This is a genomic window from Saccharopolyspora sp. CA-218241 (genome assembly GCF_050954615.1).
Taxonomy (GTDB): Bacteria; Actinomycetota; Actinomycetes; order Mycobacteriales; family Pseudonocardiaceae; genus Saccharopolyspora; species Saccharopolyspora cebuensis.
Genome location: NZ_CP191860.1, coordinates 4,979,771 through 5,035,038, shown reverse-complemented (window position 1 = coordinate 5,035,038; position 55,268 = coordinate 4,979,771). Strand labels below are relative to the sequence as shown.

At 73.3% G+C, this 55,268-nt stretch carries 55 protein-coding genes and 5 pseudogenes (2 of these 60 running past the window's edge); 34 read left to right on the top strand and 26 right to left on the bottom strand.

Annotation, left to right across the window (positions count from 1 at the left end; genetic code table 11):
* Positions 1-652, bottom strand: partial view of a deoxyribose-phosphate aldolase gene (gene deoC, locus ACQP0T_RS23950; RefSeq protein ID WP_433870071.1) — the 5' portion only. It extends 320 nt beyond the left edge of the window; only the first 652 of its 972 coding nucleotides appear in the window; it begins with the start codon at positions 650-652; its stop codon lies beyond the left edge, outside the window.
* A gap of 162 nt (positions 653-814) precedes the next feature.
* Between deoC and ACQP0T_RS23945 the strand changes: the two genes are divergently transcribed.
* Together ACQP0T_RS23945 and upp are read left to right on the top strand one after the other, a co-directional pair.
* Positions 815-1,948: a glutathione-independent formaldehyde dehydrogenase gene (locus ACQP0T_RS23945; protein ID WP_433870070.1), complete on the top strand. Its 1,134-nt coding sequence runs from the start codon at positions 815-817 to the stop codon at positions 1,946-1,948.
* A 98-nt stretch (positions 1,949-2,046) separates the two neighbouring features.
* Entirely contained in the window at positions 2,047-2,670 is a 624-nt protein-coding gene (gene upp, locus ACQP0T_RS23940) for a uracil phosphoribosyltransferase (RefSeq protein WP_433870069.1), read from the top strand.
* A gap of 44 nt (positions 2,671-2,714) precedes the next feature.
* On the opposite strand, the gene ACQP0T_RS23935 is transcribed toward upp, so the two are convergent.
* Entirely contained in the window at positions 2,715-3,299 is a 585-nt protein-coding gene (locus ACQP0T_RS23935; protein ID WP_433870068.1) for a TetR/AcrR family transcriptional regulator, read from the bottom strand.
* Between the two features lie 54 nt (positions 3,300-3,353).
* Between ACQP0T_RS23935 and ACQP0T_RS23930 the strand changes: the two genes are divergently transcribed.
* Together ACQP0T_RS23930 and ACQP0T_RS23925 are read left to right on the top strand one after the other, a co-directional pair.
* Positions 3,354-3,560 (top strand): type II toxin-antitoxin system VapB family antitoxin, encoded by a 207-nt coding sequence (locus ACQP0T_RS23930; RefSeq protein WP_345358406.1) that lies wholly within the window; start codon positions 3,354-3,356, stop codon positions 3,558-3,560.
* A 14-nt stretch (positions 3,561-3,574) separates the two neighbouring features.
* Positions 3,575-3,955, top strand: a complete 381-nt coding sequence (locus tag ACQP0T_RS23925; protein ID WP_433870067.1) for a type II toxin-antitoxin system death-on-curing family toxin — start codon at positions 3,575-3,577, stop codon at positions 3,953-3,955.
* A 61-nt stretch (positions 3,956-4,016) separates the two neighbouring features.
* On the opposite strand, the gene ACQP0T_RS23920 is transcribed toward ACQP0T_RS23925, so the two are convergent.
* From ACQP0T_RS23920 to ACQP0T_RS23885, 8 genes and pseudogenes are all read right to left on the bottom strand, one after another.
* Positions 4,017-4,352: a hypothetical protein gene (locus ACQP0T_RS23920; protein ID WP_345358412.1), complete on the bottom strand. Its 336-nt coding sequence runs from the start codon at positions 4,350-4,352 to the stop codon at positions 4,017-4,019.
* A gap of 283 nt (positions 4,353-4,635) precedes the next feature.
* Positions 4,636-4,878: pseudogene (locus tag ACQP0T_RS23915) on the bottom strand (flavodoxin family protein); the annotation flags it as partial.
* A gap of 37 nt (positions 4,879-4,915) precedes the next feature.
* The gene (locus tag ACQP0T_RS23910; RefSeq protein ID WP_433870066.1) at positions 4,916-5,830 is read right to left on the bottom strand and encodes a DUF4241 domain-containing protein; all 915 of its coding nucleotides are present in this window, start codon (positions 5,828-5,830) and stop codon (positions 4,916-4,918) included.
* Positions 5,831-6,137: 307 nt separating this feature from the next.
* Positions 6,138-6,308: pseudogene (locus ACQP0T_RS23905) on the bottom strand (IS5/IS1182 family transposase); the annotation flags it as partial.
* Between the two features lie 48 nt (positions 6,309-6,356).
* The gene (locus ACQP0T_RS23900; protein WP_433870065.1) at positions 6,357-6,809 is read right to left on the bottom strand and encodes a flavodoxin family protein; all 453 of its coding nucleotides are present in this window, start codon (positions 6,807-6,809) and stop codon (positions 6,357-6,359) included.
* Positions 6,810-6,811: 2 nt separating this feature from the next.
* Positions 6,812-8,472 (bottom strand): annotated as a pseudogene (locus tag ACQP0T_RS23895) (phospho-sugar mutase).
* 2 nt (positions 8,473-8,474) lie between these two features.
* Positions 8,475-9,284 (bottom strand): purine-nucleoside phosphorylase, encoded by an 810-nt coding sequence (locus ACQP0T_RS23890; protein ID WP_433870064.1) that lies wholly within the window; start codon positions 9,282-9,284, stop codon positions 8,475-8,477.
* A gap of 154 nt (positions 9,285-9,438) precedes the next feature.
* Entirely contained in the window at positions 9,439-10,869 is a 1,431-nt protein-coding gene (locus ACQP0T_RS23885; protein WP_433870063.1) for a protein kinase domain-containing protein, read from the bottom strand.
* A 706-nt stretch (positions 10,870-11,575) separates the two neighbouring features.
* Here ACQP0T_RS23885 and mbhE point away from each other — a divergent pair.
* The 11 genes and pseudogenes from mbhE (at position 11,576) to ACQP0T_RS23830 (ending at position 21,875) form a co-directional block, all read left to right on the top strand.
* Positions 11,576-13,981 (top strand): hydrogen gas-evolving membrane-bound hydrogenase subunit E, encoded by a 2,406-nt coding sequence (gene mbhE, locus ACQP0T_RS23880; protein ID WP_433870062.1) that lies wholly within the window; start codon positions 11,576-11,578, stop codon positions 13,979-13,981.
* On the top strand, positions 13,978-14,523 hold the full coding sequence (locus ACQP0T_RS23875; protein ID WP_345358433.1) for an MnhB domain-containing protein: 546 nt from the start codon (positions 13,978-13,980) through the stop codon (positions 14,521-14,523). The genes mbhE and ACQP0T_RS23875 overlap by 4 nt, the downstream gene beginning before the upstream one ends.
* 17 nt (positions 14,524-14,540) lie before the next feature.
* Positions 14,541-14,938: pseudogene (locus ACQP0T_RS23870) on the top strand (Na(+)/H(+) antiporter subunit C).
* Positions 14,935-16,452, top strand: a pseudogene (locus tag ACQP0T_RS23865) (Na+/H+ antiporter subunit D); the annotation flags it as partial. The pseudogenes ACQP0T_RS23870 and ACQP0T_RS23865, both read left to right, overlap by 4 nt.
* Positions 16,444-17,022, top strand: coding sequence for a Na+/H+ antiporter subunit E (locus tag ACQP0T_RS23860; protein WP_433873830.1), 579 nt, complete (start codon positions 16,444-16,446; stop codon positions 17,020-17,022). The pseudogene ACQP0T_RS23865 and the gene ACQP0T_RS23860, both read left to right, overlap by 9 nt.
* A 1-nt stretch (position 17,023) precedes the next feature.
* Positions 17,024-17,290, top strand: coding sequence for a monovalent cation/H+ antiporter complex subunit F (locus ACQP0T_RS23855; protein WP_433870061.1), 267 nt, complete (start codon positions 17,024-17,026; stop codon positions 17,288-17,290).
* Positions 17,287-17,640: a monovalent cation/H(+) antiporter subunit G gene (gene mnhG / locus ACQP0T_RS23850; protein WP_345358448.1), complete on the top strand. Its 354-nt coding sequence runs from the start codon at positions 17,287-17,289 to the stop codon at positions 17,638-17,640. The genes ACQP0T_RS23855 and mnhG overlap by 4 nt, the downstream gene beginning before the upstream one ends.
* 146 nt (positions 17,641-17,786) lie before the next feature.
* Positions 17,787-18,104, top strand: coding sequence for a hypothetical protein (locus ACQP0T_RS23845; RefSeq protein WP_433870060.1), 318 nt, complete (start codon positions 17,787-17,789; stop codon positions 18,102-18,104).
* Positions 18,105-18,435: 331 nt separating this feature from the next.
* Positions 18,436-19,740 carry a M20 family metallopeptidase gene (locus tag ACQP0T_RS23840; protein ID WP_433870059.1) on the top strand — a complete coding sequence of 435 codons (1,305 nt, stop codon included), beginning with the start codon at positions 18,436-18,438 and terminating at the stop codon, positions 19,738-19,740.
* A gap of 88 nt (positions 19,741-19,828) precedes the next feature.
* Positions 19,829-21,133 carry an amidohydrolase gene (locus tag ACQP0T_RS23835; RefSeq protein ID WP_433870058.1) on the top strand — a complete coding sequence of 435 codons (1,305 nt, stop codon included), beginning with the start codon at positions 19,829-19,831 and terminating at the stop codon, positions 21,131-21,133.
* A gap of 67 nt (positions 21,134-21,200) precedes the next feature.
* Entirely contained in the window at positions 21,201-21,875 is a 675-nt protein-coding gene (locus ACQP0T_RS23830; protein WP_433870057.1) for a hypothetical protein, read from the top strand.
* A 14-nt stretch (positions 21,876-21,889) separates the two neighbouring features.
* On the opposite strand, the gene ACQP0T_RS23825 is transcribed toward ACQP0T_RS23830, so the two are convergent.
* Positions 21,890-23,362 carry an FGGY family carbohydrate kinase gene (locus ACQP0T_RS23825; RefSeq protein ID WP_433870056.1) on the bottom strand — a complete coding sequence of 491 codons (1,473 nt, stop codon included), beginning with the start codon at positions 23,360-23,362 and terminating at the stop codon, positions 21,890-21,892.
* 149 nt (positions 23,363-23,511) lie between these two features.
* Between ACQP0T_RS23825 and ACQP0T_RS23820 the strand changes: the two genes are divergently transcribed.
* Complete coding sequence (locus tag ACQP0T_RS23820; protein ID WP_433870055.1) at positions 23,512-24,219, top strand: HAD family hydrolase; 708 nt, start codon at positions 23,512-23,514, stop codon at positions 24,217-24,219.
* A complete protein-coding gene (locus ACQP0T_RS23815) occupies positions 24,219-25,652 on the top strand; it encodes an FGGY-family carbohydrate kinase (protein WP_433870054.1) in 1,434 nt (477 codons plus the stop codon). Before ACQP0T_RS23820 ends, ACQP0T_RS23815 begins: the two co-directional genes overlap by 1 nt.
* A gap of 35 nt (positions 25,653-25,687) precedes the next feature.
* Here the strand turns inward: ACQP0T_RS23815 and ACQP0T_RS23810 are convergent, their stop codons facing one another.
* Together ACQP0T_RS23810 and ACQP0T_RS23805 are read right to left on the bottom strand one after the other, a co-directional pair.
* Entirely contained in the window at positions 25,688-26,470 is a 783-nt protein-coding gene (locus ACQP0T_RS23810; protein WP_345358467.1) for a DeoR/GlpR family DNA-binding transcription regulator, read from the bottom strand.
* Between the two features lie 62 nt (positions 26,471-26,532).
* Positions 26,533-27,003 carry a gamma-glutamylcyclotransferase gene (locus ACQP0T_RS23805; protein WP_345358470.1) on the bottom strand — a complete coding sequence of 157 codons (471 nt, stop codon included), beginning with the start codon at positions 27,001-27,003 and terminating at the stop codon, positions 26,533-26,535.
* Positions 27,004-27,182: 179 nt separating this feature from the next.
* On the opposite strand from ACQP0T_RS23805, the gene ACQP0T_RS23800 reads away from it, so the two are divergent.
* The 6 genes from ACQP0T_RS23800 to ACQP0T_RS23775 all read left to right on the top strand — a co-directional run bounded on the left by ACQP0T_RS23800 (position 27,183) and on the right by ACQP0T_RS23775 (position 34,121).
* A complete protein-coding gene (locus ACQP0T_RS23800) occupies positions 27,183-28,586 on the top strand; it encodes an NAD(P)H-quinone dehydrogenase (protein WP_433870053.1) in 1,404 nt (467 codons plus the stop codon).
* A gap of 34 nt (positions 28,587-28,620) precedes the next feature.
* A complete protein-coding gene (locus ACQP0T_RS23795; RefSeq protein WP_433870052.1) occupies positions 28,621-29,016 on the top strand; it encodes a thiol-disulfide oxidoreductase DCC family protein in 396 nt (131 codons plus the stop codon).
* 876 nt (positions 29,017-29,892) lie between these two features.
* Entirely contained in the window at positions 29,893-31,062 is a 1,170-nt protein-coding gene (locus ACQP0T_RS23790) for a macrolide family glycosyltransferase (RefSeq protein ID WP_433870051.1), read from the top strand.
* A 208-nt stretch (positions 31,063-31,270) separates the two neighbouring features.
* The gene (locus ACQP0T_RS23785) at positions 31,271-32,596 is read left to right on the top strand and encodes an L-fuconate dehydratase (protein WP_433870050.1); all 1,326 of its coding nucleotides are present in this window, start codon (positions 31,271-31,273) and stop codon (positions 32,594-32,596) included.
* Positions 32,597-32,657: 61 nt separating this feature from the next.
* Positions 32,658-33,641, top strand: coding sequence for an aldo/keto reductase (locus ACQP0T_RS23780; RefSeq protein WP_433873828.1), 984 nt, complete (start codon positions 32,658-32,660; stop codon positions 33,639-33,641).
* 336 nt (positions 33,642-33,977) lie between these two features.
* Entirely contained in the window at positions 33,978-34,121 is a 144-nt protein-coding gene (locus ACQP0T_RS23775; RefSeq protein WP_345358482.1) for a hypothetical protein, read from the top strand.
* A 100-nt stretch (positions 34,122-34,221) separates the two neighbouring features.
* On the opposite strand, the gene glpK is transcribed toward ACQP0T_RS23775, so the two are convergent.
* Positions 34,222-35,724 (bottom strand): glycerol kinase GlpK, encoded by a 1,503-nt coding sequence (glpK, locus tag ACQP0T_RS23770; RefSeq protein ID WP_433870049.1) that lies wholly within the window; start codon positions 35,722-35,724, stop codon positions 34,222-34,224.
* A 31-nt stretch (positions 35,725-35,755) separates the two neighbouring features.
* Entirely contained in the window at positions 35,756-36,502 is a 747-nt protein-coding gene (locus tag ACQP0T_RS23765) for an MIP/aquaporin family protein (RefSeq protein ID WP_433870048.1), read from the bottom strand.
* 441 nt (positions 36,503-36,943) lie between these two features.
* On the opposite strand from ACQP0T_RS23765, the gene ACQP0T_RS23760 reads away from it, so the two are divergent.
* Together ACQP0T_RS23760 and glpD are read left to right on the top strand one after the other, a co-directional pair.
* Positions 36,944-37,777 carry a DeoR/GlpR family DNA-binding transcription regulator gene (locus tag ACQP0T_RS23760; RefSeq protein WP_433870047.1) on the top strand — a complete coding sequence of 278 codons (834 nt, stop codon included), beginning with the start codon at positions 36,944-36,946 and terminating at the stop codon, positions 37,775-37,777.
* A gap of 79 nt (positions 37,778-37,856) precedes the next feature.
* A complete protein-coding gene (glpD, locus tag ACQP0T_RS23755; RefSeq protein ID WP_433870046.1) occupies positions 37,857-39,605 on the top strand; it encodes a glycerol-3-phosphate dehydrogenase in 1,749 nt (582 codons plus the stop codon).
* 482 nt (positions 39,606-40,087) lie between these two features.
* Here the strand turns inward: glpD and ACQP0T_RS23750 are convergent, their stop codons facing one another.
* The 6 genes from ACQP0T_RS23750 to ACQP0T_RS23725 all read right to left on the bottom strand — a co-directional run bounded on the left by ACQP0T_RS23750 (position 40,088) and on the right by ACQP0T_RS23725 (position 44,077).
* Entirely contained in the window at positions 40,088-40,882 is a 795-nt protein-coding gene (locus tag ACQP0T_RS23750) for an ESX secretion-associated protein EspG (protein WP_433870045.1), read from the bottom strand.
* Positions 40,882-41,742 (bottom strand): PPE domain-containing protein, encoded by an 861-nt coding sequence (locus ACQP0T_RS23745; RefSeq protein ID WP_433870044.1) that lies wholly within the window; start codon positions 41,740-41,742, stop codon positions 40,882-40,884. Before ACQP0T_RS23745 ends, ACQP0T_RS23750 begins: the two co-directional genes overlap by 1 nt.
* The gene (locus ACQP0T_RS23740; RefSeq protein ID WP_369774719.1) at positions 41,742-42,113 is read right to left on the bottom strand and encodes a hypothetical protein; all 372 of its coding nucleotides are present in this window, start codon (positions 42,111-42,113) and stop codon (positions 41,742-41,744) included. The genes ACQP0T_RS23745 and ACQP0T_RS23740 overlap by 1 nt, the downstream gene beginning before the upstream one ends.
* 250 nt (positions 42,114-42,363) lie before the next feature.
* Complete coding sequence (locus ACQP0T_RS23735) at positions 42,364-43,017, bottom strand: DUF3558 domain-containing protein (protein ID WP_433870043.1); 654 nt, start codon at positions 43,015-43,017, stop codon at positions 42,364-42,366.
* A 41-nt stretch (positions 43,018-43,058) separates the two neighbouring features.
* On the bottom strand, positions 43,059-43,427 hold the full coding sequence (locus ACQP0T_RS23730; RefSeq protein ID WP_433870042.1) for a DUF1707 SHOCT-like domain-containing protein: 369 nt from the start codon (positions 43,425-43,427) through the stop codon (positions 43,059-43,061).
* Positions 43,428-43,450: 23 nt separating this feature from the next.
* The gene (locus ACQP0T_RS23725) at positions 43,451-44,077 is read right to left on the bottom strand and encodes a Maf family protein (RefSeq protein ID WP_433870041.1); all 627 of its coding nucleotides are present in this window, start codon (positions 44,075-44,077) and stop codon (positions 43,451-43,453) included.
* A gap of 219 nt (positions 44,078-44,296) precedes the next feature.
* On the opposite strand from ACQP0T_RS23725, the gene ACQP0T_RS23720 reads away from it, so the two are divergent.
* The 4 genes from ACQP0T_RS23720 (at position 44,297) to ACQP0T_RS23705 (ending at position 47,282) form a co-directional block, all read left to right on the top strand.
* Entirely contained in the window at positions 44,297-45,124 is an 828-nt protein-coding gene (locus ACQP0T_RS23720; protein ID WP_433870040.1) for a biotin--[acetyl-CoA-carboxylase] ligase, read from the top strand.
* A gap of 72 nt (positions 45,125-45,196) precedes the next feature.
* Positions 45,197-45,709 carry a PH domain-containing protein gene (locus ACQP0T_RS23715; protein WP_345358515.1) on the top strand — a complete coding sequence of 171 codons (513 nt, stop codon included), beginning with the start codon at positions 45,197-45,199 and terminating at the stop codon, positions 45,707-45,709.
* Positions 45,709-46,659, top strand: coding sequence for a hydroxymethylglutaryl-CoA lyase (locus ACQP0T_RS23710; RefSeq protein WP_433870039.1), 951 nt, complete (start codon positions 45,709-45,711; stop codon positions 46,657-46,659). Before ACQP0T_RS23715 ends, ACQP0T_RS23710 begins: the two co-directional genes overlap by 1 nt.
* Positions 46,656-47,282 carry an adenosylcobinamide amidohydrolase gene (locus tag ACQP0T_RS23705; RefSeq protein ID WP_433870038.1) on the top strand — a complete coding sequence of 209 codons (627 nt, stop codon included), beginning with the start codon at positions 46,656-46,658 and terminating at the stop codon, positions 47,280-47,282. The genes ACQP0T_RS23710 and ACQP0T_RS23705 overlap by 4 nt, the downstream gene beginning before the upstream one ends.
* A 237-nt stretch (positions 47,283-47,519) precedes the next feature.
* On the opposite strand, the gene ACQP0T_RS23700 is transcribed toward ACQP0T_RS23705, so the two are convergent.
* Positions 47,520-47,963 (bottom strand): MaoC family dehydratase, encoded by a 444-nt coding sequence (locus tag ACQP0T_RS23700; RefSeq protein WP_433870037.1) that lies wholly within the window; start codon positions 47,961-47,963, stop codon positions 47,520-47,522.
* A gap of 258 nt (positions 47,964-48,221) precedes the next feature.
* On the opposite strand from ACQP0T_RS23700, the gene ACQP0T_RS23695 reads away from it, so the two are divergent.
* From ACQP0T_RS23695 to ACQP0T_RS23685, 3 genes are read left to right on the top strand one after another with little or no spacing between them, the layout of a single operon-like run.
* Entirely contained in the window at positions 48,222-48,476 is a 255-nt protein-coding gene (locus ACQP0T_RS23695; RefSeq protein WP_345358751.1) for a hypothetical protein, read from the top strand.
* 3 nt (positions 48,477-48,479) lie between these two features.
* Complete coding sequence (locus ACQP0T_RS23690) at positions 48,480-50,006, top strand: glycohydrolase toxin TNT-related protein (RefSeq protein WP_433870036.1); 1,527 nt, start codon at positions 48,480-48,482, stop codon at positions 50,004-50,006.
* Positions 50,003-50,302, top strand: coding sequence for a hypothetical protein (locus ACQP0T_RS23685; protein ID WP_433870035.1), 300 nt, complete (start codon positions 50,003-50,005; stop codon positions 50,300-50,302). Before ACQP0T_RS23690 ends, ACQP0T_RS23685 begins: the two co-directional genes overlap by 4 nt.
* Before the next feature lie 299 nt (positions 50,303-50,601).
* On the opposite strand, the gene hisN is transcribed toward ACQP0T_RS23685, so the two are convergent.
* Positions 50,602-51,417, bottom strand: a complete 816-nt coding sequence (hisN, locus tag ACQP0T_RS23680; protein ID WP_433870034.1) for a histidinol-phosphatase — start codon at positions 51,415-51,417, stop codon at positions 50,602-50,604.
* 260 nt (positions 51,418-51,677) lie between these two features.
* Here hisN and ACQP0T_RS23675 point away from each other — a divergent pair, with 260 nt between their 5' ends.
* Both ACQP0T_RS23675 and ACQP0T_RS23670 read left to right on the top strand, forming a co-directional pair.
* Positions 51,678-52,352, top strand: a complete 675-nt coding sequence (locus tag ACQP0T_RS23675; protein ID WP_433870033.1) for a response regulator transcription factor — start codon at positions 51,678-51,680, stop codon at positions 52,350-52,352.
* Between the two features lie 40 nt (positions 52,353-52,392).
* Positions 52,393-53,667 (top strand): ATP-binding protein, encoded by a 1,275-nt coding sequence (locus ACQP0T_RS23670; protein WP_433870032.1) that lies wholly within the window; start codon positions 52,393-52,395, stop codon positions 53,665-53,667.
* A gap of 19 nt (positions 53,668-53,686) precedes the next feature.
* Here ACQP0T_RS23670 and ACQP0T_RS23665 read toward each other — a convergent pair whose 3' ends face one another.
* The 3 genes in view from ACQP0T_RS23665 to ACQP0T_RS23655 are tightly spaced (at most 48 nt apart) and all read right to left on the bottom strand, a layout consistent with a single transcriptional unit that may run on beyond the window.
* Positions 53,687-54,208, bottom strand: coding sequence for a GtrA family protein (locus ACQP0T_RS23665; RefSeq protein WP_433873827.1), 522 nt, complete (start codon positions 54,206-54,208; stop codon positions 53,687-53,689).
* A gap of 48 nt (positions 54,209-54,256) precedes the next feature.
* Positions 54,257-55,117, bottom strand: a complete 861-nt coding sequence (locus ACQP0T_RS23660) for a hypothetical protein (RefSeq protein WP_433870031.1) — start codon at positions 55,115-55,117, stop codon at positions 54,257-54,259.
* Positions 55,084-55,268 carry the 3' portion of a sigma-70 family RNA polymerase sigma factor gene (locus ACQP0T_RS23655; RefSeq protein ID WP_433870030.1) on the bottom strand. Its footprint extends 985 nt past the window's final position, so 185 of the gene's 1,170 nt are visible here — the last part of the coding sequence; its start codon lies off the right edge, out of view — the gene reads right to left on this strand; it ends in the stop codon at positions 55,084-55,086. The genes ACQP0T_RS23660 and ACQP0T_RS23655 overlap by 34 nt, the downstream gene beginning before the upstream one ends.

Below are 55,268 nucleotides of genomic sequence, written 5' to 3'. Positions count from 1 at the left end.
CCGCCAGCAGCGCCAGCCAGCTCGCCCGGCGCACCGCGTCGAGCGAGGCCAGCTCGCCGGTCTCCAGGATGACCTTGAGGTGGGCGTCCCCGCAGGCCCGCTTGACCGCCCGGATCTCCTCGAAGACCTGGCCGTAGCGCCCGGCGAGGAACGCACCCCGGTCGATCACCATGTCGACCTCGTCGGCCCCGGCGGCGACCGCGTGCTCGACGTCGGCGAGCTTCACCGGCAGCGCGGCCCGGCCGGAGGGGAACGCGGTGGCCACGGAGGCGACCCGGACGCCGCTGCCGCGCAGCGCCGCGACGGCGGTGCCGGCCAGGTCGGGGTAGACGCAGACCGCGGCGACCGGCGGCACGTCCGGGTACCCGGGATCGGGGCGGCGCGCCTTGGCGCACAGCGAGCGGACCTTGCCCTCGGTGTCGGCGCCCTCCAGCGTCGTCAGGTCCACCATCGAGATCGCGGTGTCGATCGCCCACCGCTTCGCGTCCTTCTTGATGCTGCGGGTGGCGAGGCCGGCGGCGCGCTGTTCGAGCCCGATCCGGTCGACGCCGGGCAGGCCGTGCAGGAACCTGCGCAGCGAGCGGTCGTCGCGGGTGGCGTCGGCGAGTTCGGCGGGCAGCGCCTCGGCCGGTGTCGAGGGCGGGGTGACCATGACCGGAGTCTAGGGAGTGCGGGGGCCGCGGGGCGCGCCGCGACGCGGCGGGTTCTCGCCACCACCGGCGCACCGCGCACCGCGTTGCCCGCTCCCGGCGGTTCGGCGACCCTGCCACTGAAGCGGAATATTCCTCTGAGATCGGCTAGGAGGTGGTCGGCGATGAAGGCAGTCGTGTACCAGGAGCCCTTCGCAGTCGCGGTCGAGGAGGTCGACCGCCCCGGGTTGCGGCACCCGGCGGACGTCGTCGTCCGGGTCACCTCCACCGCGATCTGCGGGTCCGACCTGCACATGTACGAGGGCCGGACCGCCGCGCAGCCGGGCATCGTGTTCGGCCACGAGAACCTCGGCATCATCGAGGAGGTCGGTTCCGGGGTGCTCGGCCTGGGGCGCGGCGACCGGGTGGTGATGCCGTTCAACGTCTCCTGCGGCGCGTGCGCGAACTGCCAGGCGGGCAACACCGCCTTCTGCCTGGTCGTGAACCCCGGTTCCGCCGGTGGCGCCTACGGCTACGTCGGGATGGGCCCGCACCAGGGCGGTCAGGCGGAGTACCTGCGGGTGCCGTTCGCCGATGTCAACTGCCTCCCGTTGCCCGCCGACGGCAGCCACGAATCCGACTTCGTGCTGCTCGCCGACATCTTCCCGACCGGCTACCACGGGTGCGAACTGGCGGGCGTCGGCCCGGGCGACGTGGTGGCGGTCTACGGCGCCGGACCGGTCGGGCTGATGGCGGTGTACTCGGCGCTGCTGCGCGGCGCGTCCCGGGTGTTCTGCGTCGACCAGGTGCCGGAGCGGCTGGCGCTGGCCGACGACATCGGCGCCGAACCGGTCGACTTCAGCGCGGCGGACCCGGTCGAGGTGATCCGGGAGCGCACCGGCGGGCGGGGCACCGACGCGGGCGTCGACGCGGTCGGCTACCAGGCGCGCTCCGCCGAGGCGGGTGCCGAGGAACCGGCGCTCGTGCTGAACTCGCTGATCGAGACGGTGCGCCCGACCGGCCGGATCGGCGTGCCCGGCCTCTACCTGCCCGACGACCCGGGCGGGGTGGACGAGGACGCGCGGCGCGGGATGCTGCGGGTCGCCGTCGGGCGGTTGTTCGAGAAGGGGCAGGTGATCGGCACCGGCCAGGCCAACGTCAAGCGCTACGACCGCAAGCTCCGGGACCTGATCATCGCCGGGCGCGCCGAGCCCTCGTTCGTGGTCTCCCACGAGCTGCCGCTGACCGAGGCGCCGCAGGCCTACCGGATGTTCGATCAGCGGGCCGAGGGCTGCACCAAGGTCGTCCTCCACCCGTGACCGGCAGGCCCCCGCCGGGTCCGCCCGCGTGCGATGGACGCCACGTCGGGGCCCGGCGGGGGCTTCCCGGCGCTGCGGGGGCGGTTACTGTGCCAGGCATGGATACCCGGGTCGTGGAGCACCCCCTGGCGAAGTCGAGACTGTCCACGATGCGCGACGCGCGCACCGGCAGCTCGGCGTTCCGGGCGGCGCTGCAGGAGCTCACGCTCATGCTCATCTACGAGGCGACGCGGGAAGCCGAGGTGATCGCCGAGCCGATCCACTCCCCGGTCGCGCGGACCAACGGCTACCGGCTGGCCCACCCGCCGCTGCTGGTCCCGGTGCTGCGGGCCGGGCTGGGCATGGCCGACCAGGCGCACAAGCTGATCCCGGAGGCCCAGATGGGCTTCGTGGGGCTGGCCCGGGACGAGGAGACGCTGCAACCCACGCCCTATCTGGAGTCGCTGCCCGCCGACCTCTCCGACCGCCCGGTGTACGTGCTGGACCCGATGCTGGCCACCGGCGGCTCGATGGTGCACACCATCCGGCTGCTGGCCGAGCGCGGCGCCACCGACGTCACCGCGATCAGCACCGTGGCCGCCCCGGAGGGCCTGCGCAGGCTCGACGAGTCGGGGCTGCCGGTGCGGGTGGTCACCGCCAGCGTCGACGACCGGCTCAACGAGTCCGGCTACATCGTGCCGGGGCTCGGGGACGCGGGCGACCGCGCCTACGGGGCGGTCTGAGGGAGCGGTGCTCGCCCGGCGGGCGGTGCCGGTGGCGCCGCCGTTCAGCGGCGCCAGCCCGCGAGGCCGTTGCGCAGCGCCCGCTCGTAGCGGGCGTCGTCGGTGCGGGGCGCCGAGCCGCTGAGCTCCAGCGAGACCAGGCCGTGCACCAGGCCCCACGCGGCGTAGGCGATCTCGGCGGTGGGCGCGTCGATGAGCGCGCCGTCGGCGATGCCGCGGTCGATGACCGTGCGCAGCGCCCGCATGTGGCGCACCGACTGCTCCAGCGCCTGCTCGTCCGGGGTGAAGTCGGGCACCGCGCGGCCGAACATGATCGCGTAGAGGTGCCGGTTGGCCAGCGCGCCGTGCCGGTAGGCGTGGCCGAGCGCGACCAGGTCGGTGATCGGGTCGCCGGTGCGCGCGGCGCCGTCCAGCCGTCGGCCCAGCCGCGTGAAGCCCTCCACGTACAGCTCGCGGACCAACCCGGGCTTGCCGCCGAACAGCGAGTACACCGCGGTGGTGGAGGTGCCCACGTCGGTGGCCAGCCTGCGCAGGCTCAGCGCCTCCGGGCCGTCCGCGGACAGCAGTTCGCCCGCCCGGTCGAGCAGCCGGACGCGCAGGGCCTCGTCGTGCACGCGGGGTCTCGCCACGCGGAGGAAGCTACCGCTTGGGCCGAGTGGTACCAGAGCGATACCATCCCGGGCATGGCCATGACCCTGCGCCTCACCGACGAAGAGAACCGGCGGCTGGCCGAGCTGGCGGCGGCCGAGGGGCGGTCCAAGCAGGAGGTCGTGCGCAGCGCGCTGGCCGAGCGATGGGCCCGGCAGCAGAAGGAGCACCAGCTCGACGAGGTCGTCCAGCGGGTGCTGCCGCGCTACCGGGGATTGCTGGATCGCCTCGGGCCCGCATGACCCACCATTGAGCGGTGATCGTCTACCTCGACACCGCGGACCTGCTGCTGCTCGCCACGGCCGTGACCGATGGCGACCTGGTGGTCCGGGACAGCGGTCTGCTGGACGCGGCGGCCTACCGCCCGCACGCGGAGGTCTTCGGCGTGCCTTCCTACGGGACGCTGTGGCTCAAGGCCGCGTCGCTGCTGGATTCGATCGTGCGCACCCGCCCGCTGCGGCAGGGCAACTGGCGGCTGGGCTGGGTCGCCGCCGTGACGATGTGCGACATGAACGGCTGGTGGGTGGAAGCCGAGGAGGACGCCGCGCTGGCGCTGGTCCGCGGGGTGGGGCGGGAGCGGTGCCCGCTGCCGGAGGTGGCGGCGAGCCTGGCGGACTGGTCGAAGCCGAAGCCGTGATCGGCCCCGGACGAGACCGGGCCCGTTCGCGCCGAACGGGCCCGGTCTGCGGGACGGGAGGTCAGCTCGCTGCGCCGCTGCGCAGTCTGCGGAGGGCGATCGGGGCTCCGGCCAGGTCTTCCTCGTTGCAGAGCAACTTCAGGTCGTAGTACGGGGCGCCGTCGCGGTCGTCGTAATCGAGGTGGACGGCGATGACGTCGACCGGCTCGCCGAGCCAGTCCTGGGCTTCGCGGAGCCATCGGGCCGACCGTTCCAGGGCGGCTGCCAGATCATCGTCGCGGAACTCGACGGGGCGGTAGGGGACGCCCTGAACTTGATCGTTCGGATTGGGGGGCTGTGGGAGATCCACGGAGACGCCGTAGTCGTCGAGTTCGAGTCGGATCGTTTCCTCACTCACCGTCGCAGGGTAACCCCTCCGGCTGCCGGAATGCTGCCTCAGGGGCCGCTCGGGTTCCGAGGGCGCGGAGCGCGCCGCAGGTCAGGCGATGTGCGGGGAGCGGCCGGAGAAGTCGGCGGGGAGAAGCGCGGGGCGCCCTGGACATCGCACGTTGATGAGGGAAGGCGAGCTCAATCCAGGACGCCCCACGGTCGCCAAGGGGCGCGCCCCAGCGACATGATCAGGTTACCGTCCGTGCTTCGACCAAGATCAACTGGGGGCCCGTTCACTCGTTCGGAGGCATTCAGGGCGCGAGACCGGCCGCCACCGTCGCGCCCAGTTCCCAGCACGCCTCCAGCGACTCGGGGTCCGGACCGCCCAGCACGGTCAGCGGCCTGCTTCCAGCCGAGCCCGGTGGTGATCGACGCGATCGCCCGCAGTGCGCCCTCGACGCCCTCGTTGCCGTGCGCGTAGCAGCCGAACGGCCGACCGCGGGTGGCGTCCGGGCACGGTGGTGGGCGGTGCCGAAGAAGTGCTTCAGGCGCCCCGGCCCCGCCTGGTTCCGGAGCGTAGGGCGCTGAGGGCTACTCGTCTTCGTCCTCCCCCTCGTCGTCGGTCAGGATGAAGAAGTCGGTGAGGAAGCAGGCCACCTCGCCGTCGGCGGTGCGCCCGACCCAGGTCGGATAGTGCCCATCCGCGCTGCCGGAGGAGAACGCCACCAGGCATGGCCTGCCTTCGTCGTCGGTCAGCGTCGTGGCTGCGGCGTTGTCGGTCCCGGCGATCTCCGAGAACATCCGGTCGGTGAATTCGTCGTCCCGCAGCAAAGCAGTGTTCGCCGCGTCGATGAAACCACCGGTGGCGCTGTCGACCGCATAGCCGAAGAACTCGTCGTCGTCCAGTTCGGCGAGGTCTTGGCCGTCGACCAAGGCCATTTCCCACGAGACGACGGGTTCGTCCCGGATCACCAGCTTCGCCGCCGCGATTTCAGCCAGCGTGGGCCGATCTTCCGGCATGTCGTACGCGGCGACCACCAGCACCAGCGGGTACCGGCCCGGCTCCACCCGTTGGACGAATGCGTGTTCGGATCCCTCCCCCGCGCCGAGCATGGCCGGCTCGCCCGCGACGACCCGGCCGGTCGGCAGCCACAACCAGGCGTCCTGCTGCAACCGGACGGTGGCGACCATGCCGAAGGACAGGTCATGACGCGCCCCGGGAACGAAAAGTCGCTCGAAATCGGGAGCGTGGAGTGGCATGAATTCTCCTTCCGATCCGGCCGACCGCGGACGGGTCGGCGACGGGAATGATGGCGACGGCAACGGCAGCGCCGATGCAACCCGACCAGCGACGACTGCCCGCACGCGCTCGCGCGGATGCCCGAGGGGGCACAATGTTCCGAGCAGTTGGCTTCGGATTCGCAATCGATGGCCTCGTCGTGCGAAGCGAGTGCGGTGCCGACCAAGTGCGCCGGCGCTGGTGGCGCAGCGAACGAGGGCAGCCATTCCCTTGCGGATCCTGGTGAAACAGTGCCTTGACAACCCGGAATCATGTGTGAACGACATATTCCGCCTTGCGCGGCAGCATACGAAAGCGCCGTGATCATGCGCAACCGAAAATCGAGGATCGAGTCTGGTCGAGGGGAAACCCTCATTGGATCGTTGGGAACGCAGCGGTGGACTGCTTCCGGCAAGGAACGCATGTGGGCATGGAAACCGTCCGCCGCTCTCAGCAGCCCATCGATCCGACGATTCGACATTGCCCCGAACGGTGTCGATCGAAGAGTCCCGCTCCGTTGAGAGCTCGTCCCAACCCGCTGGGCAGCACGCGCACGATCGCGCTGAACACCATCCGAGCATCCGCCGTAGCGTGCCCACCGCCCTGCGGAGGCTCTCCGGTCTGCGGGATCAGCGGTCCCGCCGGCACCCATCGCTCATCAGGTCGCTCATCAGGAACCAGTCGCCGCGACAACGCGACGACCACGAATCATGATCCTGCCAGCAGACCCGACCAAGATCCTGCGACGAGCTCTCAGGGCATCAGTCCTGCCGCGACGGTTGCGCCGAGTTCCCAGCACGCTTCGAGGTCTTCTTTGCGCGGCTCTCCGGTGCTGGAGACGTTCTGGGTTGCCTTTTCCCAGCCGAGTCCGGTGGTGATGGATTCGATGCCTCGGACGGCGCCGGTGGTGTCATTGTTGCCGTGCACGTAGAGGCCGTAGGGGCGTCCGCGCGTCGAGTCCAGGCATGGGTAGTAGGCAAGATCGAAGAAGACTTTGAGCGCGCCGCTCATCATGCCGAGGTTGGCGGGTGTGCCGAGGACGTAGCCGTCCGCGTTGAGCGCGTCGGCGGGGGTGGCTTCCAGGGCGGCGCGTCGCACGACCTCGACGCCCTCGATCTCGTCCGTGGTGGCGCCCGCGACGACAGCTTCGAACATGGCTTGCAGGTTCGGCGACGGGGTGTGGTGCACGATCAGCAACCTGGGCATGGTCAACCTCCTCCCACCAGGTCCGACACCGCCTGCCGCAGCTCGGCCAGGCGGCGGTCGGCCGCCGCCTTCGCCTCGGCGAGGGTGCCGTCGACCTGCTCGACGACTTGGAAGTAGCACTTCAGCTTCGGTTCGGTCCCGGACGGCCGCACCACCAGCCGCAACCCGCCCGCGCCGGTGACCAGCAGCGCATCGGTGTCGGGCAGCAGGTCCTCGGTGCGCACCGGGGCCCGCGCCAGCGCGGTCGGCGGTTCGGCGCGCAGCCGCGCCATGATCCCGGCGATCACGGTCAGGTCGGTGACCCGCACCGAGAGCTGCCCGGTCCGGTGCACGCCGTGCTCGACGAACAGCGCGTCGAGCAGCCCGGGCAGGTCCCGCCCGGCGGCCTTCGCGGTGGCGGCGAGGTCGCAGCCCAGCACGGCGGTGGAGATGCCGTCCTTGTCGCGCACCCGGTCCGGGTCCACGCAGTGCCCGAGCGCCTCCTCGTAGGCGTAGACCAGCCCCGTCCCGTTGCCGTCGCCGGCCCGCACCAGCCACTTGAACCCGGTCAGCGTCTCGTCGAACCGGACGCCGCGGCGCTCGGCGATCGACCGCAGCATGCTCGACGACACCACCGTGGTGGCCACCAGCGGATCGGGGTGGGCGGTGCGGTCCAGGTGGGACAGCAGGTGGTCGCCGAGCAGCACGCCGGTCTCGTCCCCGCGCAGCATCCGCCACCGGCCGTCCTCGCGGACCCCGAGGGCGCACCGGTCGGCGTCCGGGTCCAGCGCGACGGCCAAGTCCGCGTCCACCTCCTCGGCCAGCTCCAGCAGCAGGTCGGTGGCCCCCGGTTCCTCCGGGTTCGGGAACTCGGCGGTGGGGAAGTCCGGGTCCGGCTCGGTCTGCGCGGCGACCAGGTGGACGTCGGCGAAACCGGCCCGCCGCAGCGCCTCCACCAGCGGTCCCGCCCCGACGCCGTGCAGCGCGGTGGCGGCGATCCGCAGCCCCGGGCCGAACCTCGTGCCGAAAGCCGGGGCAGCACCGCGACCCGCGACAGGTAGTTCTCCAGAGCGTCGTGCTGGGTGGTCCAGGACGCCGAGCGCGGCACCTCGGCCGCCGGTGGCGCCGCCGCGATGGCCGCCTCCACCTCGGTGTCGGTGGGCGAGACCAGGTGGATGCCGCCGCGCAGGTACAGCTTGTACCCGTTGTCCCGCGGCGGGTTGTGCGAGGCGGTGATCTGCACGCCCGCCACCGCGTCGAAGTCGCGCACCGCGGCGGCGAGCACCGGCGTGGGCAGCGGACCGGGCAGCACCCGGACGTCGAAACCGGCCGCCGCCAGCACCCCGGCCGCGTCGGCGGCGAACTCCGCCGAGCCGTGCCGGGCGTCCCGGCCGACCACCGCGGTGCCGCCGCCGAAGCCGTGGTCGGCGAGCCACGAGGCGACCCCGGCGGTGGTGCGCACGACGACGGCCCGGTTCATCCCGTTGGCCCCGGCGCGCACCGGGGCGCGCACCCCGGCGGTGCCGAAGCCGGGCTGCCCGGACATCCGCTCGTCGAGCTCCCGCACCGCGTCGGTCGAGCCCGCTTCGGCGTCGGCGAGCAGCGCCCGCAGCTCGTCCCGGGAGCCCGCGTCGATGTCCTGGTCGATCCACTGCCGGGTGGCCGCGGCGAGTTCGGCGCGCATCGTCACGCCCGCGCCAGCAGGTCGGCGAGCAGGCCGCCCATCCGGCTGGCCGAGGCCCGTCCGGCGTCGAGGACCTCCTGGTGGCTCAACGGTTCCCCGCTGAGCCCCGCGGCCAGGTTGGTCACCAGCGACAGCCCGAAGACCTCCATGCCCGCCGCGCGCGCGGCGATCGCCTCCAGCACCGTCGACATGCCGACGAGGTCGACGCCGAGCCCGCGCAGCATCCGGATCTCGGCCGGGGTCTCGAAGTGCGGGCCGGGCAGCCCGGCGTAGACGCCCTCGGCCAGCGTCCCGTCGACCCCCTGGGCCAGCGCGCGCAGGCGCGGCGAGTACAGGTCGGTGAGGTCGACGAAGTTCGCGCCGACCAGCGGGGAACGCGCGGTGAGGTTGACGTGGTCGCTGATCAGCACCGGCTGGCCGACCTCGAGGCCCTCGCGGAGCCCGCCCGCGGCGTTGGTCAGCACCGCGGTCCGGCACCCGGCTGCCGCGGCGGTGCGCATCGCGTGCGCGACCGCGTTCTCGCCGCGCGCCTCGTAGAGGTGGGTGCGGCCGAGGAACACCAGCACGCGCCGGTCGCCGAGCGGGACCGACCAGATCCGGCCGCTGTGCCCGACGGCGCTGGGCGGCACGAATCCGGGCAGCTCGGCCATGCCCACTTCGGCGGCCGGGCTGCCGATCTCCTCGGCGGCGGGCTGCCATCCGGAGCCGAGCACGACGGCGATGTCGTGCCGTTCGGCACCGGTGGTCTCGGCGATCCGGGCGGCGGCGGTGTCCGCGGCGGCGAACGGGTCGGGCGTAGTCGAAGACGTCACGGCCGCGCAGCTTAGTGCGTGATCGAGGTTCGCGTGGCGGTCCGAGTCGGCGGACGGGGGAGCGGCCGGTGCGGTGCTCAGCCCATCGGGCGGAAGTCGGGCAGCACCGCGGCCAGCAGGGACTCGGCCCGCTCCTGCAGTTCCGGCGGGGTCGTCACCCGCAGCGCCCACAGGTCGTCCCCGTGGCGCACCAGCCGCATCGCCGTCGTCCGCTCGAACCCGTCCGCCGGCGAGCCGTACCGGTACACCACCGTGTCGTAGGGGTTCGCGGGCATCCGCGGCACCTCGAACGAATCCCCCGGGACAGCCCGGGAAGCTCCTCGAAGTAGTCCTCGGCGGTGTGCCCGGCGGCGAACAGGCCGCCGAAGCGCTGCACGGACATCTCGGTGCGCCCGTCGGGCGAGACGAGGGAGACCCGCTTGCTGTTGACGAGTTCGAGCCGTTCGGAGTGGAAGGTGGTCCAGCCGGCCGGGGCCATCACGACGAACTCGCCGCGGCCGTCGTCCCCGGTGTGGTCGGTGTCGTCGGTGTAGGGCGCCAGCGCGGGCAGCGAAACCCCGGCCGCCGCCGGGCCGCCGCTGCGCTCGGCGGGCAGCAGCGGTGCGCCCGCGGCGAGCCGGGTGCCCGCGAACCCGGCGACCGCGGCCGCGCCGAACAGCACCAGCGCGGCGAGCACCAGCGCCGCGGTTCGCCACCGGGACCGGTCAGGCCGGGCGTCGCGCAGCTCGAACGGCAGCGCGCCCGGATCGGCGGCGAGCGGCTCGGCGGCCAGGGGTTCGTTGGCGAGCGGTTCGGCGGCCAGGGGCGCGCCGTCGGCCGTGGACTGCCGGTCGGGCTCGGGCGCGGGGCGGCGCACCCGCACCGTGGGGGCGTCCGGGTCGAGCAGCATCGCCAGCGGGCGCGAACCGTGTTCCGGCAACAGGTGCTGGATCCGCTTGCGCACCTCGGTCAGCGACATCCGGGCCACGGGCTCCTTGACCATCAGCCCGGCGATCACCTCGCCGATCGGACCGCTGCGCTCGGCGTCCGGCACGGGCCCGCGGACCACCTCGGTGATGGTGTCCAGCGGGTTGTCGTCGACGTCGTAGGGCGCCCGGCCCGCCGCGGCGGCGAACAGGGTGGCGCCCAACCCCCACAGGTCGGCGGCGGTGGTGACCGGTTCGCCCGCGGCGATCTCGGGGGCGATGAACGCCGGGGTGCCGAGCAGGATGCCGGTGGCGGTGATGGTGTGCTCGGAGATGTCCCGCGAGATGCCGAAGTCGCTGAGCTTGATCCGGCCGTCGTCGCCGATGAGCACGTTTCCGGGCTTGACATCGCGGTGCACGATCCCGGCGCGGTGCGCGGCTTCCAGGGCCGCCGCGACGCCGTCGACGATGACCGCGAGCTCGTGGTCCTCCAGCGCGCCGTGCTCGGTCAGGACGGTGGCCAGGCTCTGCGACGGCACGAGTTCCATGACGACGAACGGCTCGCCGTCCTCGCGGGCCACGTCGTAGAGGGTCACGACGTTGGGGTGGGTGAGCACCGCGATGGCCCGGGCCTCGCGCAGCGCGCGCTCGCGGAGCTCGGCGGCCTGGGCCTCGGGCATCCCGGGGCCAGCCGGATCTCCTTGACCGCGACCGGCCTGCGCAGCAGTTCGTCCACTCCGGACCAGACGGTGCCCATCGCGCCGCCGCCGAGGCGGGTTTCCAGGCGGTACCGGTCCGCGATCAGCCGTTCGGAGCCGTGGTCGTTGTCGGGGGCGTCGGTGGGCACGTCCCCATTGTCCACTGCCGATCGATCCGGTAGGGGTGGAACCGGCGAGTCGTCCCCCGCGATCCCCGGTACGGGCACGTGCGGTCGCGACGTGATCACTCAGCGTTGCACAACGGTGTTACCAATAGTGAAGTTCTTCACGGGATCGATTTTTCCGGCGACCGCGTTCCCGATGGCAAGGTCATTCCGCCGCAACGACATTCGCCGTCGACGTCCGCGTCGCGCACTCCCGGCGCGTTGATGCACTGCTGTGCATAAGTGCCGCCTTTCGGATAAGTTGGGCACCGATCGGGCCTCGCCGGATGACCAGGACCGGGCCTTCCTCGGTCGGCATTCGCGCGGCGATCGCGGTATCGGACGCGTGCGTCACGGTGCGCCTGCGGTGGCGGTGACGAACAATCTTGGTGGTTGGGATCGGTGGGGCCGCCGATCGCTGGTGGTGATCGTCGCGCACCGCAGCGGTCGACCGGGTGCGGGTGTCCCGCCGGACGCAGCAGGACACAGCGGATCCACGTCCAACCGGCGTCGAGGAGGTGCTCTTGCTCGCGTTCGTCATCGCGCACCTTCTGGTGGCCTTGGCGCTCCCGATCATCGCCAGGCGAAGCACGCGTGCCGCGTTCCTGATCGCGGCCGTGCCCCCCGCCGCGGCCCTGGCCTGGGTGCTGAGCAAAGCAGGTCCGGTGCTCGACGGGCAACCCGTGACGCAGGTCGTGGAGTGGGCCCCGCTGCTCGGGCTGGGCTTCGCCTTCCGGCTCGACGCGCTCGCCCTGCTGATCACCATCCTGGTCTCCGGGATCGGCGTGGTCGTCCTGCTGTACTCCGACTACTACTTCAGCCGGGGCAGCGGTGACGCGCGGCGCTCCGCACCGCTGCTGCTCGCCTTCGCCGGCGCGATGCTCGGGCTGGTGCTGGCCGACGACCTGATCACCGTCTACATCTTCTGGGAGCTCACCACCGTCTGCTCCTTCCTGCTGGTCGGGCAGGCCGGGATCAGCCGGGAGTCCCGCCGCTCGGCCCTGCAAGCGCTGATGATCACCATCCTGGGCGGCCTGGTCATGCTGCTCGGTTTCGTGGTGCTCGGCGAGACGGCGGGCACCTACCGGATCTCCGAGCTGCTGGCCGACCCGCCGGGCGGAGCCGCCGTCGGCGTGGCCGCGGTGCTGGTGCTGATCGGCGCGTTCACCAAGTCCGCGCAGATCCCGTTCCACAACTGGCTGCCCGCCGCGATGGTGGCGCCGACGCCGATCAGCGCCTACCTGCACGCGGCGTCGATGGTCAAGGCCGGGGTGTTCCTGATCGCGCGGCTCGGCCCGGTGTTCGTCGGCCTCCAGCAGTGGTGGATCACCGCCGTGGTGGTCGGCCTGGTCACGATGGTCGTCGGCGGCTGGCGGGCGCTGCACGAGCACGACCTCAAGAAGCTGCTGGCCTACGGCACCATCAGCCAGCTCGGTTTCCTGACGGTGCTGTTCGGCGCGGGCACCCACACCGCCGCGATGGCGGGGGCCACGATGCTGCTCGCGCACGGCTTCTTCAAGGCCACGCTGTTCCTGGTCGTCGGCATCGTCGACCACGAGACCGGGACCCGCGACATCCGGGAGCTCTCCGGGCTCGGCCGCCGGCTGCCGGTGCTGGCCGTGATCGCCGGTCTCGCCGCCGCCTCGATGGCGGGCATCCCGCCGCTGCTCGGCTTCATCGGCAAGGAGGCCGCGTTCGAGGCCTTCCTGCACGGCGGCACCGGGGACCTGCTCGTCGACCTGTTCCTGGTGGTCGGCTCGGTGTTCACGATGGCCTACAGCGTCCGGTTCCTGTGGGGCGCGTTCGCCGCCAAGAAGGACCGGCCGGACACCGAGGCCGAGCCCCCCGGACCGCTCGGGCTGCTGCCCGCCGCGCTGCCGTCGCTGGCCGGGCTGGTGTTCGGCCTGGCCTACCCGCTGGTGGACGAGCTGGCCGCGGCCTACGCCGACGGCGCCTTCCCGCCCGGCCCCCACCCCTACCACCTGGCGCTGTGGCACGGCCTGAGCCCGCCGCTGCTGCTGTCGGCGATCGCCGTCGCGGGCGGTGTCGCGCTGGCCTACGGCTCCGCCCGGGTCACCGAGTTCCGCCAGCGGCTGCCGCGACCGCTGGACGCCCAGCGCGGCTACGAGCGGATCATGGCCCTGTTGGAGCGCGTCGCGGTCGGCGTCACCGGCCGCACGCAGGTCGGTTCGCTGCCCACCTACATCGGGATCATCCTGATCACGGTGCTGGTGGTGCCCGGCTCGGCGCTGCTGCTCGGCACCGCGATGCCGGGCGACTTGCGGGCCTACGACAACCTGCTGCAGGTCCCGCTGGCGGTCGTGGTGATCGTCGCGGCCATCGCAGCGGTGATGTCCCGGCGGCGGCTGACCGCGGTGCTGATGGTCGGCGTGGTCGGGTACGGCATCGGCGGCCTGTTCATCGTGGACGGCGGGCCCGACCTGGCGCTGGCGCAGTTCCTCGTCGAGACGCTGACCGTGGTGGCGTTCGTGTTCGTGCTGCGCAGGCTGCCGGTGCGGTTCAACCAGCACGACACCCGGGCCTTCCGCATCCCCAAGATGATCCTGGCCGGCGCCGCCGGGGTGTTCATCTCGGTGGCCGGGCTGGTCTTCAGCGGGGCGCGGCACGCGCCGCCGACCGCGAGCCAGGAGTACATCGCCAACGCCGAGTACGGCGCCGGGGCGACCAACGTGGTCAACGCGATCATCGTCGACTTCCGCGCCTTCGACACCGTCGGCGAGATCTCGGTGCTCGCGGTGACCGCCACCGGCGTGGCCAGCCTGATCCTCGCCTCCCGGCACGAGCGCAGGCGCCGCAGCACCCGGACCGCGAAACCTCCCGAACCGGCCCAGCAGCAGGAGCCCGCCGAACAGCAGGAGCCCAGCGAACAGCAGGAGCCCGGCGAACAGCAGGAGGAGGTGCGCGAATGAGAGGCACGACGCCGACCCCCAAGTCGTGGACGACCTGGGACAACCCGGCCGAGCGGTGGCTGCTCTCGGGCTTCCCGAGGGAAGCCAAGGAACGCACCGTGCTGCTGGAGCTCGCGGCCCGCATCCTGTTCCCGACGGTGCTGGTGCTGTCGATCTACCTGCTGTTCGCCGGGCACGACCGGGCGGGCGGCGGCTTCAGCGGCGGTCTGGTCGCCGGGCAGGCGTTCGTGCTGCGCTACCTCGCCGGTGGCCGGATGGACGACAGCGCCGTGGTGTCGATGCGCCCGCCGGTGCTCATCGGCATGGGCCTCACGCTGGCCGTGGCCACCGCGTTCCTGCCGCTGCTGTTCGGCGGCGAGCTGCTGGAGAGCGCGATCTACAAGTTCGGCGTCCCGCTGCTCGGCGAGATCAAGTTCGTCACCAGCCTGGTGCTCGACGCGGGCGTGTACCTGCTGATCGTCGGCGTGGTGCTGGACCTGCTGCGCACCCTCGGCTCCGGCATCGAAGCCGATGCCGCCGCCGACGAGAGGGGGCAGCGGTGACCACCATCAACCTGACGATGGCGCTGGTGCTCGCCGTGCTGTACTCGGTCGGCTTCTACCTGCTGATGCAGCGCTCGCTGATGCGGATCCTGCTCGGCACGGTGATCCTCGGGCACGCGTCGAACCTGCTGCTCCAGGTGGCGGGCGGTCCCCCGGGCGGGCGCCGATGCTCGGCGAAGCCCGGCCGGAGGACATGACCGATCCGCTGCCGCAGGCGATGGCCCTGACCGCCATCGTCATCACCTTCGCGCTGACCACCTTCCTGCTCGCGCTGGCCTACCGGTCCTGGTCGTTGCTCGGCGACGACGAGGTCCGCGACGACGTGGAGGACCGGCGGATCCAGCGGCTGGAACGCCAGCTCGCCGAGTCCGAGGAAGACGCGGAGGAAGAATTCGGGAAGGAGGCGACGCAGTGACGGTCCTGGTGGCCCTGCCCGTGCTGCTTCCGCTGGCCGCTGCCGGACTCTCGCTGGCGCTCGGGCGCTTCGCCGACGTGCAACGCGTCCTCGGGCTCGTCGTGCTCGGCGCGATCATCGCCGACGCCTTCGCGCTGCTCTACATCGCGGACACGCAAGGCCCGGTCGTCCTGCAGATGGGCGGCTGGCCCGCGCCGTTCGGCATCACGCTGGTGGCCGACCGGCTCTCCGCGCTGCTGCTGGTGGTCTCCTCGGTGGTGACCTTCGCGGTGCTGATCTACTCCGTCGGCCAGCGCATCACCGACTACGGGCGGGAGCGGTCCAGCACCACGTTCCACCCGATGTACCTGATGCTGTGCGCCGGGGTGTCGCTGGCCTACCTGTCGGGCGACCTGTTCAACCTGTTCGTCGCCTTCGAGATCATGCTCAGCTCGTCCTACGTGCTGATCACCCGGCGGACCACCTCCAGCCGGATCCGCGCGGGCATGACCTACGTGATCGTCAGCCTCGCCTCCTCGCTGCTGTTCATCACGATGATCGCGCTGGTCTACGCCTCGACCGGCACGGTCAACCTGGCCGACCTCGGCCAGCGGGTCGCGGAGCTGCCGGATGGCCTGCAGAACGCGCTGGCGCTGCTGGTGGTCATCGTCTTCGGGGTGAAGGCGGCGATGGTGCCGCTGCACTTCTGGCTGCCGGACAGCTACCCCACCGCCCCCGCGCCGGTCACCGCGGTGTTCGCGGGCCTGCTCACCAAGGTCGGCATCTACGCGCTGATCCGCACCCAGACCCTCGTGTTCAGCCACGACGAGAGCTGGAACCTGATGCTGTTCCTCTCGCTGATCACGATGGTCGTCGGGGCGCTCGGCGCGCTGGCCCAGAACGACCTCAACCGGTTGTTGTCGTTCCTGCTGGTCAGCCACATCGGGTACATGCTCTTCGGGCTCGGCGTCTACGACGTCGTCGGACTCACCGGGGTCATCCTCTACGTGGTCCACCACATCACCGTGCAGGCGACGTTGTTCCTGGTCAGCGGTCTGGTCACGCGGCACACCGGTACCGTCGCGCTGACCCGGATGGGTGGTCTGGCGCGGGCCGCGCCGATGATCGCCGTGCTGTTCGCGCTGCCCGCGCTGAGCTTGGCCGGGGTGCCGCCGTTCTCCGGGTTCGTCGCCAAGCTGGCGCTGCTGCAGTCCGGCGTCGGGGCCGGGACCTGGACCGCCTACGTGGTGACCGGGGTGCTGGTGGTGACCAGCCTGCTCACCGTCTACGCGATGGCGCGGGTGTGGACCCGCGCGTTCTGGGGCCAGATCAAGGCGCCGGAGGAGGACCCCGACCCCACCGACGAGCTGGTGGTGGGCACCGGGACGTCCAACCGGACGATGGTGATCGCCACCGGTGTGCTGGCCGCGGCCAGCGTGGTGATCGCGCTGGTCGCCGGTCCGCTGGCCGACGTCAGCGGCCGGGCCGCGGAGGACCTGGTGCACGGCGAGACCTACCGCACCGCGGTGCTGGGGGTGAGACCGGTGGGTGAGCGGGTCGTCGGCCGGGGCAAGCGGCTGGTGCAGCGGTTCCCGCTGGTCATCTGGCTGACCCTGGTCTGGGTGATGCTCTGGGGCACCTACGACCTCGGCACGCTGTTCTTCGGCATCGTGGTGGCGGTGTTCGTCTCCGGCATGTTCCCGGTGCCGCCGATCAACACCAACATCGCGCCGCGTCCGATCCGGCTGCTCAGCGTGGTGCTGTACCTGGCGTGGGACCTGGTGATCTCCACGGTGCGGGTGGCCTGGCAGGCGCTCCGCTACGGGCGCCGCGCCACGGCGGGCATCGTGGCGGTGCGCTTGGTGACCGACTCCGACCACATCATCGCGATGGTGGCGCAGGCGGTGTCGCTGGCGCCCGGCAACGCGGTGGTGCAGATCGACCGGGCGAACCGGGTGTTCTACGTCTACTCGCTGGGCCTGCGCTCGGCGGAGGAGGCCGAATCGGTGCGCCGCGAGGTCCGGTACCTGGAGGACAAGATCGTCCGCGCGGTCGGCTCGGACGCCGATGTGGCGGGCATCGACGCGGCCGGGAAGGAGGGATGACGTGGACTGGGTCTTCATCATCACGCTCGGCCTGCTGAGCGCGGCCGGTCTGCTGGTGATCGTCCGGCTGCTGCGCGGGCGCACCACGCTGGACCGGGTCGTCGCGTTGGACGTGTTCGTCACCCTGGTCATCGCGGCCACCGGTGTCGGCATGGCGTGGCAGCTCGAAGCCTTCAACATCGCGCTGCTGGCCGCGTTCGCGCTGCTGGTCTTCATCGGCACGGTGAGCGTGGCGCGGCTGATCGAGAAGAAGGAGCCCTACCGATGAGCTGGGTGGACGTGTTCTCCGCGGTGTGCCTGATCACCGGCGCGGTGTCCTGCCTGCTCGGTGCGATCGGGCTGCTGCGGTTCCCGGACGTCACCTCGCGGCTGCAGGCCGCGACGAAGCCGCAGACGCTCGGGCTGATCCTCATCCTGATCGGCGTCGCGGTGCGGCTGGACATGATCTACGCCTCGGGCCTGATCCTGGTCGGCCTGTTCCAGATGCTCACCGCACCGATCATGGCGCAGCTCGTCGGCCGGGCGGCGTACCGGGCCGACAGCATCGACCGGGAAACGCTGGTCGTCGACGAGCTGGGCGACCACATCGAGCGGGAGGAACGCACCGAGCGGCCCTGATCGCCGACGTTGCGACGTTCCGGCACAAGTCGACCACGGCTGGTCACAGCGCTCGACGGATATGATCAAATGAACCTGGACGGGTTACCACGGAAGCGTGGCACGACGACCGGTGCGCCGGTCGGCTCGGAAGGGTGGGAGCGATCATGGGGCGGACCGGCCGCGTGCTCGCGGGGCTCGTGATGGCGCTGGCGCTGGTGTGCGCCCCGGCGACGGCGATGGCCGCCGTGTCCGATGTCGCGGTGCCCGATGTCGCGATGCCCGGGGTCGCGGTGCTCGCCCAGGCGCCCCCTCCGGAGCCGCCACCGGCCGAACCCGCCCCCGATCAGCAGGGGCCGGGCCAGCAGGGCCCGGGCCAGAACACCGCGATCGGCATCGCCGGGCTGGTGCTCATCGCGGCGGTGCTGCTCAGCCGGAAGGCGCGCAAGAAGCCGGTGTGGTTCGTGGCCATCAAGAAGAAGTAGCGGATCTGCGCTCCGAGGTCGTTCCGCACGAATTTCGCGCGATGGACTAGACCTGGAGCCGAACCTGTGGGATTTTCACAACTGAACGTGCCTCGGCGCTGCCCGGTAACCGCGGCGGCATCGACGCACGAGGGCGTGCGCGCCCCCACTGACGTGGACCGGCACCGGGAAGCCCCCCGACCGGTGCCGGTCCACACCCTCCTGGTGAGCGGTTCGTCCCATAGTCCCGGCTGAACCGGTCGGCCGTTCGCCGCAGCGGTGCTACCGGCGGGCTCTGCGCCCGCCGGAGGCGGCCGCGGCGCGGCCGGGCGTGGTGCAGGATGGGCGAGACATGAGTACCGCCGAACACCAGCCCCCCGAGCACCAGCATCCCGGGAACGACGTCCGCGCCACCTGCCGCGCGGCGGTGCACCGCCACGGGGCCGAGCTGGTCGGGCTCTCCCGGCGGTTGCACGCCGATCCGGAGCTGTCCTTCGCCGAGCACCGCGCCGCCGACCGGGTCGCCGGGCTGCTCGCCGAACACGGCTTCCGCGTCGAACGACCGGTAGCGGAGCTGGACACCGCCCTGATCGGCGAGTGCGGCAGCGGGGAGCTGGTCGTCGCGATCTGCGCCGAGTACGACGCCCTCCCGGAGGTCGGCCACGCCTGCGGGCACAACGTGATCGCCGCCGCCGGGGTCGGCGCCGCGCTCGCGCTGGCCCCCGTGGCCGACGAGCTCGGCATCACCGTCCGGCTCTGCGGCACTCCCGCCGAGGAGCTCGGCGGCGGCAAGGTCCACATGCTGGAGCGCGGCGTCTTCGACGACGTCGCCTGCGCGCTGATGGTCCACCCCGGACCCGAGGACATCTGCGTGCCGTCCTCGCTGGCCATCTCCGACGTCGAGGTCCGCTACACCGGACGGTCGGCGCACGCCGCGTCGGCACCGGAGCTCGGCCGCAACGCCGCCGACGCGCTCACCGTGGCCCAGGTGGCCATCGGGCTGCTCCGGCAGCACTTCGAACCGCGGCAGATGGCGCACGGTATCGTGACGTCGGGAGGCGCGGCCCCGAACATCGTTCCCGACCGCACCTCAGCGGTGTACAACCTCCGCGCCGCCGAATCGCGCTCGTTGCAGCGCTTGGAGAACCGCATTCGAGCCTGCTTCGAAGCGGGAGCGACGGCGACCGGCTGCGCGCACGAGATCGTGCGGCTGTCCCCGGTGTACGCGGAGCTGAGCCCCGACGCGTGGCTGTCGGCGGCCTACCGGAGCGCGATCACCGAGCTCGGGCGCGAACCGCTCGACGAGGACGCCGAACGCGGCCGGATCATCGGCAGCACCGACATGGGCAACCTGACCCGGGAGCTGCCCGCGATCCACCCGATGATCGCGATCGACTGCGGCGACGCGGTCAACCACCAGGCGGAGTTCGCCGCCGCCTGCGCGAGTCCCTCGGCGGACCGCGCGGTGCTGGACGGGGCGGTGGCCCTGGCCTGGACGGTGGTCGCCGCGGCGGGTGACCCGGAGCAGCGGGCACGGCTGCTCGCGGCCCTGCGCGACCGCACCGGGCGGCGCACCTCGGGTGCCGACCGCCCGGGACCGGGAGCGGCGGTTCCCGGAATTCCTGCAGAGTGTGACGCGACCGGCGACGTGGCGTGAGCGGACCGAACGCTCGCGAACGCCGACCGGGAGCGGGTGGCCCACCGGTCCGCAGGTGCGGCCGCCCGCGGAGAACTGGAGGCGTGGCGTGACCGTTGTGGATTCTCGTGGCCCTGACCCAGGCAATTCGCGGGGCGGACGGTCGTCGGGGGGCGACGGTCCGGCCGGTGCGCTGCTCGCGGAGCTCCCCGGCGCGGACGCCCTCGAGGATCCCGGCGCCGGCCGCGGTCCCTCCTGGCTGGACGGCTGGCTGGCCGACGGGGCCGCGCGGGTGGTCGCCTGGCGCCGCCGCCTGCACCGCTACCCGGAGCTGTCCCGCGCCGAGCACCGCACCACCGCCTTCCTCACCGACGTGCTCACCGATCTGGGCCTGCGCCCACGCGCGCTGCCCACCGGGACCGGCCTGGTCTGCGACATCGGCCCCGGCGGCGGGCGCACCGTGGCGCTGCGCGCCGACATCGACGCGCTACCGCTGAGCGAGAACACCGGCCTGCCGTACTCCTCGACCGTGGACGGCGTCGCGCACGCCTGCGGCCACGACGCGCACACCGCGGTCCTGCTCGGCGTGGCCGCCGCGCTGGCCCAGGCGCCAGCGCTGCCCGGCCGGGTCCGGCTGGTGTTCCAGCCCGCCGAGGAGGTGATGCCGGGCGGGGCGCTGGACGTGCTGGCCAGCGGTGTGCTCGACGGCGTCGACCGGATCTTCGGGCTGCACTGCGATCCGCGCCTGCCGGTCGGCCAGGTGGGCACCCGGGTCGGGCCGATCACCTCCGCCGCCGACCTGCTGGAGGTCCGGTTCAACTCCCCGGGCGGGCACACCTCCCGCCCGCACCTCACCGGCGACCTGGTGCACGCGATGGGCACCGTGATCACCGGGTTGCCCACGCTGCTGTCCCGGCGGATCGATCCGCGCACCGGCACGGTGCTGACCTGGGGCGCGGTGCACGCGGGCGAGGCGCCCAACGCGATCCCGCAGGACGGCGCGCTGACCGGGACGCTGCGCACGGCCGACCGGGACACCTGGGCGAACCTGGACCCGCTGGTGCACGAGCTGGTGGACGCGCTGCTGGCGCCGCTGGGCGTGGGCTTCGACCTGAAGCACCGGCGCGGCGTGCCGCCGGTGGTCAACGACCCGGAGAGCACCGAGCTGTTCCGGGCCGGGATCAGCGGCGGGGTCGGGGAGTCGGCGCTGGCGGGCACCCCGCAGTCCTCGGGCGGCGAGGACTTCGGCTGGTACCTGGAGCACATCCCCGGCTCGTTCGCCCGGCTCGGCGTGCACTCCGGGTCGGGCCGGGTGCGGGACCTGCACCAGCCGACCTTCGCGCTCGACGAGCGGGCGCTGCTGGTCGGCGTCCGGGTGATGGTCCGCACCGCGCTGCTCGCCCTGGAGCGCTGACTCACCGGATCGGGTGGCATCCGGCGGCGGGTGGATCAGCGCGGGGAGCCGGGCCCTCTTCACGGGCATGACGAACGAACTCGCGATGAACGGATCGCCGTTGCCGCCCGGGGCGCCGGATCCCCCGCCGCGGCTGCCCCCGGGCAGGCACGGCGCGGTGCTCCGCAGCGCCGCCGTGGCCGCCTTGGGCGTGGACGAGGTGCTGGCCGGGCTCGACGACGGCCGCTGGGTGGAGCTCTGGAAGGGCGTGCTGGTCCCCGCGGAACGGGTCGACGCCCCGATCACCCGCGGTTCCGCCGCGCTGCTGCGGGCCGGGCCGGAGGCGGTCCTGTCCGGTCTGACCGCGCTGGCGGCGCACGGCTGCGCCCCACCGGGCCGCGTGGTACACCTGACGCTGCCGTACGGGCACGACCTGCGCCGGGGGAAGGACCTCGTCCTGCACCACCGCGCGATCCGGGAGACCGAGGTGGTCGAGCTCGACGGCCTGCGCGTCGAGGCGCTCGACGTCGCGCTCGCCGAGCAGTTGTGCCGCGGCCCCGGACGGCTGGTGCTCGACTGCCTGGAGCGGGCGATGCGCGAGGTCGGCGCCTCCGCCGAGCGGTTCCGCGAGTCGGTGCGGCACCGGCTGAACCGGCGCAACGACCGCCGCGGCACCCGCCGGGCGCTGGAGCTGCTGGACCTGGCGTGGACCGCGCCTCCGGTGCTGGTCCAAGGCCCGATTGCCGGGGCGGGTGCCCGGTGAGCGCGCGGGTGCGGTCAGCGGGCCGGCCGGAACCACCCCGCCGCGCGGGCGGTCTCGCGGGCGGCGACGAAGCGCTCGTAGGCGTCGTCGTGGGCGGCGCGGTCGGCGCTGGGCAGCACCGCCTCCGAGGTGCTCAGCAGCTCGGACGCGACCTCGGGGAGGCTGCGGTCCGCCAGCAGCGCCCGCGCCGTCAGGGCGGCGCCGCGGGCACCGGCCTGCGCGTCGGCGGTGCGCACCACGGGCAGCCCGGTGACGTCGGCGATCACCTGCCGCCAGAGCCGGTTCGCCGAGCCGCCGCCGGTCAACCGCAGCTCGGCGGGTTCGGTGGGGGCGGCGGCGAGGCAGTCGCGGATCACCAGCGCCAGTCCTTCCAGGCAGGCGAGGGCGATCTCGGCCGGACCGTGTTCGAGGCTCAACCCGTGCAGGCCGCCCCGCGCGTTCGGGTCGTTGAACGGCGCGCGCTCGCCACCGGGCGAGAGGTACGGCAGCAGCAGCACTCCGCGGCTGCCCGACGTCGCCTGCTCGGCGAGCCCGGTCAGGTCCGCGGGGCCGGCCAGGCCGAGCAACCGGCAGGTCCACTCCACCACCTCGGTGCCCGCCAGCGTGGCGGTGGCCAGCATCCAGCGGCCCGGCATGGGCGTGCGCACCGACATCCCGACCGGCTCCCGGTCCAGCAGCGGGTCCTCGCCGAGCACCTCGGTGCACAGCGTGGTGCCGAGGATCGTGCAGGCCCGGCCGGGTTCGGTCACCCCGGCGCCCAGCGCGGTGGAGACGATGTCGTAGGCCGCGAGCACCACCGGCGTCCCCGCGCGCAGCCCGACCCGCTCGGCGGCGGTCCGGGTCAGCGGCGCCACCCGGTCCGCTCCGTCGGCGACCTCGGGCAGCAGCCGGCGGGCCGGCTCCAGCCCGGTGGCGGCCAGGACGGCGTCGGAGTACTCGCCGCTGCGGGCGTCCAGGAACGGGTTCGAGGCTTCCGAGACGTCCCAGGCGAGACGTCCGGTCAGTTGGTGGAAGAGCCAGCCCCCGCAGCTCAGCAGCCGTTCGGAGGCGGCGATCCGGTCGGGGTTGTGCGCGGCGAGCCAGCGGAGCTGGGCGTGCGGCAGACCGGCGAACCCGACCGAGCCGTTGATCCGGAACAGCGCGTCGAGCACCCCGTCGGCCGCCCACCGCTCGGCGATGTCCGCGGCGCGGGCGTCGTTCCACAGCACCGCCGGTCCGGTCGGCCGTCCCTCGCCGTCGACGAGCCAGCACCCGTCGCCCTGCGCGGTGATCGCCACCGCGCCCACTTCGTCGTCGAGCCGGGTGACGAGGTCGGCCACGGTGGTCGCCACGGCGTCCCAGACCTCGTCCATGTCCTGCTCGGCGCGGCCCGGGAGCGGGTGGTCGACCTTGGTCGGCCGGCGCGTCGCGGCGAGCTCCGCACCGTCCTCGGCGTAGGCGACGCTCTTGACCACCGAGGTGCCCGCGTCGATCCCGATGGTGATCACGACCGATCCTCCTTGTCCGGACGCCGACCCCCTCGGCGCGCTGCCGATATCACAGCATTCGCTGTTAATAATTTCAAGAATAGTGTTATGTTGGCGGCGAGATGTGACATCCGGGCTCGGGAACCGGGCTCCGACCGAAAGGACGCACCGTGGTGGCGCACCCCCACGCGGCCGAGCCGATCGAGCTCGTGCTGCTCGACGTCGGCGGGCCGATCTACGACGACGCGGCCTACCGGGACGCGCTCCTGCGGGCGGTCCGGGAGCTCGCCGCCGAGGACGGGCGCCCCGCCGTCGAGGAGGCTGAGTTCCGGCGGGTCTACGACGAGCGCAGGCAGGCCCAGGGCGGTTCGCTGCGCACGGCGGTGGCCGAGCGGTTCCTCACCGCGGCCGACCGGCAGCGGCTGTCCGACCGGGCCGAGGGCTACTGGGAATACCCGGCCTCGGCCCTGCACGCCGACGTGCTGCCCGCGCTGCGCGAGCTGGCCGAGCGCTACACCCTGGCCGTCGTGGCCAACCAGCGGGCGGTGGTGGTCGAGGCGCTGCGCCGCGACGGCGTCGCCGAGCACATCGACATCTGGGCGATCTCGGAGGTCGTCGGGGCGGAGAAGCCCGCGCCCGCCATCTTCGAGCACGCGCTGCGCGAGGCCGGGGTCGACCCGGGCCGCGCCGTGCACGTCGGCAACCGGCTCGACACCGACGTGCGGGGCGCGCAGCGGGTCGGGCTGCGCACGGTGTGGGTGCTGCGCGGCGAAGCACCGCCGGAACCCACCGCCGAGCAGCTCGCCGAACCCGACGCGGCGATCCGCACGCTCACCGAGCTGCCCGCCGCGCTGGCCCGCCTGCGGGGCGAGGGCTGATGGGCGAGCTGGTGGCCGGGGTGGACGTCGCCACCGCGAACGTCCGGGTGCAGGTGCACGATCCGGCGGGTCAGGTCGTGGCGGCGGCCTCCCGCCCGCTGCCGCGGCCGGAGCACCCCGCGCCGGGATGGTCCGAGCAGGACGCCACGGCCTGGTGGCCCGCCGTCCGGGACTGCCTGGCCGAGTGCACCACCGCCCTCGGCGACCGCAGCACCGAGATCGCCGCGCTGGCGGTGTCCGCGACGTCCGGGACGGTCGTGCTCGTCGACGAGGCGGGCGAACCGGTGGGTCCCGCGCTGATGTACGACGACCGCCGAGCGGCCGACGAGGCGCGGACCGCGGCCGAGGTCGGCGCCGAGCGGTGGCGGCGCACCGGGATCACCCCGTCCGCCGGGTCCGGGCTGGCCCGGATCGGTCGGCTGGCCCGGGAGCTGCCCGCGGGCGCGGTGCGGATCTGCCACACGCCCGAGCTGATCGGCCGGCGGCTCGTGGGCCACCCGGTCGCCGCCGACACCAGCCACGCGCTCAAGAGCGGCTACGACGCGGTGACCGGGGAGTGGGCCGGTGAGGTCTTCGAGGCCCTCGGCGTCCCGACGACCCTGCTGCCGCAGGTGGTCCGGCCGACCGCGCCGCTGGGCGAGGTCGACGCGGTCGCGGCCGAGGGCACCGGGCTCCCGGTGGGGTGCCAGGTGCGCGCCGGGATGACCGACGGGTGCGCGGGCCAGCTCGCCTGCGGTGCGGTCGACGTCGGCCAGTTCGTCACGGTGATCGGCACGACGCTGGTCCTCAAGGGCGTGTCCGAGCACCTGGTGCACGATCCGACCGGTGCGGTGTACAGCCACCTGCACCCGGACGGCGCCTGGCTGCCCGGCGGCGCGGCCAACGTCGGCGGTTCGGCGCTGGCGGACGTGCCCGCCGACGAGCTCGCCGAGCTGGACGAGGCCGCGCTGCGCCGCGGCCCGTCCGGTGCGGTCGGCTACCCGCTGCGCGGCGAGGGGGAGCGGTTCCCGTTCCTCGCGCCGCAGGCGAGGGCCTTCGTGCTCGGCGAACCGGTGGACCGGGTCGACGCGCACCGGTCCCGCCTCGAAGGCGTCGCCTTCTGCGAGCGCCTCGCCGTGGAGCGCCTCGGCGGGCTCGGGGCCCCGGCGGCCGGACCGATCCGCACCGCGGGCGGTGGCGCGCGCAGCTTCGCGTGGTCCGTGGTCCGGGCGTCGGTGCTGGACCGCCCGGTGCTGCGCGTGCGAGAGGCGGGCACCGCGCTGGGCGCTGCGCTGCTGGCCGCCAGCGGGACGATCCACCCCGATCTGAGCGCGGCGGCCGCCGCGATGGCCCCGGTGGGCGAGCTCGTCGAGCCGGAGCCCGCGGCGGTGGGTGCGCTCGACGCGAACTACCGGCGGTTCGTCGCGGAGCTCACCGAGCGCGGCTGGCTCTGAGCCGGTCCCGGAACCGCCCGCCAGGCCCGCGCCGCTCAGCCCGCGGCGACCTCGATCCTGACCCCTTCGTCCCGCAGGCGCCCGACGGTCCCGGCGTCGGTGCCGGCATCGACCACCACCACGTCGAAGGCGGTGAGCGGGGCCAGTTCGTGCACCGCACGCCGGTCGAACTTCGTGCGGTCGAGCAGCAGCACCTTCTTCGCCGTGGTCTCCATCAGCGCCCGCTTGACCTGGATGGTCTCCTGCGAGCGGTGCAGGCAGTGCCCCGCGACGACCGCGGTGGTGGACATGAACAGCACGTCGGAGCGCATCGACCGGGCCATGTCGGCGGTGTGCAGTCCGAGGAACGCGTCGTAGGTCGGGTGGTAGTCGCCGCCGAGGCCGATCAGGTGCAGCCCCGGCTCGCCGCTGAGCAGGTTCACCACCGACAGGAAGTTCGTGACGATGGTCAGCGGTCCCAGCGGGCTGAGCCGTTCGGCGACCGCGAGCGCGCTGGTGCTGTCGTCGAGCGCGACGACCTGCCCGGACTCCACGTGGCGCAGCGCGTGCTCGGCGACCGCGGCCTTCTCCGCCGCGGCGTCGGCGCTGCGGGCCCGGACGGAGGTCTCCAGCAGCGCGGTCGGGGTGGAGGTGGCGCCGCCGCGGACCTTGCGCAGCCAGCCCTGCCGCTCCAGCACGTCGAGGTCGCGGTGGACGGTCATCCCGCTGACGCCGTGCTCGTCGGCGAGCTGCTCGATCCGGACGTAACCGCTGGCCATCACCTCGCGGCGGATCGCCTCGCGCCGCTCCTGCCGGTTCACCGGTGCGTCGTCGGCCACGACCACCCCTCACTCGCGCGTGCTGCGCGGGTGATTATCACACGGCGGATGTGATGAAGCGGCTAGACATCACGCGACGAACCGGGACCGACGTTGCGGCAGGGCCGGGTCCGCAGGCCTTCGACGTAGTCGTCCGGGGCCCCGGCGGCTTCCGCGGCGTCGGCCATCACGCCGAGGTAGCGCGCCGACGGCAGCCCGCCTTCGTAGGCGTCGAGGACGTAGAGCCAGGCGAGCACGGGGCCATCCAGGGTGTCCACCCGGAGCCGGAGCTTCTTGTGCATCCCCAGCTCGGAGCCTTCCCAGCGGTCGAGCTGGCCCTCGTCCTCCGCGGGGACGTCGTAGAGGACGGTGAAGACCTGCGATCCGTCGTGCTCCACGATGGTGGCCAGCGCGCCTTCCCAGCCGTAGTCCTCGCCGCCGAAGGTCAACCGCCAGCCCTGCAGCCAGCCCGTACCGGCCATCGGGGAGTGCGGTGCGCGCTTCATCATCTGGGCGGGATCCATGTTGGACCCGTAAGCGGCGTACAGAGGCACGGTCCCCAGGGTAGCGATCCATCAGCCGTCCGGCGGAACGGACCGCGACACGAAGGTGGGTAACCGAGCGGGCGGACGCCGCCGCTGTTAGTCGCGGCACCACTCGGCTCGCGCGGACTCCGCGCAGCGTACCGTGTTCGCGGCGCCCACAAGGCAGGCTCATCCGGGAGGAGCGCGAAGTGACCCGCATCGTGATCATGGGAGGTGGCCCCGCGGGCTACGAGGCGGCGCTGGTGGCCGCCCAGAACGGGGCCGAGGTCACGCTCGTCGAACCGGAGGGCCTGGGCGGGTCCTGCGTGCTCTACGACTGCGTCCCGTCGAAGACCTTCATCGCTTCGGCCGGTGCCCGCTCGTCCTCCCGGGACGCGCGCGAGCTGGGCATCCGCACCGGGGCCGAGAGCGCCGATGTGGACGTCTCCGTCGTGCACGGCAGGGTCAAGGGCCTGGCGCTGGCGCAGTCGGCCGACATCCGCTCCCGGGTGCGCCGGGAGGGCGGCCGGATCCTCGCGGGCCGGGCGCGGTTCACCAACCCCACCCAGGGGATGGCCCGCCACCACATCGGCGTGGAGCTCGCCGAGGGCGGATCCGAGGAGCTCATCGCCGACGTCGTGCTGATCGCCACCGGAGCCACCCCGCGCATCCTCAAGGGCGCCGAGCCCGACGGCGAGCGCATCCTGACCTGGCGCCAGCTCTACGACCTGCCCGAACTCCCCGAGCACCTCGCGGTCATCGGTTCCGGCGTGACCGGCGTGGAATTCGCCTCCGCCTACACCGAGATGGGCGTGAAGGTCAGCATGATCTCCAGCCGCGACCGGGTGCTGCCGCACGAGGACGCCGACGCCGCCGCGGTGCTGGAGGAGGTCTTCGCCGAGCGCGGCACCGAGGTGGTCAAGCACGCCCGCGCGGAGGAGGTCAAACGCACCGCCGACGGCGTCCTGATCAAGCTCGCCGACGGTCGCGAGGTCATCGCCAGCCACGCCCTGATGACCGTCGGCTCGGTGCCCAACACGCAGGACATCGGCCTGGAGCGGGTCGGGGTCGAGGTCGATCGCAACGGCTACATCAGCGTCGACCGGGTGTCGCGCACCAACGTGCCCGGCGTGTACGCGGCGGGGGACTGCACCGGGCTGCTGCTGCTGGCCTCGGTCGCGGCGATGCAGGGCCGGATCGCGATGTGGCACTCGCTGGGGCAGGGCGTCAGCCCGATCAAGCTGAAGACCGTCGCCGCCAACGTCTTCACCCACCCCGAGATCGCCACCGTGGGGATCAGCCAGCAGGCGATCGACTCCGGCGAGGTGCCGGCCCGCACGGTGATGCTGCCGCTGGCCACCAACCCGCGGGCCAAGATGGAGGGGCTGCGGCGCGGCTTCCTCAAGGTGTTCTGCCGACCGCAGACCGGTGTGGTGGTGGGCGGTGTCGTGGTGTCGCCGAACGCCAGCGAGCTCATCCTGCCGATCGCCCTGGCGGTGCAGAACCAGATCACGGTGGACAATCTGGCCAACACGTTCTCGGTGTACCCGTCGCTGTCCGGTTCGCTGACCGAGGCGGGACGCCAGCTGATGCGCCACGACGACCTGGACTGAGCCGGGTCCGGGCGGCGGAGTTCCGGAGGCGGCGATGACCGATCGGCCCCTGCTCGTCTACGACGGCGACTGCGGCTTCTGCACCCGGTGCGTGCGGTGGGCCGAGCGGTTGCCGGTGCGGGCGCGGATCGCCGCGTGGCAGGAGCTCGACCTCGCTGAGCTGGGCGTCCAGGAGGCGCGCGCCCGGCACGAGGTGCTGTGGGTGGAGCCGACCGGCCGGGTGCTCGGCGGTGCCGCCGCCGTGGCGGCGCTGCTGCGCGCCTGCCGCCCACCGTGGCCGCTGCTCGGGCACCTGCTGTCGGCGCCCCTGGTGCGCACCGCCGCCGACCTCGGCTACCGCTGGGTGGCGGCGAACCGGCACCGGATGCCGGGATCGACCCCGGCGTGCCGGCTGCCCCCGGAGCGCCGTCCCGGGCGGAACTCCCCCTGAACGGGGTAGGCCACGAGGCCGGGCGGGCCCTCTGGAGATCGGCCTGCGGGCCGGGTCGGATGGCCGTTCGGCCGATCCCGCACGTCTTCCGCGACCGTAGCGTGAACTCATCGACGCAGTTCCCGCACGGAGCGAGAGGTGATTCCCATGAACAGCGCGGCCTTCCCCTTCTGGCTCGGCGCCCGTCCGTCCGCAGTGGACCACCGCGCGAGGTCGGCGCGGCGACGACTCGCGGGGCGCCGCCGCGAACGGCCGCCCGATCTGACCCTTTCCGCTCTGCCGCGCACCCGGTCCCCGGGCGTCCGCGGTGACCGCATGATCCCTGCGATCCCGTGACCGCGTTCCTCCACGACCGCAGTGCCTCCAGGACCGCAGTGCCTCCACGACCGCAGTGCCGCATGAGCGCGTTGCTCCGCGACCGGAGCAGTGCGGCGATGCCCGAACCAGGCGACCGCCGACCCACGCCGTCCACGGTGTCGCCGGTGCAGACGTTCTCGTTCCTTGACAACTCAACAGCGATACCGCCGTCGGCGGGCCCGCGTGGCGTGGACCCGGGCACCGCCGCCGAAGTCGAGCGGTTCCGCGTCGCCGGTCGACGGGGACCCCGTCGAACAGCGGCGGAAAACCGGGAGACGACCGCTGCGGGGACGGCTAGATTGGCCGCGTGATGTTCAGGCTGTTCTACCTCTGATCGGACCGCGGCGGCCCGCGCACGACCGAGGGGCACGACCCCGCGCCGCGCCCGCCGCGCTCGCACCAGCACCGATCGCCGGGCGGTCGGTGCTGCTCGCGGTTCCCCGCACCGGATCGCACCCGCGTCGGGGCGAGGGGCCGTTCCGCTCGTGCCCCGTTCCGGGGCCTCGATCAGGGAGAACCATGTCTCAGAACCCGCACTGTCCGCGCCCCGCGCACATCGCCTTCATGTCCATCCCCGCGCACGGGCACGTCAACCCCGGTCTCGGGCTCGTCGCGGCGCTGGCCGAGCGCGGTCACCGGGTCACGTACGCGACCACCTCCGAGTTCGCCGAGCCGGTGCGCGACGCCGGGGCCGATCCGGTGCTCTACACCTCGACGCTGCCGTCTGCCTCCGGCCCGGTGCGGGAGTGGCCGGACGACCTCGTCGTCGCGCAGCAGATGTTCCTGGACGAGACCGCAGCCGTCGTACCGCAGCTCGAGCAGGCCTACCGGGACGACGTGCCGGACCTGCTGGTCTACGACATCGCGGGGTTCCAGGCGCTCGTGCTCGCGGAGCGCTGGGGCGTTCCCCGCATCCAGCTCTCGCCCACGCACGTGCACTTCGAGGGTGCCGAGGACCTCGTGCCGGAGGCCCCCGAGCTCCTCGAAGTCCGGAGCCGCTTCGAGGCGTACTTCGCCGAGCGGGGAACCGGGCTGCGGTACCGCGACATCGTGGTGCCGGGCAGGTGCATCGCCACCATCCCGAAGTCGTTCCAGCTCAGCTCGGACGGCGTTTCGGCGGAGGTGGCATTCGTCGGTCCGCTGCTCACCGAGCGGGCCACGGTGGTGTCGTGGGAGCCGCCGGACGACCGCCCGGTGCTGGTCATCTCGTTGGGCTCGGCCTACAACAACCGGCCGGACTTCTACCGCGAGTGCCTGCGCGCCTTCGGCGAGGGCGACTACCACGTGGTGATGGCGGTCGGGCACGGCATCGACCCGGCCGACCTCGGGGACGTCCCGCCGCACGTCGAGGTCCACCAGTGGATCCCGCAGCTCGCCGTGCTCGGCGAGGCGAGCGCTTTCATCACCCACGCCGGGATGGGCGGCACGATGGAAGGCCTGTACCGCGCTGTGCCGATGGTCGCGGTGCCGCAAGCCGTCGACCAGTTCATGAACGCCGCGCGGTTGGAAGAACTCGGCGTCGGCCGGCGGCTCGACTCCGCCACGGCGACCGCGGCGGACCTCCGCGCGGCGGTCGACGAGCTCACCCGCGACGCAGACGTTCACCGGCGGCTGCGGGAGATCCAGCGCGAGATGCTCGAGTCCGGCGGCCTGCGCCGCGCGGTCGAGGTGGTCGAATCGGAGCTGTGACGCACCGGTCGGGGAGCTCGGTGCACGCGTCGGCCTCCCCGACCCGCGCCGACGGAACCGGTGCGGAGGAACTCCGCACCGAGCGGCTTCCGGCGGCGACGCTCCGGCGGGGCCATCCTTGTGACGGCACCGCCGCTCTCGGTACCGTCCGCCTGCGACCGCGGGGGTCGGCGGTGCTCCCGCCGGTCGCTCGCGGGGAGGGAGCACGATGGGTTCCACGATCACCGGTCTGCGCACCCACGACATCCGCTTCCCGACCTCGCACGAGCTCGACGGGTCGGACGCGATGAACCCGGATCCCGACTACTCGGCCTCGTACGTCGTCGTCGACACCGATGCCGGGGACGGCCTGCGCGGTCACGGCTTCGCGTTCACCATCGGCCGCGGCAACGAGGTCCAGACCGCGGCGATCACCGCGCTCGCGCCGTTCGTGGTGGGCCGCTCGCTGGACGAGGTGCTCGACGACCTCGGCGGCACCTGGCGCCGGCTGGTGCACGACTCGCAGCTCCGGTGGCTCGGTCCGGAGAAGGGCGTCATGCACATGGCCATCTCGGCCGTGGTCAACGCCTTGTGGGACCTGTGCGCCAAACGGGCCGGGCTCCCGTTGTGGAAGCTGCTCGCCGACCTGTCCCCGGAGCGGATCGTCGACCTGGTGGACTTCCGGTACCTCACCGACGCGCTCACTCCCGAGGAAGCGCTGGACCTGCTGCGCGCCGCGGAGCCCGGCCGTGCCGGGCGGGAAGCGGAGCTCCGCGCCGGCGGCTACCCCGGCTACACCACCAGCGCGGGCTGGCTGGGCTACGACGACGGGAAGTTGGCGCAGCTCTGCCGCGACGCCGTCGCCCGGGGCTTCACCCAGATCAAGCTGAAGGTCGGCGGGGACCTCGACGAGGACCTCCGCAGGTTGCGGATCGCCCGCGAGGCGGTGGGACCGGACGTGCGCATCGCCGTCGACGCCAACCAGCGCTGGGACGTGGGCACCGCGATCGACCGGATCCGGCGGCTGGCCCCGTTCGACCTCTGGTGGGTCGAGGAACCGACCAGTCCGGACGACGTCCTCGGCCATGCGGCGATCGCACGCGCGGTGGCCCCGGTCCGGATCGCCACCGGCGAGCACGTGCAGAACCGGATCGTGTTCAAGCAGTTGCTGCAGGCCGGCGCCCTGTCCGTGTTGCAGCTCGACGCGGCCCGGGTCGCCGGGGTGAACGAGAACGTCGCGATCCTGCTGCTGGCGGCCAAGTTCGGAGTTCCGGTCTGCCCGCACGCCGGTGGCGTGGGGTTGTGCGAGCTCGTCCAGCACCTGTCCATGTTCGACTTCGTGGCCGTGTCCGGGTCGATGACCGACCGCACCATCGAGTACGTCGATCATCTGCACGAGCACTTCGTGGACCCGGCGGTGGTCCGGGACGGCTGCTACGCGGTGCCGACCGCGCCGGGCTATTCCGCGGAGCTCAAGCCCGAGGTCCTCCTCGACTACCGGTACCCGGACGGCCCGGTGTGGTCCCGGATCCGCCGGGACGCGGGCCGTGCCTGACCACTGCTGCCGACCGCCCTCCCCGGTCCGGGCCGGTAGTGGTGCCGGGCGGCGGGCGCGGCTGGGCGGATCGCCCGTCGAGGTCACCGCGCTCGGCTTCGGCGGGGCCGTGATCGGCAACCTCTACACCGCGATCGACGACGACACCGCGACGGCGGCGGTGGACGCGGCGTGGCGGGCGGGCATCCGCTACTTCGACACCGCGCCGCACTACGGACTGGGGCTCGCCGAACGGCGGCTCGGCGCCGCGCTCGCGCACCACCCGCGCGCCGAGGCGGTCGTGTCGACCAAGGTGGGCCGCCGACTGGTCCCGGCCGACCGGCCTGGACCGGGCCCGGATGGGCGCGACGACGCGGGCTTCGACGTGCCGGCCGACCACCGGCGGGTGTGGGACTTCAGCGCCGACGGGGTGCGGCGTGCGCTGGAGGACAGCCTCCGCAGGCTGGGCACCGACCGGGTCGACCTGCTGCTGCTCCACGACCCGGACGACCACTGGCGGCAGGCCGTCGAGGAGGCCTACCCGGCTCTGCACGAGCTGCGGGCGCAAGGCGTGGTCGGGGCGATCGGCGTCGGGATGAACCAGTGGCCGCTGCTGCGGCGCTTCGCCACCGACACCGAGATCGACGCGGTCATGCTGGCGGGCCGCTACACGCTGCTCGACCAGTCCGCGTTGGACGGTCTGCTGCCGACCTGCGAGCGCCGCGGCGTGTCGGTCCTCGCGGCTGGGGTCTTCAACGGCGGACTGCTGGCCTCCGACGCGCTTCCCGCCGAACCGCGGTACGACTACGCCCCGGCGCCGGACGACATCGTGGCCCGCGCCCGTCGGCTCGCGGCGCTCGCGGCCCGGTACGGAGTCCGGTTGCCGCAGCTGGCGATGGCTTTCGCGGCGGCACATCCGACGGTGGCGAGCGTGGTCGTCGGCGTCCGGACGGCGGCGGAGGCCACCACCAACGCGGCGTTGTTCACCAGCCCGGTACCCGCGGAGTTGTGGGCGGAACTCCGTGCCGGAGGTCTGGTCCGCCCGGACGCCCCGCTACCGGGCTGACCGCGAGCCGCATCCACCCCGCGGCACGTGCTGGCGTCCCCGCTGAATAGCCGCCCCCTCGGACAGCTGACCCCGCGCACCGCCGCCCCTCGAACACTCCGCTCTTCGACCAGCCCGATGCCGCCGGCCTGGCATCGGGCTTCCCGGGACGCTCGAGCGCGGTGCCCCTCCTCCGCCCGCGCCGAGCGTCCCCGGTCGTGCGGCGGACCCGGCGCCGGGTCCGCCGCACGACCTCCCAGGGCGGCGAACGCGGTGCTCGGCTCGGCCGGTAACGCCCGCGTCGATCTTCGCGACGAGACACGTGTCGGCACGGTGCCGATGACTGGAGGGGGATGCATGCCGCGAGTGGACGCGTCGTGGTTGACCGCGGTGGTCGCGCTGATCGCCGCGGTCTTCGTCGTGCTGGTCGGTGGTGAAGGGGTCGAGGTCGACACCGGCCACCCCGCCACCTACCCCGGGCGGGTCACCACCCAGCCCTGAGCGGCGAACGCGGGCGGCTGGGGGATCGGGCACCCCGCCAGCCGCCGCCCGCGCTCGACGGCGACCGCCGATCAGCGATGTCGGCGGTCGCGCCTCGGGATCACACCCAGTCGAAGGTCTTGGTGACCGCCTTCTGCCACTGGTGGTACTCCTTCTCCCGGCGCTCGGTGGGCATCGCGGGGTCCCACTGCTTGTCCTTGGCCCAGTTGGAGCGGATGTCCTCCTCGCTGCTCCAGAACCCGACAGCGAGCCCCGCCGCGTAGGCGGCACCGAGCGCGGTCGTCTCGTTGACCACCGGACGGATCACCGGCACGCCCAGGATGTCGGCCTGGAACTGCATGAGCAGCTCGTTGACCACCATGCCGCCGTCGACCTTCAGCGACTTCAGCGGCACGCCGGAGTCGCGGTTCATCGCCTCGATGACCTCGCGGGTCTGGAACGCGGTGGCCTCCAGCACCGCGCGCGCCAGGTGCCCCCGGTTGACGAAGCGGGTCAGCCCGACGATCGCCCCGCGCGCGTCCGAGCGCCAGTGCGGCGCGAACAGGCCGGAGAACGCCGGCACGAAGTAGGCGCCGCCGTTGTCCTCGACGTCGCCCGCGAGCTGCTCGATCTCGGGGGAGCTGCCGATGAGGCCCAGGTTGTCGCGCACCCACTGCACCAGCGAGCCGGTGACCGCGATGGACCCCTCCAGGCAGTAGACGGTGTCCCGCTCGCCGATCTTGTAGCCCACCGTGGTGAGCAGGCCGTTCTCGCTGATCACCCGCTCGGTGCCGGTGTTGAGCAGCACGAAGTTGCCGGTGCCGTAGGTGTTCTTCGCCTCGCCGGGGGCCAAGCACGCCTGCCCGAAGGTCGCCGCCTGCTGGTCACCGAGGATGCCCGCGATCGGCACGCCGCCGAACACGGCGCGCTTGCGGAAGTGGGCGTAGACCTCGGAGGAGGACCGGATCTCGGGGAGCATCTCGATCGGAACCCCGATCTCCTCGCAGAGCTCCGGGTCCCACTGCAACGTCTCCAGGTCCATCAGCATGGTCCGGGAAGCGTTGGTCGGGTCGGTGACGTGCAGTCCGCCGTCCGGACCACCGGTGGAGTTCCACAGCACCCAGGTGTCCATGGTGCCGAACAGCAGCTCGCCGTTCTTGGCCCGTTCCCGGGCGCCGTCGACGTTGTCCAGGATCCAGCGGGCCTTGGGGCCGGAGAAGTAGGTGGCCAGCGGCAGGCCGGTCTTGCGGTGGAACCGGGTCTGCCCGCCCGGCGCCTCGCCGAGTTCGGCGACGATCTCGTCGGTGCGGGTGTCCTGCCAGACGATCGCGTTGTAGATCGGCTTGCCGGTGGCCTTCTCCCACACCACCGTGGTCTCGCGCTGGTTGGTGATGCCGACGGCGGCGATGTCCGCGGTGGTCAGGTCCGCCTTGGCCAGCGCCCCGGCGCAGACCTGGCGGGTGTTCTGCCAGATCTCCTCGGGATCGTGCTCGACCCAGCCGGCCTGCGGGAAGATCTGGCGGTGCTCGATCTGGTCCACCGAGACCACGGAGCCCGACCTGTCGAAGACCATGCAGCGGGTCGACGTCGTGCCCTGGTCGATGGCGGCGACGTAGGAGGTCATCTCGTTCTGCCTTCCTCTGCGGGGCGGTTGATCAGGTGGCCGGCAGGGCCAGGGCGAGGGCTCCCGCGAGGATCCCGCCGATGGCGGGGCCGGCGATCGGGATCCAGGAGTAACCCCACTCCGCGGAGCCCTTGCCGCGGATGGGGAGCACCGCGTAGACGATGCGCGGGCCCAGGTCGCGGGCCGGGTTGATGGCGTACCCGGTGGGTCCGCCGAGCGAGGCGCCGATCGCCACCACGATGAAGGCCACCGCCGCGTAGCCCAGCGCGGCGTTGCCGAACTCCGGAACGCCGGGCGAGTCACCGGGGCCGGCCTGCGGGCTCAGGATGATCCACAGCACCAGGACGAACGTCCCGATGATCTCGGTGATCAGGTTCCACGGGGCGTTGGGCACGGTGGGGCCGGTGCAGAAGATCCCCCGGGTGCTCCCCGGGTCGTCGTGGGTGTCGAACTGCAGCTTGTACGCGGCCCAGCACAGCACCGCGCCGATCGCGCCGCCGATGACCTGCGCCACGATGTAGACCGGCACCTGCTCCCACGGCGTCTGGCCGTTCACCGCGAGGCCGAGGGTGACGGCCGGGTTGATGTGCGCATCGGTGGGGGCGGCGACGCTCGCTCCGGCGAACACGGCGAAGCCCCACCCGAAGGCCACGAGCAGCCAGCCGCCGTCGTAGCCGAGGGACTTCCGCAATTGCACGTTGGCGACCACGCCGCACCCCAGGAGGGTGAGCGTCGCCGTCCCCATGAGCTCCCACAGGAAGATCTCGCCAAAACTCATACCGCGTTCCCCTTGTCATGCCGCCGTTGGCAGGGGCGGACACAGGTGACTGTCCGACCTGGAGAGTCGGGACGGTACTGCGGCATGGCAACACGTGTCCATGATTGCCGCCACTCGTAGGACGACCGCCGTCCTGTACCGCCCGACCCGGACCTTCGATGATCCGCCACGGCCGCCGGGGAGCTGGAGACAGGGGTACGCACTCGGCCGCGCAGCGCTTGCGGTGGCGGCACCAGCCATGTCCCCTCCTCATCGAGCGGGCGCCCGCCTCACCGCGGACAGCCGAGTGGTGTCACACTAGAGATGTGAAAAGACTCAGTGCAACCATCTCAGGATGAGGTTTTCACCGAAGTTCGCGGTTGCGGGAGTTGCACGGCGGGTAGTGTTGAGGTCGCGCGGGGCGTGGTGCAGCCCTGGCGCGGATCAGTGAGGGGAAGGGCCATGCCGGGGAGCTCGGGGCGCCGTCCGTCCAGCAAGCAGCAGGACCGCCGGCGCCGGATCACCGAGCTCGTCATGGACGCGGGCACGTTGCGGATCGACGACCTGGTGGCGACGGTCGACGCCAGCGCCATGACGGTGTACCGGGATCTCGCCGACCTCGAGGCCCAAGGGCTGGTCCACCGCAACCGAGGCAACGTCTCCGCGGCCTCGTCCCTGCTCTACGAGGCGGCCTCGGAGTACCGCCTGCAGCAGAACCAGGCGGAGAAGACCGAGATCGCCAAGGCCGCGGCCGAGCTCATCGAGCCGGGCCAGGCGATCCTCCTCGACGATTCGACGACCGGGGTCTATCTCGCTCGGCTGCTCCCCGAGCGCGCGCCGATGACCGTCGTGACGAATCACCGCGGGGTCTTCGACGAGCTGGCCGGCGCCCCCGGCATCCACCTGGTGTGCGTCGGCGGCGACTACCTGCCGTGGGCGGACGCCTACGTCGGCGGGATGGCCCTGGACGCGCTGCGCAACCTGCGCGTGGACCTGGCGATCATGTCGGTCTCCGCGGTGACCGACGGCATCTGCTGCTACCCGCAGCAGGAGATGGTGCAGATCAAGAAGGCGATGCTCGCCTCGGCCCGGCGCCGGGTGCTCTACGTCGATCACACGAAGTTCCGCAGGCGGGCGTTGCACGCGGTGGCCCCCGCCGAGGACTTCGACGTGGTCATCGTGGACTCCCAGACCTCGGCGGCCGACGTCGAGGTGCTCCGGGAGCGGGGCGCCGAGGTCGAGCAGGCGGGTGCCGGAAGTGCTGGGACGGGCACCGGAGGTGCTGGTCGGGCATGATGACCACTGCAGGACGTATCGGCGCCGGGTCCGGTTCCGCGTCGGCGGTGGGACGCGATTCGAGCGAGGAGGACGTCTGGTGTCCAAGGACAGAAACGACAGCGAAGCGACCCGCCTGAACGGGCGGCTCGGCCCGGAGGACCGCACGCGGAACTGGCGGCGCCTGGGCGACGAGGAGTTCGACGTCGTCGTGATCGGCGGCGGCGTCACCGGTGCGGGCGTGGCGCTGGACGCCGCCACCCGGGGGCTGCGGGTGGCGCTGGTCGAGGCCCGCGACCTGGCGTCGGGCACGTCGTCCCGGTCCAGCAAGCTGTTCCACGGCGGTCTGCGCTACCTCGAACAGCTCGAGTTCTCGCTGGTGCGCGAGGCGCTGCGCGAGCGCGAGCTGATGCTGAACCGGATCGCGCCGCACCTGGTCAAGCCGGTCAGCTTCCTCTACCCGCTCACCAAGCGGGTGGTCGAGCGTCCCTACACCGCGGCGGGGCTGTTCCTCTACGACACGATGGGCGGCGCGCGTTCGGTGCCGGGCCAGAAGCACCTCAGCCGGGCCGGTGCGCTCCGCATGGTGCCCGCGCTCAAGCGCGACGCGCTCATCGGCGGCATCCGGTACTACGACGCCCAAGCCGACGATGCGCGGCACACCATGATGCTGGCCCGCACCGCCGCCCGCTACGGCGCCGTGGTGATGAACTCGACCCGGGTCTCGGGTTTCCTCCGGGACGCCGACCGGATCGCCGGGGTGCGGGTCGAGGACGTCGAGACGGGTGCCGCGACCGAGGTTCGCGCCCAGGCCGTGATCAACGCCACCGGTGTCTGGACCGACGAGCTCCAGGCGCTCTCCGGCGGACGCGGCCAGTTCCGGGTGCGGGCCAGCAAGGGCGTGCACATCGTGGTGCCGAAGGACCGGATCGTCTCCGAGACGGGCATGATCCTGCGCACCGAGAAGTCCGTCCTGTTCGTCATCCCGTGGGGCAGCCACTGGATCATCGGCACCACCGACACCGACTGGCACCTCGACCTCGCCCACCCTGCGGCGACCAAGGCCGACATCGACTACCTGCTGGAACACGTCAACGAGGTGCTGGCCACGCCGCTGAAGCACGAGGACATCGAAGGGGTCTACGCCGGACTGCGCCCGCTGCTGGCGGGGGAGAGCGAGGAGACCTCGAAGCTGTCCCGGGAGCACGCGGTGGCGCGGGTCGCGCCCGGCCTGGTGGCCATCGCGGGCGGCAAGTACACGACCTACCGGGTCATGGCCGCCGACGCGGTGGACGCGATCAGCCCGGACCTCACCGGCCGGGTGGCGCGGTCCATCACCGACCGGGTGCCGCTGCTCGGCGCCGACGGCTACCACGCGCTGGTGAACCAGGCCGACCAGCTGGCCGCCGAGCACGGGCTGCACCCGTACCGGATCCGGCACCTGCTGGACCGCTACGGCTCGGAGATCCACGACGTGCTGGCGGTCGCCCAGGGGCGTCCGGAGCTGCTCAAGCCGATCCCCGAGGCGCCGAACTACCTGCAGGCCGAGGTGGTCTACGCGTGCAGCCACGAAGGCGCGCTGCACCTGGAGGACATCCTGACCCGGCGCACCCGGATCTCCATCGAGTACCCGCACCGGGGCGTGGAGTGTGCCGAGCCGGTCGCCAGGCTGGCGGCCGAGGTGCTCGGCTGGGACGAGGAGCAGATCAGCCGCGAGGTCGAGCTCTACGTCAAGCGGGTCGAGGCGGAGCGCGCGTCGCAGACCGAGCCCGACGACCAGTCCGCCGACGAGCGGCGGTCGGCGGCCCCGGAGGCGCGCGAACGGCTGGAGGAGACGACGCGCTCCTGACCGGCGCCCCGACGCGATCGGGGAACGCGGGTGCGGACCATGCCGGGTCGGCTACGGGTTCGCGGTGGGCGTGCGGCGCCCGCCGCGGACCGGAGGGAATGCCCGTGGGAAGGCGAACCACGTAGCGGAGCGGCATCAGGGGAACATCGCTCGGTGGTGGCCGCGGCTCCGGCCGCACGCCCACCACCGAGCGGTGGCTTCCCCGCACCTCGGGGCGGACCCGGTTCGGCAGCTCCGCGGCCGGACGACCGCCTTCGCGGATCGCGTGCCGCCCGCGATGAGCCAGCGTGCGCCTTCCGAAGCAGACGCCGGATGCTGCCCGCAGCGCACGGGGTCGCCGCCGGGAACGCCCCCGCACCGGTCCCACGAGCCACCGGTCCGACGGGCCGGTCACCCCGACCGGCCGGTCATCCCGAACGGCCCGTCATCTCGAAGGTTCCACCGCCGAACCGCCAGCCGTCCGGACCGGCCGGTTCGGACGGTCACCCGGCGAGGGTGGCGAGGAGTTCGTCGAGGTGGGCGGCGAGCTGCCTGCTGTCGGCGGGGGTCACGGTGCTCCAGAGCTCCCCGGACGGGGACGCGCGGCGGAGCTGCAGGTAGCGGCCGTAGTCGTTGTCGAAGGTCCCGATGGTGTGCGCGCCGCGGTGGCGACGCCCCAAGCGGTCCCGCGCCGCGACGCCGAACTGGCCCTGCGCGGTGACCTCGCCGACCATGCCGGTGAGGTTCTCGGCGTCCTCCGCCCGGACGCCGCGTCGGCGCAGCGCGGCGGGCAGCCGTTCGACGCCGTCCCCGGCCTCCGCGGCGGCCGCGTCGAGGTCCGCGCTGCGCAGCGACACCGAACGACCTGGCCCGGCGACCGCCGGGGGCAGCACCGACACCGCTTCCCGGGCCAGCCCGGACGCCGCCGCGCTCCGGAACTCCAGCCGGTCTGCCTCCTTGACCACCAGCACCGCCCGGTCGGCGGCATCGTCGGCGGCGGCGAGCACGCGCACCCCGCGGCCGAGCCAGAGCCGACCGTCCACCTCGCGGTCCGGTCGGGCCAGCAACCGCAGCGCGTCCTCGACCGCGGTGTCGAGCCCGGTGGCCGAACCGAGGTCGCGGGCCGCCAGCGAACGCCACGCGGAGTCCACCAGGTCGGCCCGCTCGACGTCGGTGCGTCCCGGGGACGGGACCTTGAGGACCAGCGGCATCGCCTCCAGCCCGAGGTGTTCCACCAGGACGTCGAATTCCAGCGCGGACAGGCTGAACCGCTCGACCCGGCCGGTCGAGATCGGCATCACCCGGGCTCGCCTCCGATCACCGGACGGGAGAAGGTCTGCGGCTCGTCGAAGAAGCCGCCCCGGCCGCCGACCTGCTCGGTCACCGACCGGTCCACCTGCTCGCCGGACGTGCGCCTGCGAGTCGGGGAGAACGTGCCGTCGCGGTGCCGGGGGGAACCGCCGCGGCCGGTCGCGTTCCCGTTCCGGGAGGACCGCTCGCCCCGCCCGGCGGGGGCGCTGCCCAGTGGAGCGCGCGGCGCCGGGGCCGTCGGGGTGACCGGGGCGCCCCAGCTGATCGTGACCTGCTGCCCGGCGCCCGGTGCGCCGGCCCGGCCCACCGGCGTGTCGACCACGACCTGCGGCGGCGGCATGAAGGAGGCCAGCGAGGTGGTGGTGGCCCGGGTGGAGGCCTCGTAGGCGCGCATGACGTCGAACGCCCGCTGCTCGGCGGCCCGCTGGCGGGCCTCCTGGACCTCGTAGTCGGTCTGCCCGCCGAACAGGTGGGTCAGCAGGGTCACGGCGGCGCTCGGCTCCTCGGCCGGTGCCTCGACGGGCGGGGGCATGTCGCGGCGGGCCTTGCTGATGTGCTCGGCCTGCTGCTCGGCGCGCTCGCGCATCACCTCGGCCGCCTGCTGCGCCTGCGCCGCCCACTCGCCGAGCGGGCGCAGCCCACCTTCGGCGCTGGTGGCGGCTTCGCCCCGCCAGCCGGCCCGCGCGGTGGCGACCGCGGCGGCCAGACCGCTGTCGATCTCGTCGAGCGCCCGGGTCAGCTCGGACCAGCGGCGGATGCTGTCGGTGGACCCGTCGGCGCCGGGTCCGTCGTTGATCTGGGCGAACAGCTCGGCGTGGCTGTAGCCCTGCCAGCGGTGTTCGGCCATCAGCAGCCCCCGGCCATGCCGACGGCGTTGTCCTCGTCGATCACCCGGTACTGCTGCCCGGCGCGTTCGAGCGATTCGGCGGCCGCCTGCAACTGGTCCCGGTACCCGCACAGCGCGGTGAGGGCGTCCTCGCCGCCACCCAGGGACCGGTCGTTGAACTCCCCGGCGGCGTAGCTGCTGATCGGGTCCCCGGCCCACGGCCGGATGCGCAGCTCCGTGATCGCGTGTTCGATCTGCACACCGACCGAGTCCAGCGATTCTTGCAGAGCGCTGACCAATTTCGGGATGGACGACGGTTCGACCTGCACGGATCCGCCGGAGTCGCCCGGCGAGCCCGCGTAACCGTCGCCGGTTGGCGAACTGAGCGGCACGTTTTTCCCCTCCCAAGGTGAGAACCCGTCCGCGCTGGACACCCGGGATGGCGGCGATGCGGGTCACCGCGCCGGGGTCGGGCGCCGCGAGCGGACCGCGCCGGTTCGGCAGCGCCGGGCCGCTCGGTGCGAGGACGGCTTCTCGGACGTCCGCCGATCACTGTAACCACCACCCGTCACGGAGGGGAGTCCTACAGCTGCGGTGAGTGCCACCCCGAATTGGGTGAAGATCGCTCGTGTTGCCGCACGCTCAGCGATCGGTGCTGGTCATCGTCTCCGAGGTGGGTTCCGATGTGGAGGTCTCCGGCGCGGCGAGCGTCGCGACGGCGTCCTCGGCGACCCGCCGCGCGCCCGCGCACAACTGGTCCACGGGCGGTGGGGGTTGCCCGCCGTCGTCCCGGTAGAGCACGTCGAGGTGCTGCCCCTCGGCGACGTCCACCGCGACGTTGCAGGACAGGTCCAGGCCGGGCGTCTTGATGACCAGCGCGGGGAAGCCCTCGACCACCACGGGCGTCGCGGACACCTGCGCGGTGTCGTCGGTCCACACCCCCATGCCCTCGGTGGTGATCAGCGCGAGCCGGGCGCCGACCTTGGCCGTGCTGTTGCGGTAGCTGCAGGTCGCCGCGTCACCGAACCCGGCCTCGGAGTCGGGGATCGGTTCGCGGTCGAAACCGAGCTGGGCGCGCTGGTCGGCGGTGAGCAGTTCGCACGGGTCGACAGCGTCCAGCCCGATCTCGAACGGCCGGGGCGGCGGTGGCGGCGGCGTGCTCGACGTGGTCGGCGGCGGCGCCGGTGGTGGCGAAGCGGTCTCGGCGGCGTGCTCGGACTGCGTCGGCCCGCATCCGGTGAGGACGAGAGCGGCCAGCACGCCGCCCGACGCCACCGCCCTCCGCGAGGTGTCCATCTGAACACCGTAACGAAGCCGTGCCGCGGGCGTGCGGGCCCTCACCGGCGCAGGCCCCACCAGATCACCCCGGCGACCACGATCAGCACCAACACCAGGGGCACGCGCACCATCAGCAGCACACCGCCCAGCAGCGCGGCGCCGACCAGCACGAGGGTCCGGAACCGGCCCGGGGTCTCGTGCTGGGCGGCGCGGGCCGGCGCGGCGCGCTGCGGGCGGGGTTCGGGCAGGTCGGTGAACAGCCGGTCCAGGTCGCGGCGGTAGCGCGCGTCGGCCGCCGCGCGGCAGCGCTCGTCGTACTCGTGCACGTCGAGGCGCCGCGCCGACAAGTGCTCGCCGAGCATCCGCATCACCTGCTCGCGCTCCGGATCGCCGATCCGCAGCTCGCCGCGCCGCCGCCCTTCGTCCACGGCGCCATCCTACGGCGGCGGGATCAGCCGGTCCGGCGCCACAGCGAAGTGACCGCGACACCGACCTCGGCGAGCAGCGACCGGGTCAGCGGCAGGCTGATGCCGAGCACGCCGGAGGGATCGCCGTCCACGCCCTCGATGAACCAGCCGCCGAAGCCTTCGAGGGTGAACCCGCCGGCGACCTGGAGCGGCTCCCCGGTGGCCACGTAGGCGTCGAGCTCGTCCGGGCTCGGGGTGCCGAAGTGGACCGCGGTGCTCAGGTGCCCGTCGGCCCGCGCCACCACTTCGCCGTCGCGCAGCCGCAGCACGCTGTGCCCGGTGTGCAGGTGGCCGGTGCCCCCGGCGTTGGCCGCCCAGCGGCGGGCCGCGACCTCGGCGGTGCCGGGCTTGCCGACCACCTCGCCGTCGCCCATCAGCAGCATCGAATCGCAGCCGACGACCACCGACTCGCCGGTTTCGGCCGCCTCCCGCGCGACCGCCTCCGCCTTGGCCCGCGCCAGCGCGGTGACGAGCTCGGCCGGGGCGGGATCGGTCAACCCCGCCGCGACGGCGTCCTCGTCGACACCGGACACCCGGACCACGGGGTCGATGCCCGCCGAACGCAGCACGGACAGCCGGGCGGGGGAAGCTGAAGCGAGCACGAAGCGCACCCCGGAACCCTATCGGCCACGAGCGGCGGACCGGCCGCGCGTCCCGGCGGGGCGACCGAGGACCGCACCTCCTCGGACGACCGCGCCGATCCGGATGAAGGCGCCCCTCACTCACCACCCGACCAGGTGACGGGCGCCCGGGCGCCCCCGGGCGAGGCGCCGCCCGCCGCGGTGGCGCCCGGCGCGGCGCGGTCGGAGGCGGGTTCCTAGGCTGGACGGGTGTCGACTCCCGTGCTGCTCAGCGCCGACCGGTTGCGCGCCCGCCTGGTCGACGACGGCCCGTACGCGGCCCTGGACGTCGTGACGGTGACCGGGTCCACCAACACCGACCTGGTCGCCGCCGCCGTCGAGGGCGCACCGGACCGCGCGGTGCTCATCGCCGAGGAGCAGAACTCCGGTCGCGGCCGGTTGCGCCGCCCGTGGCACTCCCCGCGCGGCTTCGGCCTGCACGTGAGCGTGCTGTTGCGCCCCGGGCTGCCGCCGTCGGGCTGGTTCCCGCTGCTGGCGGGGGTGGCGCTGGCCGAGACGGTGCAGCGGACCACCGACGTGTCCGCCGCGCTGAAGTGGCCGAACGACCTGCTGCTCGGGTCCGGGCAGCGCTGGAGCAAGGGCGCGGGGATCCTCGCCGAGGCGGTGGCCGGAGGCGGCGGCACGGCGATCGTGGTCGGCATCGGCGTCAACGTGCACCACGCCGCCGCCGACCTGCCCACCGGCGCCGGTGGGCTGCCCGCGACGTCGCTGGCCGCCGAGGGCGCCGACGTCGACCGCGAGGAGCTCGCGGTCGCGCTGCTGGACGCCGTGGCCGAGGTGGACGACCGGTGGCGGGCCACCGGCGGTGACGTGGTGGCCTCCGGGCTGCTGGACCGCTACCGCCGGCTGTGCGGCACCCTCGGCCAGCGCGTCCGCGTCGAGCTCGGCGAGCGCGACCCGCTGGTGGGCACCGCCGTCGACGTCGACCGGCACGGCAGGCTGCTGGTGCACGCCGACGGCGAGGAGGAACCCGCGCCGGTGTCGGCGGGCGACGTGGTCCACCTGCGCCCGCTGTGATCGGCCGTCGCCGCGCGGCGCGGCCGGTACCGTGATCGACGACGGTCGAACGGGCCGAGGGAGGGGGAACCGGTGGCCTACCCGGATGACCTGCTCGCCGACGACGAGCACGTGGTGGTGCACACGCACCCGCACTGGAAGACGCTGGTGCTGCCGGTCCTGGCGCTGCTGCTGGTGGTGGGCGGCGGCTCCTACCTGGCCGCCCTGGTGGCCCCGCTGGCCTGGAACGCGATCGGCTGGGCGGTGATCAGCGCGGTCGGCGGTCTGCTGCTGATCTGGCTGGTGCTGGTGCCGCTGGTGCGCTGGCGCACCACCCACTTCGTGCTGACCACGCACCGGTTGATGGTCCGCGAAGGCGTCTTCACCCGCTCGGGCACCGGCATCCCGATGTCGCGGATCAACTCGGTGCGCTTCCGGCACGGGCTGATCGACCGGGTGCTGGGCTGCGGCACGCTCGTCGTGGAGTCCGCCTCGGACGAACCGCTCGAATTCGATGACATCCCCCACGTCGAGCAGGTCCACACCTTGCTCTACCGGGAGGTCGACGACGATCCTCGGGAGACTGCGAGGCGGGAGGAGACCTGATGGGTGCGCGGGTGCCGGGACTGCCGATGCGGGTGCCGCCGCCGGAGCGGGGCGAGCTGCCCGAATCGGTGACGATCTGGGAGGTCGGGCCCCGCGACGGGCTGCAGAACGAGAGCACCGTCGTCCCCCTCGAGGTGAAGCTGGAGTTCCTGGACCGGCTGGCCGCCGCCGGGCTGCGCGTGCTGGAGGCGACCAGCTTCGTGCGGCCCGAGTGGATCCCGCAGCTCGCCGACGCCGCCGACCTGCTCGCCGGGCTCCGCGCCGCACCGGGCGTGCGCTACCCGGTCCTGGTGCCCAACGCGCGCGGCCTGGACCGCGCGCTGGAGGCGGGCGTGCGCGACATCGCGGTGTTCGCCGCCGCCACCGAGACCTTCGCGCGCCGTAACCTCAACCGCGGCCTCGAATCGCAGTTCGAGATGTTCGAGCAGGTCGTCGGCCGGGCGACCGGGTCCGGGCTGACCGTGCGCGGGTACCTGTCGATGTGCTTCGGCGACCCGTGGGAAGGCGCGGTGCCGGTCGAGCAGGTCGTGGCCGCGGGCAAGCGGCTGCTCGACCTCGGTTGCGCGCAGCTCTCCCTCGGCGACACCACCGGCGTGGCGACCCCGGGGCACGTCGAGGCGCTGCTGCGGGCGTTCGGCGCGGCCGGCGTCGGGGTCGACCGGCTCGCGGTGCACTTCCACGACACCTACGGGCAAGCGCTGGCCAACACCTGGGCGGCCTTGCGCTGCGGGGTGCGCACGGTGGACTCCTCGGCGGGTGGCCTCGGCGGTTGCCCGTACGCGGAGTCGGCGACCGGCAACCTCGCCACCGAGGACCTGGTGTGGATGCTCGACGGGCTCGGCGTCGAGCACGGCGTCGACCTGGACGCGCTGGTGGCGACGAGCACCTGGATGGCCGGGAAGCTGGGGCGGCCCAGCCCCTCGCGCGTCGTCGGAGCGCTGGCGCCGTGACCGGACCGCTGCCCGCCCTGCGCACCGCGCAGGGCCGCCCGGTGCTGGTGTGGCGCTGCGAACGGCCGTGGCTGGCGGTGTCCTCGGCCAGCTTCGGCGGTGGGATCGGCCTGCGGCACTGGGTGTTCAACTGCACCGTCGTCGACGACTACGACCGGCCCGACCCGCCCGCGCACATCGCGGAGCTGGCCGCGGAGCTGGGGCTGGCGCACGACGGGATCGGGTTGCTCACCGCCGTCGACGTGCGCCACGAGGTGACCGCCGTGGACTCCGGGGTCCGGGCCAGCGTCACCACCGGGGTCGGACAACCCGTGTGGGCCGCCGCGCCGCAGCAGGAGGAGGTGCGCACCCCCGGCACCATCAACGCGGTGTGCTGGTCGCCGGTCCGGCTCGGCGAGGCAGCCCTGGTGAACGCGATCGCCACGGTCGCCGAGGCGAAAGCGCAGGCGCTGGCCGAAGCGGGCGTCGACGGTACCGGCACGGTCACCGACGCCACCGCCGTGCTGTGCCCCGCCGACGGCGATCCGGAACCCTACGGCGGACCGCGCTCCCGGATCGGCGCGGCGCTGGCCCGGGCCGTGCACGCAGGAATCAGCGCAGGGCTCAGAACGAGGTTGTATTGAACGGACGCGTTGTGCGGGCGGTGCGGGTGGCGGAACCTCAGCGGCCTTCTCGCTCCGGGCGCCCTTCTTGATGGATCGCCAATACACGGCATCAGGGCGTCCTCGCGAGAAGGCCGCTGAGAACCCGCGGCGGTGCAAGCTGCGAGGGTGGGGCAAGGCGGAAGCGGCTTTCGCCGCTTGCCTGATGGTGGTTTGCGGGTGGCGTCGGCGCTGGTAGGCCCTGCGTGGGGTGGGTTTTCAGTCCCTGGTGCCGAACATGCCGAGGAAGGTGAAGCGCAGCACCCGGTCGGGGCCGCGGTCGGCGGTGCCGGTGATCTCGACCAGGCCCAGCCCCGGCTTGCTCTTGGACAGCCGCCTGCTCAGCACTTCGAGCTGAAAGTGCAGCACGTCGCCGGGGAAGACCGGGGCCGTCCAGCTCAGCTCGTTGCCGCCGGGCGAACCCTGCGAGGTGGAATCCGCCAGCACGTGATCGACGTAGGCGCGCATCCACAGCGACGCGGTGTACCAGCCGGAGGCGCACAGGCCCCCGAGCACCGAGTTGCGGCCGGCCTCCTCGTCGAGGTGGAACGGCTGCGGGTCGAAACGGCGGGCGAACTCCAGCATCTCGTTGCGATCCACCTCCACCTTGCCGAGATCGACGACGTGGCCGGGCGGGAGGTCTTCGTAAGCGATCGTGGCCATCACGCCATTTTCCCGCCGGCGCGCCGAGCTGCGGTGGAGAGAGTCCTCACAGGCGAGCGGAACCGGGCCGCGGCGCACCGCGTCCCACCGGCGAGCGCCCGCACCGGAAGGGGAGTCCGTGCCCACCGACCACCGCGTCCGCGCGCCGTTCGGACCGGTGCCGCACGGGGCCGTTGCGGGCAGGGGCGACAATGGCGCGAGCGGTCCGGACGGGACCCGGACCGCGACCCGGCAGGACCCGGCGGAACGGACGTGAGCATGGACGGTTCCCGCGCCGACGGCGCAGACCCGGCCCGCGGTTTCGGTGAACTCGCCGACCGCGCCGAGCGCATCGCCGACGCGCTGCGCCGCGCGCTGTCGGACGCCGGGGAGTGCTGGGGCCAGGACGATGTCGGAACGGCGTTCGCCGCCGCGCACCGGGACCCGGCCCGGTCCGCGCTGGAGCGGGTCGCGGCCCTGCCCGAGCGGCTCCGGGATTTCGGCGCTGCGCACCGCGACGCCGGGCAGGAGTGAGCGATGGGCATCGAACTCCCCGCTGAACTGCGCGAGGTCGCCGCGCTCGCCGGGGCGCGGTGGCCGGAGGCCGATGAGGACGCGATGCGCGGCACGGCGCTCGCCTGGCGGGAGGCCGCCGACGCCTTGGACGCGCTGGCCCGCGACGCCTCCGCGACCGCGTCGGCGGCCTTCGACGCACTCGGTCCGGAAGCCGCGGCCGCGGCCCGGCAGGCGTGGTCGACCGGGGAGGACGGCGCAGTCGCCGCGGCGGCCGAGCAGTGCCGCGCCGCCGCGGACCGGTTGGCGCACGCCGCCGAGCAGGTCGGCGCGGTGAAGTCCCGCCTGGTGCGGGAGCTGGCGGCGCTGGCCCGGCGCGTCGACGAGGCGCGGTCCGCCGGGCGACCGGCGGCGGTCGAAGCCGCGGTGCGCGAGGCCGCGCCCGGCATCGAGGAGGCGCACCGGGCGTTGACCGCCGCCGCCGCCGAACCGCCCACCTGGACGGCCGATGCCGAGCGCACCGGTCCGGTGACCGTCACCGAGGCCGGGACCGGGCCGATCCCCCGGGTCGGCTGGGCGCCGCCCGAGGCCGATCCGGCGTCGACGACCGCCCCGCACCGGGTGCCGCGCCCGGCGCCGCCGCAGGCCGCCCCGCCGGTGCGGTCCGGTCCGCTGCCCCGGCAACCGGGGCCCGGACCGCACCCCGCCGCACCGAACCGCCCTGCCACACCGAACCGCCCTGGTGCGCCGCACCGCCCTGACGCGCCGCACCGGGCCGTGCCGCCGCGCGCACCGCTGCGCCCGCTGGCCACCCCGAGCTCACCGCAGGCCGGTGGTCGGCGTCCGCTGCGCAAGGGCGACCGCGACGCCGACGTCGTCGCGTTCGTGCTGCACCAGTTCCCGATCGGGTTCATGCCGGTCGCGGCGGGCAAGGCGAGCAGGCAGTTCGCCCCGCCCGCCGACGACCGCCCACCGCAGCACCACCCGAGCGCGGACCTGGTCCGCGACGGCGACGCGGTGGCCCGGACCCGCTCCGGCGAGGTCTACGCGGCGTGGCTGCGGCAGCGGGCCGAACCGGCCGAGACCGAGGAGCTGCCCGAGGAACTGGTCGCCGACCACACCCCGCTCGGCGGGCTCGACGAGCAGGAGTGGGAACTCCGGTACCGCCGGGACGAGGGGTGGGCGTGGCCGTCCGGGGAGGAGGCCGAACCGGTGGTGCTGGAACCCGACGAGGTCGTCGACCACCTCGGTGACGGAGCGGGCCGGATGCTGTTCGCCCCGGCGACGCCGTTCGCCCGCCGCGCGCTGCCCCCGGAGCACCGGCGGCTGCCGTACCGGCGGTACCGGGTGATGCGCCCGCTGCCGGTGTGGCGGGGAGAGGTCGAGCCCTGGTTCGGCCAACCCGGCGGCGGGGTGCGCTACCGCACCACCTACCCGCTGGTCGAGCTGGTCGCCATGGGATACCTGGTGGAGTTGACCGCGCAGCGCCGCAACGCCGAGGAGCGGACGCAGCGGATCGAGTCGGCACGAGCGCAGGAGGCAGGGACGTGAACACCGAGTCGGTGATCGGCTGGCTGGAGTCGATGGGCGTGCCCGCCGGACTCGTCTCGGTCGGCGCCGAGGTGGACGACGCCTGGTGCCTGCTGCGCGGCGAGGCCGACGGGGTCGCCGCCTGGGAGGTCTTCTGGCGCGAGCAGGGCAACCGCTACGACTGGGCGCGCTTCGACAGCGAGCAGGTCGCCTGCTTCTACCTGTTCGGACGGCTCACCTGGACCCAGGTGCTGCGGGGGGTGGTGGGGACAGTAGACGCAACCAACACCCCACCCCAGGGGACTCCTCGGGTGTGATCTTTCGGTGTCGGTCTTCTTTTGCGGGGCGGTGCCGGTGGCGGAACCTCAGCGGCCTTCTCGTCGGGATGGTGTTGTGGTCCGGTTGCGTAGGGGTGCGGGTGGCGGAACCTCAGCGGTCTTCTCGCTCCGGGCGCCCTTCCTGATGTACAAGCGCGTACACGGCGTCAGGGCGTCCTCGCGAGAAGACCGCTGAGAACCCGCGGCGGTGCCGGTTGCGTGCGTGGGGCAAAGCGGAAGCGGCTTCGCCGCTTGCCTGACGGTGACCGGGTTTCGCGCGGGCGTGCCTGCCTGCCGCTTCAGGTGAGGTGGTGGAGGGCTTCGGCGTGGAGGTGGCCGTTGGAGGTGAGGGCGCTGCCGCCGTCGTAGCGGGGGGCGCCGGTGAGGTCGGTGAAGGTGCCGCCCGCTTCCTCGACGATGACCTGCACCGCCGCCACGTCCCAGGGGTTGACGACGGCCTCGGCGGCCAGGTCGATCGCGCCTTCGGCGACCAGGCAGTGCTGCCAGAAGTCGCCGAACGCCCGGTTCTCCCAGCAGGCGTCGACCAGCCGCAGGTAGGACTCCCGCGAGTGGTGCTCCACCCAGCTCCCCAGGTGCGTGGTCGACAGGTACGCGTCGCCCAGGTCGCGCACCCCGGACACCGAGATCCGCTCCGGCTCGCCCGCGCCGGTCCGGCACCACGCCCCGGCGCCTGCCCCGGCCCACCACCGCTTGCCCAGCGCCGGGGCGCTGACCATCCCGAGGACCGGGCGCCCGCCGTCGACGAGCGCGAGCAGCGTCGCCCACGCGGGCACGCCGCGCAGGAAGTTCTTGGTGCCGTCGATCGGGTCGAGCACCCACGCCCGCCCGCTGCCGACCTCGCCGCCGCGCTCCTCGCCCGCCACCACGTCGCCCGGGCGGTGCTCGGCGAGCTCGGCGCGCACCGCGTCCTCGACCGCGAGGTCGGCGTCGGTCACCGGCGTCCGGTCCGGCTTGCGGTCGACGTGCAGGTCGCGGGCGCGGAACCGGGCGGTGGTGATCCGGTCGGCGACGTCGGCGAGCCGCTGGGCGAGTTCGAGATCGGTCGTCACGGCAGAGCACCTTAGGGGTCCTTCCAGAATGCGGCGGAGCCGCATGCGGTGAGGCACGCAACCGGCACCGCGGCGGGTTCTCAGCGGTCTTCTCGCGAGGACGCCCTGACGCCGTGTACGTGGTGGGTACATGAGGAAGGGCGCCCGGAGCGAGAAGGCCGCTGAGGTTCCGCCACCCGCACCGCCACGCAGTCTTCTTGAATGCGGCCTCTGGTCGGCCTCGGGGACACCGCACCCGGCCGCCGCGCCCGCACCCCGGGCGGACCTGGGGTCGAGGACGGGGGCCGCTTCTCTAGGCTGGTGACGTGAGCGTGGTGCTGCTTGCCGAAGACGATCCGGCCATCGCCGTACCGCTGTCCCGCGCGCTGCAACGAGAGGGGTACTCGGTCCAGGTGATCGAGGACGGCCCGGCGACGTTGGTGGCCGCCGCGTCGGGCGGTGTCGACCTGCTGGTCCTCGACCTCGGGTTGCCGGAGATGGACGGCCTGGAGGTCTGCCGCAGGCTGCGCGCCCAGGGCCGGGGCCTCCCGGTGCTGATGCTCACCGCCCGCACCGACGAGGTGGACTTCGTGGTCGGCCTCGACGCGGGCGCCGACGACTACGTGGCCAAACCGTTCCGGCTGGCCGAGCTGATGGCCCGCATCCGGGCGCTGCTGCGGCGCGGCGCCCCGGAGACGCTGGAGGCCAGCGGGGTGCGGCTGGACCTCACCGCGCGCCGGGTGCTCGTCGACCAGCACGAGGTGCAGCTGGCGAACAAGGAGTTCGAGCTGCTGCGGGTGCTGATGCAGCACACCGGGCAGGTGGTGACCCGCGAGGAGATCCTGGAGGAGGTCTGGCCGGAGTCCGATCGCAAGGGCAGCAAGACGCTGGACATGCACATCTCGTGGTTGCGCCGCAAGCTCGGCGACACCGGGGGCAGGCTCGACGAGACCCGGATCGCGACGGTGCGCGGCGTCGGCTTCCGGTTCAACGCGGACTGAGAGGTGCCCCCGATGGACGTGCCGGTGGAGCCCTGACGCGATGCGCCGACGGATCCTGCAGGCGACGCTGCTCGCGGTGGCGGTGACCGCGGTCGCGCTCGGGCTGCCGCTGGGCTTCAGCGCGCTCAAGCTGGTCGCGGACCTCACCACGGCCGACCTGTCCACCCGCGCGCAGCAGATCGCCACGCTGCTCGACGAGCAGGTCGCCGCCCAGCAGCCGATCGACCTCACCGCCGCCCGGATCGCGGTGCCCGACGGAGCTCGGCTGATCGTGCGCACCCGGCAGCACGACTACATCTACGGGCCCGACCCGGGGGAGAACCCGCTGGTGGAGAGCGTGCCGATGGTGCAGAGCGGCACGGTGACCATCGCCGCGCCCAGCAGTCCGGTGCGCACCCAGCAGGTGCAGGTGGGCTCGCTGGTGGTGCTGCTGGTGGTGCTGTCGGCGGGCACCGGGATGATCGTGGCGTCGGTCACCGCCCGGCGGCTGGCCGATCCGCTGCGGCACGTCGCGGCCCGGGCGGCCCGCCTCGGCGCCGGCGACTTCCGCCCCGACCCGCAGCGCCACGAGGTGCCCGAGCTCGACCGGGTGTCCGATGCGCTGGACGCCTCCGGGGCCGCGCTGGCCCAGCTCGTGCAGCGCGAGCGGGACCTCGTCGGGGACGTCTCGCACCAGCTGCGCAGCAGGCTCACCGCGATGCACCTGCGGCTCGACGCGCTGGCCGCGACCGACGATCCGGCGGTCGCCGAGGAGGCCACCGCCGCGCTGGAGCAGGCCGAACGGCTCTCCGCGGTGCTCGACGACCTGCTCGCCGCGGCGAGCGCGGCGCGCACCCGGGACGCCGAACCGCTGGACGTCTCCACCCTGCTCACCGAGGTCTCCGCGGAGTGGCGCGAGCCGCTGCGCGCCGAAGGGCGGACGCTGCGGCTGCGGGTGGAGGACGGCCTGCTGGCCCGCGCCACCACGGCGCGGCTGCGGGAGGTGCTGGGTGTGCTGCTGGACAACGCGCTGCGGCACGGCACCGGCACGGTGACCCTCACCGCCCGGCACGGCAGCGGCACCGCGGTCATCGAGGTCGGCGACGCCGGTCCGGGCGTGCCCGACGAGCTGGTGCCCTACGTCTTCGAGCGCGGCTTCTCGGGGCGCGGCTCCACCGGCGTGGGGCTGGCGCTGGCCCGCGCGCTGGTGGAGGCCGACAGCGGTCGGCTGGAGCTGAGCAAGGCGCGCCCGGCGATGTTCGAGGTGTTCCTGCCGCTGGCCCGCGCCGACGACATCCTCGGCGTGCCGTGGAACATCGAGTCCACCCCGCGCTAGCGCCGGGACAGGACGGGCGCTAGCGCCGGGACAGGACGGGGCTGGGCGCCGGGCCCGGGTCGGGCTGCGCCGGGAACACCCAGCGCCGGAACGCCCACCAGCGGAAAGCCATCCCCAGCAGCACGCCGACGACCTGCCCGGCGGTGAAGTCCGCGATCTCCTCCACCAGCCTGGTGGTGTACGGGGTCTGCAGGTGCAGCAGGTAGCGGGAGACCCACAGCGGCGCCGAGTACAAGGCCACCCCGATGCCGCTGATCAGGAAGTACAGCATCGCCTCGGAGCGCCGACCGCGCCCGCCCCGGCTCCGGAACGACCACTCCCGGTTGAGCACGTAGGACACCACCGTGGCGACCAGCACCGCGATGACCTTCGACGTGACCGGCTTGTGCTCCAGGACGGTGAGCTTGAGCGCGTAGAACAGCGCCGTGTCGATGACGAAGGTGGCCCCGCCGACGAGGCCGAACTTGAGCAGTTCGCGGTACCGGACCGCGATGCCGCGGCATCGCCGGGGCAGCAGCGCGAGAACCGACACGGCGGCGATTCTACGGAGTCGACCCGACCGGGTGGCCCGTACCGGGGTCGCCGCAGGTCAGCCGCCGGGCCGGCAGACCGGAGCGCAGTCCGGGAGCAGGTCGATCACCGCCTCGTCGGTCGCCGACCCCAGCGTCGCCGTCACCGGCAGCAGGAGCCGCTCCGGCACCTCCGACCATCCCCCGTCGGAGTGGACCAGCAGCGCGCCGGTGAACGACTCGCCGGGGTCCAGCTCGGCGGCGCACCGGATCTCGTCGTCGGCGGGCAGCACCCGGCAGGCGGGGGAGACGCCGATCGCCTCGACGCCCTCGGGCAGCCGGGCGACCGCCTCGGCGAGGCCACCGCCGGACCCGGTGTTGGTGACCTCGACACCGACCCAGCCAGCGCCCCAGCCGTCCCAGTCGTCGTCCCAGTCCTCGTCGTGCCGGTGCGCCGAGGGCCGGTGGTCGGGGTGCCGGTGGTCGAGGTGCCGGTGGTTCGGGTGCAGGTCGTCGAGGTCCCAATCGTCGGGGTCCCAGCTCCACCGGGCCAGCTCGACCCGCACCCCGTCGACCGGTTCGACGACCACCGGCATCGCGGGCAGCCGCAGGTGGATCGCCGAGCCCGCGCTGACCCGGGCGGTGATCTCGCCGCCGGTCGCCGTCGGCGCGGCTCGCAGCGGGAACGCGAACTCCCGCGCCTCGCCGGGGCCGATGCCGCCGGTGGTGGTGCAGCTCACCTCGCCGGTGCCGCCGCGGCAGGTCATCCCGTCCGCGGACTGCGGGGTGGTCGCGGCCCGTCCGCCGCTGCGGGCCGACGGCAGCGCGGCCGACACGCCGTCCGGGAGCGCGAGCGAGGTGGTGACCGGGGTCGACGGTCCGGTCCCGGTGTTGCGCACGGTGATGGTCAGCTCGGCGGGCGGGCCGCCCGCGGGCAGCACGACCGGCTCGGCCGGTCCGGTGGCGTCCAGGTCGGGGACCCGCGGCGGTGGCGGTGGCGGCGGTTCGGTCGGCGGTGCCGGTGCCGGGGCCGGGGCCGACGGCGCCGGTGGCGGTGGTGGCGCCGGCGGGTTCGGCGCGGGCGGGGGACCT

What these genes read in the sequence shown, in the direction of transcription:
- ACQP0T_RS23885 (WP_433870063.1), bottom strand. Translation starts at nt 10,869, where the DNA reads ATGCCCGAGGCCCAGGCCGCCGAGCTCCGCGAGCGCGCGCTGCGCGAG.
- ACQP0T_RS23875 (WP_345358433.1), top strand. Translation starts at nt 13,978, where the DNA reads ATGAGAGGCACGACGCCGACCCCCAAGTCGTGGACGACCTGGGACAAC.
- glpK (WP_433870049.1), bottom strand. Translation starts at nt 35,724, where the DNA reads ATGACCTCCTACGTCGCCGCCATCGACCAGGGCACGACGTCGACCCGC.
- ACQP0T_RS23840 (WP_433870059.1), top strand. Translation starts at nt 18,436, where the DNA reads ATGAGTACCGCCGAACACCAGCCCCCCGAGCACCAGCATCCCGGGAAC.
- ACQP0T_RS23830 (WP_433870057.1), top strand. Translation starts at nt 21,201, where the DNA reads ATGACGAACGAACTCGCGATGAACGGATCGCCGTTGCCGCCCGGGGCG.
- ACQP0T_RS23690 (WP_433870036.1), top strand. Translation starts at nt 48,480, where the DNA reads ATGGGCATCGAACTCCCCGCTGAACTGCGCGAGGTCGCCGCGCTCGCC.
- ACQP0T_RS23750 (WP_433870045.1), bottom strand. Translation starts at nt 40,882, where the DNA reads ATGCCGATCTCGACCGGCCGGGTCGAGCGGTTCAGCCTGTCCGCGCTG.
- ACQP0T_RS23695 (WP_345358751.1), top strand. Translation starts at nt 48,222, where the DNA reads ATGGACGGTTCCCGCGCCGACGGCGCAGACCCGGCCCGCGGTTTCGGT.
- ACQP0T_RS23760 (WP_433870047.1), top strand. Translation starts at nt 36,944, where the DNA reads ATGCCGGGGAGCTCGGGGCGCCGTCCGTCCAGCAAGCAGCAGGACCGC.
- hisN (WP_433870034.1), bottom strand. Translation starts at nt 51,417, where the DNA reads ATGCGGCTCCGCCGCATTCTGGAAGGACCCCTAAGGTGCTCTGCCGTG.
- ACQP0T_RS23790 (WP_433870051.1), top strand. Translation starts at nt 29,893, where the DNA reads ATGTCTCAGAACCCGCACTGTCCGCGCCCCGCGCACATCGCCTTCATG.
- ACQP0T_RS23700 (WP_433870037.1), bottom strand. Translation starts at nt 47,963, where the DNA reads ATGGCCACGATCGCTTACGAAGACCTCCCGCCCGGCCACGTCGTCGAT.
- ACQP0T_RS23795 (WP_433870052.1), top strand. Translation starts at nt 28,621, where the DNA reads ATGACCGATCGGCCCCTGCTCGTCTACGACGGCGACTGCGGCTTCTGC.
- ACQP0T_RS23735 (WP_433870043.1), bottom strand. Translation starts at nt 43,017, where the DNA reads ATGGACACCTCGCGGAGGGCGGTGGCGTCGGGCGGCGTGCTGGCCGCT.
- ACQP0T_RS23845 (WP_433870060.1), top strand. Translation starts at nt 17,787, where the DNA reads ATGGGGCGGACCGGCCGCGTGCTCGCGGGGCTCGTGATGGCGCTGGCG.
- ACQP0T_RS23785 (WP_433870050.1), top strand. Translation starts at nt 31,271, where the DNA reads ATGGGTTCCACGATCACCGGTCTGCGCACCCACGACATCCGCTTCCCG.
- ACQP0T_RS23815 (WP_433870054.1), top strand. Translation starts at nt 24,219, where the DNA reads ATGGGCGAGCTGGTGGCCGGGGTGGACGTCGCCACCGCGAACGTCCGG.
- ACQP0T_RS23775 (WP_345358482.1), top strand. Translation starts at nt 33,978, where the DNA reads ATGCCGCGAGTGGACGCGTCGTGGTTGACCGCGGTGGTCGCGCTGATC.
- ACQP0T_RS23930 (WP_345358406.1), top strand. Translation starts at nt 3,354, where the DNA reads ATGGCCATGACCCTGCGCCTCACCGACGAAGAGAACCGGCGGCTGGCC.
- ACQP0T_RS23945 (WP_433870070.1), top strand. Translation starts at nt 815, where the DNA reads ATGAAGGCAGTCGTGTACCAGGAGCCCTTCGCAGTCGCGGTCGAGGAG.
- ACQP0T_RS23765 (WP_433870048.1), bottom strand. Translation starts at nt 36,502, where the DNA reads ATGAGTTTTGGCGAGATCTTCCTGTGGGAGCTCATGGGGACGGCGACG.
- ACQP0T_RS23670 (WP_433870032.1), top strand. Translation starts at nt 52,393, where the DNA reads ATGCGCCGACGGATCCTGCAGGCGACGCTGCTCGCGGTGGCGGTGACC.
- upp (WP_433870069.1), top strand. Translation starts at nt 2,047, where the DNA reads ATGGATACCCGGGTCGTGGAGCACCCCCTGGCGAAGTCGAGACTGTCC.
- mnhG (WP_345358448.1), top strand. Translation starts at nt 17,287, where the DNA reads ATGAGCTGGGTGGACGTGTTCTCCGCGGTGTGCCTGATCACCGGCGCG.
- ACQP0T_RS23910 (WP_433870066.1), bottom strand. Translation starts at nt 5,830, where the DNA reads ATGGCTGCCCTCGTTCGCTGCGCCACCAGCGCCGGCGCACTTGGTCGG.
- ACQP0T_RS23710 (WP_433870039.1), top strand. Translation starts at nt 45,709, where the DNA reads ATGGGTGCGCGGGTGCCGGGACTGCCGATGCGGGTGCCGCCGCCGGAG.
- ACQP0T_RS23745 (WP_433870044.1), bottom strand. Translation starts at nt 41,742, where the DNA reads ATGGCCGAACACCGCTGGCAGGGCTACAGCCACGCCGAGCTGTTCGCC.
- ACQP0T_RS23900 (WP_433870065.1), bottom strand. Translation starts at nt 6,809, where the DNA reads ATGCCCAGGTTGCTGATCGTGCACCACACCCCGTCGCCGAACCTGCAA.